Source organism: Acidocella sp. MX-AZ03, from assembly GCF_027626035.1.
GTDB lineage: Bacteria > Pseudomonadota > Alphaproteobacteria > Acetobacterales > Acetobacteraceae > Acidocella > Acidocella facilis.
On record NZ_CP110774.1, the window covers coordinates 833864 to 888588 of the forward strand.

The following is a 54725-nucleotide window of genomic DNA, read 5'->3' on the forward strand; positions in this document are numbered from 1 at the left end:
TGCAGAGCCCGAAGATGAAACGCCAGCTGGCGAACATGACACAGACGGCGCCGATCATCGGCGCGCAGATCGGCGCCAGCCCCATCGCCAGCATCAGCTTGGAGAGCATCTTCGCCGCCGCCGGACCATCCGCCAGGTCGCGCACCATGGCGCGCGGGATCACCAGCCCGGCGGAGGCGCCCAGCGCGGTGAGGAAGCGGAAGACCACCAGCGAGGGGGTGTTCCAGGCGATGACACAGCCGGCCGAGGCCAGAATGAACAGCACCAGCCCGCCCAGAAGCGGCCCGCGCCGGCCCAGGCGATCCGAGAGCGCGCCCTGCGTCATCTGGCCGACGGCCAGCCCCAGGAAATAGGCGGCCAGGGAATATTGCGGCGCCGCCTGGTCGTGCATGTCATGCGCCAGCTGCGGGAAGGCGGGCAGATACATGTCGGTGGAGACCGGGCCGATGGCGATGATCGCGCCCAGCAGGAACGGTAATTTTGGGGTGACGGCGCGGTTCATGGCCGATCCTGAGTAGAGAGATTACCGGCCCGGGAAAAGCGGCGGGACAGCATTGCTGTAATGTTTGCGCCGGGGCGTGCCATGCAATGATTCTGCCTTTTTCCGGCCACCGAACCGGTGTAGGTCAACGCCATGTCACGCATCAATTCTCTGAGCCGCAAGACCAACGAAACCGACATCGTCGTCACCGTCAATCTGGACGGCACCGGCAAGGCGGATGTCGATACCGGGGTTGGGTTTTTCGACCATATGCTGGAATCCTTCGCCCGACACGGGCTGATCGATATTTCCGTCATCGCCAAGGGCGATGTGCATATCGATTCGCACCATACGGTCGAGGATGTCGGCATCGTGCTGGGCCAGGCCATCGCCAACGCGCTGAGCGACAAGCGCGGCATCCAGCGCTTCGGCCAGGCCGCGGTGCCGATGGATGAGGCGCTGGTGGAGGCGGTGATCGACCTCTCCGGCCGCGCCTTCGTTGCCTGGAATGTGAATTTCGAGCGGCCGATGCTGGGCGAGATGGACACCCAGCTGGTGGAGGAATTCTTCCGCGCCTTCGCCGGGAACGGGTTTTTCAACCTGCATGTACGCCAGCTGGCCGGGCATAATGCCCATCACGTGGCCGAGGCCTGCTTCAAGGCGGTGGCCCGGGCGCTGCGCGCCGCGATCGCGCCGGAGCCGCGCATCGCCGGGCAGATCCCCTCGACCAAAGGCGCGCTGTGAGCCAGCGCGTCGCTGTTATCGATTATCAGAGCGGCAATCTGGCTTCGGCGGCGCGCGGGCTGGCCCTGGCGGCGACGCGGCAGGGGCTGGAGGTTGAGGTGTTCATCACCGCCGACCCGGATGAGCTGCGCCGGGCTGATCGGATCGTGCTGCCCGGCCAGGGCGCCTTTGCGGATTGCGCCAAGGGGCTGGAGAGCATCTCCGGGCTGAAGGCGGCGCTGGAGGAGCGGGTGGCGCAGGGCGCGCCGTTCCTGGGCATCTGCGTCGGCATGCAGCTGATGGCGCAGCGCGGGCTGGAATATGGCAGCACGCCGGGCTTTGGCTGGGTGCGGGGCGAGATCGCCAGGATGCAGGTGGGGGCTGAGCGCCTGCCGCATATGGGCTGGAACGAGCTGCGCTTCGAGCCCGGATCGCACAAGCTGCTGGACGGGCTGACGCCGGGCGACCATGCCTATTTCGTGCATTCCTACGCGCTGTCCGGCGGACGCCCGGACGAGATCCTGGCCACCACCGATTATGCCGGGGACGTGGTGGCGATGGTGGCCAGCGGCAACCGCGCCGGCACCCAGTTCCATGCCGAGAAAAGCCAGGAAGTCGGCCTGACCATCCTCGGCAATTTCCTCACCTGGACCCCGTAACCAAGAAACGCCCCCGGCGTTAAGTCGCAAAAGTTTTTGGAGGGCGAAGGCGCCCAAGGTTCCGGCTTTGCGAAGCAAAGTTGGAAAAGCGCCGCAGGGGTGGGAGCTTTTTCCAAAAAGCCCCACGATGCCCCAGCCCCTCTTGATAACCCCGCCCGAACGCGCCAAGAGGCAGGCGTGAGTACGACCCTGCCCGCCCCCACCAGCATCACGGCCGAGCGGATCGAGGCCTTCACCGACGAGGCCGACATCCATGCCCTGGCGGAAGCCGCCACCGCGGCGGTGCTCGATGGCGGCGGCTTTGGCTGGGTGAAACCGCCCACCGCGGCCTCGGTGGTGCAATATTATCGCGGCGTGCCTTTGGTGCCGGAGCGCGAGCTGATCGTCGGGCGGATGGATGGTGTCATCTACGGTGCGGCGCAATTGCAGAAACCCTCCCGCAATAACGAGGCACAGAGCTTCGCGGTGCAGCTGATGCATCTCTTCGTCGCCCCTTATGCGCGCGGCCACGGGCTGGCGCGGATGATTCTGCGCAAGGCCGAGGAGCGGGCGCGCGCGCTCGGCTTTCACGTGATCAATCTGGATGTCCGGGCCAGCCAGACCAGCGCCATCGCGCTTTATGAGGCCGAGGGCTATCAGCTTTGGGGTACGCATCCGGTTTATGCGCGGGTCAAGGGCCAGATCATCCAGGGGCATTATTTCTACAAGGCGCTGAAATGACACTCACCCTCTATCCCGCCATCGACCTCAAGGACGGCAATTGCGTCCGGCTTCAGCGCGGCGAGATGGATCAGGCGACGGTGTTCGGGACCGATCCGGGGGCGCAGGCGGCGGCCTGGCAGGCGGCCGGGTTCGGCTGGGTGCATGTGGTGGACCTTAACGGCGCTTTTGCCGGCAAGACCGAGAACCGCGAAGCGGTGGAAAGCATTCTGAAATCCGTGTCCGTGCCGGTGCAATTGGGCGGGGGCTTGCGGGACATGGCCGGGATCGCGGCCTGGCTGGCGGCTGGCATCAGCCGCGTCATTCTCGGCTCGGCGGCGGCGAAGAACCCGGCTTTGGTGCGCGAGGCGGCGAAGGCCTTTCCGGGCCGGGTGGCGGTTGGGATCGACGCCAAGGGCGGCATGGTGGCGACCGAAGGCTGGGCCGAGACCTCCGACCTGCCGGCGACCCAGCTGGCCCAGCGTTTCGAGGATGCCGGCATTGCCGCCATCATCTATACTGACATCGCCCGCGACGGGATGAAGACCGGGCTGAACCTGGCTGAGACCATCGCGCTCGCCAAGGCGGTGAGCGTGCCGGTGATCGCCTCTGGCGGGGTGGCCTCGGTGGCCGATATCATCGCGTTGAAGGCCGCCGCCGCACAGCAGCCCAATCTGAACGGGTCCATTCTGGGCCGCGCCCTCTATGATGGCAGCCTGAGCCCGAAGGAGGCGCTGGCCGCATGCTGAAATTGCGCGTGATCCCCTGCCTGGACGTGAAGGACGGACGGGTGGTGAAGGGTGTGAATTTCGTCTCGCTGCGCGATGCCGGGGATCCGGTTGAGCAGGCAGCACTTTACGACAAGGCCGGCGCGGATGAGCTGACCTTTCTGGACATCACCGCCAGCTCCGATAATCGCGACACCATTCTGGATGTGGTGCATCGCACCGCTGAGAAGGTGTTTCTGCCGCTGACCGTGGGCGGGGGCATCCGCCAGGTGGCCGATATGCGCAGGCTGCTGCTGGCCGGGGCGGATAAATGCTCGGTCAATTCCGCCGCGATCTCGCGCCCCGAGCTGATCAACGAGGCGGCGGAGAAGTTCGGCAGCCAATGCGTGGTGGTGGCGATCGATGCGCGCCAGAGTGCTCCCGGCAAATGGGAGGTCTATTCCCATGGCGGGCGCAAAGCGACGGGGATCGACGTGCTGGACTGGGCCCGGCAGATGCAGGAGCGCGGGGCGGGTGAAATTTTATTGACATCGATGGACCGCGACGGCACCGGCATGGGGTTCGACCTGGAGCTGCTGAAAGCGGTATGCGGCGCGGTGAGGTTGCCGGTGGTGGCGTCCGGCGGCGTGGGCGAATTGCGGCATTTCGTCGAGGGCGCGCAGGCCGGGGCCACCGGGTTGCTGGCCGCCAGCGTGTTTCATTTCGGCCAGTTCACCGTGGCGCAGGTGAAAGAGGCGCTGGGGGCTGCCGGCTTGCCGGTGCGCCTGCCACGGGCAATATAGCGCTCGATCCCTAGGAGTCGCGTGCGAGTCATGGCCAAAAAGACCGAAAAAGCCCCCGTTGCCACCGCCAAGAAGAAGGCCGCACCGAAGCGCAAGGTGAGCGCCGTGCCGCCCCCTGCCCTGGCCGGCGCCGATGCGCGGGTGCTGGACCGGCTTTGGGGCACGGTGCTGAGCCGTGCCGATGCCAGCCCGAATGAAAGCCATTCCGCCCGCCTGCTTTCGCGCGGCACCGCCAAGGTGGCGCAGAAATTCGGCGAGGAAGCGGTGGAATGCGTGATCGAGGCGGTGGCGGGCAACCGCACCGCGCTGATCGGCGAGAGTGCCGATGTGCTCTATCATCTGATGGTGCTGTGGGTGGATGCGGGGCTGCGCCCGGAAGAGGTCTGGACCGAGCTGATGCGGCGCGAGGGCATGAGCGGCATCGCCGAGAAGGCCGCGCGCAAGCAGGCGCTACCTGGCTTTCCCACCAAGAAGATCCCGTAAGGAGGCCGGCATGGCGTATGATCCGAACAATATCTTCGCGAAAATCCTGCGCAAGGAGATCCCCGCCAAGGTGATCTATGAGGATGAGTTCGCGCTGGCTTTTCCGGATATCTCGCCGCAGGCGCCGACGCATGTGCTGGTGATCCCGAAGGGGGCTTATGTATCGGCGCTGGATTTCGGCGCCAGCGCCTCGGCGGAAGAGATTACCGGGTTTTACCGGGCGGTTTCGCATGTGGCGAAATTATGCGGGGTGGATGAGAGCGGGTTTCGCATCGTCTGCAATGCCGGGCCGGACAGCCAGCAGATGGTGCCGCATTTCCATGCGCATATTCTGGGCGGCCACGCGATGGGGCATCTGCTCGCGCCCAAGGATTAAGTTGCAAAAGTTTTTGGTGCCGCTTTTTTCAAAAAGCGGCGAAAAACGTTTGGGCGTATGCACCGCTGTCGTCACCACCCCGAGCGTTTCGTGGCCCTTTTTGAAAAAAGGGCCACACCCCAAAAACTTTTGCTCCTTCAGACCGAGAATTGAATGACTTCGCGGACCAGCGGGTAGATTTCGTTTTCCCAGCGCCGGCCGGAAAACACGCCGTAATGGCCGACGCCGGTTTGCACATAATGGCGCTTGAGCATCGGCTTCAGCGAACTGCACAGATCCAGCGCCGCCGCCGTCTGCCCCAAGCCGCAAATATCGTCCCGCTCGCCTTCCACCGTGAACAGGAAGGTTTTGCGAATTGCCGAAGGCTCCACCTTGCGGCCGCGATAGGTCAGCTCACCTGTGGCAAGCTGATGCTGCATGAAAATCTTATCGACGGTTTCAAGGAAAAACTCCGCCGGCAAATCCATCACCGCCAGATATTCATCATAGAAGCGCCGATGCGTGTCCGTGGCGTTCTCATCTTCCTTCACCAGATTGCCGTATTGGCGAATATGGGCGCTGATATGCTTGTCCATATTCATCGACACGAAGGCGGTGAGCTGCATGAAGCCAGGATAGACCCGCCTGCCCGCCCCGGCATAACGCCAGGGGACGATGCCGATCATCTTTTCCTCGAACCAGGACATCGGCTTGGTTTTCGCCAGCACATTCACCTTGGTCGGGTTGCGGCGGGTATCGATGGGGCCGGCCATCAGCGTCATCGAACGCGGTGTGGCGGGGTTATTATCCTGCGCCATCACCGAAACCGCCGCCAGCACCGCGACGGTGGGCTGGCAGACGCCGATGACATGGCTGCGCGGGCCCATTTTTTCGAGAAACTTGATCACATGCTCGACATAATCGTCGAAGCCGAAGCGCCCGGCGGACACCGGCACGTCACGCGCATTCGCCCAGTCCGTGACATAGACATCATGGTCGCGCAGCAGCACCTCGATCGTGTTGCGCAGCAGGGTGGCGAAATGGCCGGAAAGCGGGGCGACCACCAGCAATTTCGGCTGGGCACGGTCGCTGTCCTTCCTGAAATGCAGCAGATTGGCGAAGGGGGTGGAAAACACCACCTCCTCGCGCACCGCCACCGCGCTGTTGCCGACCTGCACCTCCTTGATGCCGTAATCGGGCCGCTGATGGGTGGTGCCGGAATAGCCGAAAACCTGCAGGGCTGCGTTAAAATGGCGCATCACCAGCCCGTACGGGCTGGCAGGCGTGAAGCTGCTCAGCCAGGAGCTGGTGCCACGCGCCAGCCGGCGAAGGGGATCGACAAGGTCAGACTGCGCCTGATAGATTTGATACAGCATTAAAAAACTAATCCCCAGCGCCTACGACTCTTACAAAAATGGGCACGCCCCGCGAAACCGACATAGCATTGTTGATGCTTTTGAGTTTTAGTAATCATGGTTTCATTTTGGGTAAAAGGAAAGGGTGAACATGACGGAAGCGACCCTGCTGATCAGCAGCAAGAATTATTCTTCCTGGTCGCTCCGGGGTTTTTTGCTCGCCAAGCTCTCCGGCCTTTCCTTCAAGGAGGAGCGGGTTTCGCCGGATGATCCGCGCGCCAAGGAGGAGCTGCTGATGCGCACCTCCTCGATTCTGGTGCCCTGCCTCATCCATGGCGAAATCAGCGTGTGGGACACCATCGCCATCGCTGAATATCTCAACGAAGCCTTCCCCGAGGCGAATATGCTGCCGCGCGATCCGGCGGCGCGGGCGCGCTGCCGCTCCATCTCGGGCGAGATGCATTCCGGTTTCGCGGCACTGCGCTCCTCGCTGCCGATGAATCTGCGCTTTCGCAAGCCGGGGTTCACCGTCTGGTCCTCCGCCCAGGCGGATATCGACCGGATTCTCTCCATTTGGCATGATTGCCTGACCACCTGGAAAGGCCCGTTCCTGTTCGGGCGTCAGCCGACGATTGCCGACTGCATGTACGCGCCGGTGGTGACGCGGTTTCTCTCCTACGATGTCACGGTCGGCTCGGTCTGCCAGGATTATTGTGACACCATCCTGAACTGGTCGCCGATGAAGGAATGGATCGCGGATGCGCGCGAGGAGCCGCAGGAGATCATCGAGCTGGATCTGGATTTCTGAGCGCGGCGCCGGCGTACCGCCAGCGCGCCCCGGCTGGGCGGCGTGATGGATCATGGCAAATTCAATAAGCCGCCTTTCTCGGGCAGAAAGGCGGCTTATTTGCGCCTAAAACCGGGCCAGCCTCACGCGGCGGGCCAGGGTGTGGGGTCGGGCACGGCGCAGGGGCCGGGGGCGTCCACCGTGCCGAAGGCGGCGGGCGAGGTGATTTCGAGATATTCCATGTCCGGCGAATAGTCGAAGAGATAATGGGTGATACCGGGCTGCTGGTGCACGCAATCCCCGGCTTCGACCAGATGTTCCTTGTCGCCATACATGAAGCGGGCCCAGCCCTTGGTCATGAAGACGATGTGGAAATCCGCGACATGCTGGTGCCAGCCAGTGCCGGCCTCGGGCGGGAAGTCCGGGTTGGCTTTGACCAGCTGGGCGATGACGCGCCCGCCGGTGGCGGCGTCCACCCCGAGATCCTTGTAGAGGAAGAAGCTGCGCAGACCGTCGGCGCGCCAGGGTGTGTCGGCGGGTTTGACGTGGGAGAAGAGATTCACAATCGCTTTATCGAGCATGAGCGGCTTCCTTCTCAGGGCGGAATTGAACGTTCAGCCTGCCACAAAGCATGCGCGGACCGCCAGAATTATTTTGCGGTGCAGCAAAAACGCAGAAAAATGAATAATTTACAAAAGTTTTTGGGGTGTGGCCGTTTTTTCGAAAAGGGCCACAAAGCGTTTGGGGAGGTGACGACGACGCCGTCACCCCCCAAACCTCTTCGCCGCTTTTTGAAAAAAGCGGCACCAAAAACTTTTAATCCTCATCCCGTTCCGGGCGCACCAGCACCTCGCGCTTGCCGACATGGTTGGCGGGTGAGACCACCCCTTCCTTTTCCATCTGCTCGATCAGCTTGGCGGCGCGGTTATAGCCAATGGTCAAGCAGCGTTGCAGATAGGAGGTGCTGGCCTTGCGGTCCCGCGCCACGATGGCCACGGCCTGGTCGTAAAGCGCGTTCTCGCCGGTGGTGTTGCCGCCGATAGCCCCGCCACCGCCGGCCGGGGCTTCCTCGTCCTCGCCGGGCTCGGTCACCTCATCCAGATAATTCGGCTCGCCCTGCTCGCGCAGATATTCCACCACCGCCTCCACCTCCTGGTCCGAGACGAAGGGGCCGTGCACGCGGGTGATGCGCCCGCCGCCGGCCATGTAGAGCAGATCGCCCTGGCCCAGCAGCTGCTCCGCCCCCTGCTCGCCCAGAATGGTGCGGCTGTCGAATTTCGAGATCACCTGGAAGGAGATACGGGTGGGGAAATTGGCCTTGATGGTGCCGGTGATCACGTCCACCGAGGGGCGCTGGGTGGCCATGATCACGTGGATGCCGGCGGCGCGCGCCTTCTGCGCCAGGCGTTGTACGCAGATTTCGATCTCCTTGCCGGCGACCATCATCAGATCCGCCATTTCGTCGATGAAGACGACGATGAAGGGCAGCGGCTCCAGCGCCAGCGGCTGTTCCTCGAACACCGGCTTGCCGGTTTCGGAGTCAAAGCCCGTCTGCACCCGGCGGGTGACGACCTCGCCGCGGCCGCGGGCCTCGTTCACCCGGTCATTATAGCCGCTGATATTGCGCACCGCGAGCTGGCTCATGGCGCGGTAGCGGCGGTCCATCTCGCGCACCACCCATTTCAGCGCCGCCACCGCCTTGGGCGGCTCCGTCACCACCGGGGTGAGCAGATGCGGGATGCCGTCATAGACCGACAATTCCAAAATCTTCGGGTCGATCATGATCAGCCGGCATTGCTCGGGCGAGAGCTTGAACAGCAGGCTCATGATCATCGCATTGACGCCGACGGATTTGCCCGAGCCGGTGGTGCCGGCGATCAGCAGATGCGGCATCCGGGCGAGATCGGCGATGATCGGGGCGCCGGAGATGTCCTTGCCCAGCGCCAGGGAGAGCGCGCCGTTCTGCCGGCCCCAATCGGCGGCCCCCAGCAGCTCGGAGAGGAACACCGTCTCGCGCTTGGCGTTCGGCACCTCGATGCCGATGACATTGCGCCCGGCGACGACGGCGATGCGCACGGACATCACCGAGAGCGAGCGGGCGATATCTTCCGAGAGGCCGATGACGCGGGCGGAGCGGATGCCCGGGGCGGGTTCCAGCTCATAGAGCGTGACCACCGGGCCGGGACGGATTTCGACGATTTTGCCCTGCACGCCGTAATCCTGCAGCACCGTCTCCAGCAGGCGGGCATTGTTCTGCAGCGCCTCCTCGGAGGGGCCGCTATTGCCGCGGGCCGGAGCGGCGCGCAGCAGATCGAGCGCCGGCGGCTCCCAGCCCAGCTCCTCCAGCGGCAAACGCTGCTGCTGCGGCGGCGCGGCACGGGTGGTGGCGACGGCCTTTACGTTCGGCTTGGCGCGCATCGGCAAGGCCGGTTCGCTGCGTGGGGCGGGCAGCGCCTCGTCCTCGTCATCCTCCGGGGCGCCCAGCGAGGGGACCCAGGCGCGGGAGGGTTCGGTGGCCTCCGCCGCGCCGCCGGAGGCGGTCTGCAGCAAGGGCGAGAGCCAGGAGGAGACGACGGCGGCGCTCTTGCGGCTATGGCTGGCGGCCCCGAGGCGGCCTGCACCGCCCGCCTGCCGCCGGAGCGCCATTCGCCAGGGGTGAAGCCGAGCGCGAAGCCGAAACTGCCGAGGGCCAGGAGCATTGTGAGGATCATCACCAACCCGCCGCCCAGCTTGCCGAGCACGGAATGGCCCAGCGCGGTGACCATATGCGCCAGCACCTGCCCGGCGGCACCGCCCAGCCCGGCCGGCACCGGCCAGCCGAGCCGCCCGCCCGGGATGATCTGAAACGCCATCGCCAGCGCCATGGCGGCGAGCGGCATGGCGGCGCAGGCGAGGATGATGCGTGTCTTGGAATGGCCCACCTGGCCGCGAATACCCATGCGATAAGCCCAGGCCAGCAGCACCGCCACGGGGATGAAGGCGGCGATGCCGAAGCCTTGCAACATCAGATCCGCGATATCGGCGCCGGTGGTGCCGGCGAGGTTGTGGGCCGGGGTGGCGCTGATCGTGTCGAAAGAGGGATCGGCCGGGTTGTAGGAGGCGAGCGCCAGGCCGAGGGTGAGCGCGACCAGCGCGATAATGATGGCGCCAAGCTCGCCTGTCCGGCGCCTGAGCTGGGCGCGGATGGACGGAGATATGAAACGACGCGCACCCAGATCAACAGCCATGGCGTAAGTTATAGATGCCAGCGTTTGATTTTCAAAGTTTTTAAGAATGCTGCGGAGCAGCATAAAAGAGGAGCAAAAGTTTTTGAGGGTGTGGGAACTTTTTTCAAAAAGTTCCCACGAAGGTCTGGGGTGGTGGTACCGGCGTTGCCACCACCCGAACGTTTCGTGGCCCTTTTTGAAAAAAGGGCCACACCCCAAAAACTTTTGCGCCCTTAAGTCAGATTCTTAGGAGGTCGCCGTCAGCGTGAACGCGACATCCACCTTCAGCCCGACATAATCGCCGCTGCTCCAGGCCCCCTGCCCCACGCCGAAATCCGTGCGGGTGAGCGTGATCTTGCCCTTCGCCACCGCCTTGCTGCCGGTGACTTCGAGCGTGAACGGCAGCGACACCGGCTTCTTCACGCCGCGAATCGTCAGCGTGCCATTGGCCATGAATTTGTCACCGCCCTGCGGGGTGAAACCGGTGGCATCGAAAGTCGCCTGCGGGAAGGCGCTGACATCGAACCAGTCCGAGCCCGGCATCGCCTGGTCGCGCTGGGCATCGCCGGATTTGGCGCTGGCCAGGGCGATGGTGAGATGCACATGCGCCTCCTGCGGCTTTGCTGGGTCGTAAGAGATCTGCCCGCCCCAGCTGCCGAAGCTGCCGGTGAAGGAGGCGCCGGTTTCGGTGCCGGTGAAGGTGAGGCTGGAGGCGGCGGGCTGGATGCTCCAATCCGCCGCCAGAGCCGGGGAGCCGGCCAGCAGGAAGCCGGCCAGGAGAAGTGAGGGTTTCATCAGGCGCTCCGGGAGAAGGGCAGCATGCGGGCCAGCACGCCGTCGCGTTTGAAAAATTGATGACGGATCACCGCCAGCAGATGCACCCCGATCGCCGCCAGGATGATGTAGGCGCTCCAGGCATGCAGCGTGCCGGCGCGGTGCTCGCCGAGCTGGCTCACCCAGCCCGCCGGCACGGGAAGCACGGGCCAGGGGATGGTTTTGTACAGAACCGTCGGGATATGCAGCGGCGAGAGCGAGGCGACCAGCCAGCCGCTGAGCGGAATTTCCAGCATCAGCAGATAGAGCAGATGGTGCGTGCCATGCGCGGCCTTGACCTCCAGCTTGGTCATCGAGCCGGGTAAGGCGGGCGGTTTGTGACCGATGCGCCAGAGAACCCGCAAAATCACCGCCGCCAGAATGGTGATGCCGATGGATTTATGCAGCTGGAACAGCATGAATTTGGTGCCGATGGGAAAGCCCCAATGCACCATCGCCAGCCCCATCGCGATCTGGAACAGCATCCCCAGCGCGATCACCCAATGCAGGGTGATCGCAACCAGATCATAGCGCGACCGCGCGGCCATATTACTTCTGAACGAAGGCGGCGCTGATGGTGATGGCGACATTGTCGCCGATCAGCGGCAGGTAGGTTTTCTGGTTGAAGTCTGAGCGCTTCAGCGAGCCGGAGAGGTTGAAGCCGATCGTATATTGCTTGCTCAGCGGGTTGATGCCGCCGGCATTGAACTTCGCCCTGAGGGTCAGCGGCTTGGTGACGCCATGGAAGGTGAACTCACCGGTGACCAGAGCGGTATCCTTGCCGGTGCGCACGATCTTCTCGGACTTGAATTCGATGGTCGGGTACTTCGCCGCATCGAACCATTCGGGGGATTTCAGCTCGCCATCCAGCGTGGTGTTGGTGGTGGTGACGCTGTCGGTCGGCACGGTGATGTCGAAGCTGGAGGCGGAGAGCTTCTTCGGGTCCAGCGTGAGGGTGCCGGCGGCGTTGGTGAAATCGCCGTACCAGGTGGTGAAGCCCATATGGTCCACCGCGAACAGGATGCGGGTATGGGTGGGCTCGACGCTGTAGGTGCCGGCCTTCACGTCCGCCGGGTTCGGGTTGGGGCGGTCTGCGCCATGGCGAAGGCGGGCAGAGCGAGAGCAGCAAGCGCGATAACCTGGGTCTTCATGAGAACTCCCTGCGAAACACAATGAATAATGGCAAAAGTTTTTGGGGGTTTGGGGGCTTTTTTCAAAAAGCCCCAAGATTTTACAGTTTGGCGATCTCGGCCTCGGCCTTCGCCATCGACGGGGCGCGGTTATCAGGCAGCGCCAGGCCTTCGGCGCGCACGAACACAATGTCGGTGAGGCCGATGAAATTCAGCAGCGCGGTCAGGTGGCTCTCCTGATGCTCCAGCGCCGCCGCCGGGTTGCCCGGGGTGTAGAGCCCGCCACGGGTGGAGGCGATGATGACCTTCTTGCCCGCCGGGACGAGCCCGACCGGCACGCCGCCATCGCCATATTTGAAGCTCTTGCCGGCGACCAGCAGGCGGTCGATCAGCGCCTTCAGCTGGCTGGGGATGCCGAAATTATACATCGGCGCGCCGATGACGATGATATCGGCGGCGAACAGCTCGTCCATCGCGGCGGCGCCACGGGCGATGTCGGCCAAAGTGGCCTCGTCGGTGGGCGGGTGGCCGAACATGGCGCCGACATGGGCCGGAGAGAGATGACCCAGCGGGGTGGCGGCGACGTCCAGATACGAGATCTCGAGGCCGGGATGCTTCGCTTTTTCGCGCGCCACGATCTCGGCGGTAAGCTTGCGGGAGGCGGAATTATCGCCGAGCACGCTGGAATCGATATGCCAAAGCTTCATGATGTCACTCCTGACTATGGCGCCGGTCTGCGGCGCGGTTCGGAGCCTTATTAAAGAGATGATTTTCGGCGCAGAAGCCTATATATAAAGATGGATACCATCTTATTTGCCGATAGGTTCGCATGATTGAGGGCGTGACATTCGACCAGTTGCGGATTTTCGCCGCCGCGGCGGAGGAGAAGAGCTTTTCCGCCGCGGGGCGCAGGCTGGGGCGGGCGCAATCCGTGGTCAGCCAGGCGATCGCCAATCTTGAGGAGCAGCTGGGGGTGGAGCTGTTCCGGCGCGAGGGACGCTATCCGGAACTCACACCGGGGGCGAGCTGCTGCTGGCCGATGCGAAGGCGATGCTGGGCGGCATGGCGCTGATGAAATCCCGCGCCAGGGGCATGGCGGCGGGAATCGAATCGGAGCTGTCCGTGGCGGTGGATGTGATGTTCCCGATGTCCGTGCTCACCCGCACGGCGGAGGTGTTCGGCAAGCGCTTCCCCCTCACCCCGCTGCGGCTTTATGTCGAGGCGCTGGGCGGGGTGGCGAAGAATGTGCTGCAGCAGCAAAGCCAGATCGGCATCTTGTGCAACCTGCCGATCAGCATTTCCGGGCTGATGACCGAGCGGCTGCTGGCGGTGGAGATGGTAAACGTCGCCGCCCCCTCGCATCCGCTGGCGATGAAGAACGCCCCTTTGGGTGAATGCGAGGTGGCGCAGCATGTGCAGCTGGTGCTGACCGACCGCACGGAACTGACCGACGGGCAGGAATTCAGCGTGCATTCCAGGCGCAACTGGCGGCTGGCGGATCTGGGCGCGAAACATGCGTTTCTGCTCGCAGGTCTTGGCTGGGGCGGTATGCCGCTGGAGATGGTGCAGAACGATCTCGATGCCGGGCGCTTGCGGGAATTGCAATTGCAGGACATTCCAGCACGGGTGCAGATCAGCATGTCCGCCGCCTACCGGCAGGATGCGCCGCCGGGCCCGGCCGGGCGCTGGTTCATCGAGCAGCTGAAAAACTTCGCCGTGGAATCCCAGGGCGTGCAGGAATTGAAGGAATACGCATGAAAACGCTGATCGTGCAGATCAAATGCGAGCTGGGCCAGGCCTATGAGGTGGCGGCCTATATCATCGACAATGTGATCCCCTGCCATATCTACTCGATTTCCGGGCCATATGATCTGATGGCGATCATCAATCTGGAGGAGGACGAGGATCCGGGATTGTTCGTGAACAAACATCTGCACAAGGTGCCGGGGATTCGGGATACTTCGACGATGACCGCGTTCAACGCGTTTACGCCAGGATAACAGAAGTTTTTGGGGTGCAGCCCTTTTTTCAAAAAGGGCTGCAAAACGTTTGGGGCGTTGGCAACCTCGTTGCCAACGCCCCAAACGTTTTCGCCGCTTTTTTGTAAAAAAGCGGCACCAAAAAACTTTTGCTAACCGCCGTCCGCGTCCAGGCCAGCGCCGGAGATCCCGGCCACGGCGCAGGCCTCGTCATTGTCCGACGTGCAGCCGGAAATGCCCACCGCACCGATGATCGCCCCGTTCTGGCGGATCAACACCCCGCCTGGCACCGGCACCAGCGAACCGCCAATGGCGGCGGTGGCGGCGGCGATGAAATAAGGCTGCTGCTCGGCCCGCTTCATCAGCGCCCGCGAGCCCATGCCCAGCCCCAGCGCGCCTTGCGCCTTGCCCATCGCGATTTCGCCACGCTTCAGCGAGGTGCCATCCTGCGCCGCGAACGCCTTCTGCGCGCCGCGCGCATCCAGCACCACCACCGCCAGCGGCTTGGTCTCGATGCTCTTGGCATGGGCCAGCGCCCCCGCGATGATTTTCTGCGCGGTCTCCAGCGTCAACGCCATGGTCTATCCTTCCAGTTCCGAATCCCAATACAGATAATCGCGCCAGCTCTCATGCAGATAGTTGGGCGGAAAATGCCGCCCGCGCTCCTGCAGCTCATAGCCGGTGGGCCGGCGCGGCTCCTGTCGGGGGATCATATTGCACTCGCGCGGCATTTTCGAGCCCTTGCGCAGATTGCAGGGGCCGCAGGCGGTGACGACATTCTCCCAGCTGGTCCGCCCGCCGCGGGCGCGCGGGATCACATGGTCGAAGGTCAGCTCCTGGGTGGCGCGACGATCAAGGCAATATTGGCAGGAAAACCCGTCACGCAGGAACACGTTGAACCGCGTGAAGGCAGGCATGCGCGCCGAGGGAATGAAATCGCGCAAGGCGATCACGCTGGGCAGGCGCATGGAGAAGCTGGGCGATCTCACCTCTTGCTCATATTCCGACAGCACCGAAACCCGGTCCAGGAACACCGCTTTCACGGCATCCTGCCAGGTCCAGGTCGATAACGGAAAATAGGAAAGCGGACGGAAATCCGCATTGAGGACGAGGGCGGGAAAATGCAAACCGCCGTCGGGCATCAGTCTCGCCTATCCGGGCTGAGGCCGAAATCTTGGGGGCAGATACGAAACGCTGCCACATATGGTAGGCCGTTCGAGTCATGTGGACTTTATGACAGGCGGCGCGATGGGCGGCAAGCATCGGGCTTGATTGTCGCCCATTTGTCATCTGCAAGGCCGGTTCGTGAAGCCAGGGCGGCGCGCTATATCAGGGGGCAATATGAGCATCATCTCCCGCTTCGCCCCCAGCCCCACCGGCTATCTGCATCTGGGCCACGCTTATTCCGCCTGGCTCGGGCGCAGCCGCGCGGCGCAGTGGTTTTTGCGGCTGGAGGATATCGACACCACGCGCTGCAAGGCAGAATTCGCCGATGCGATCAAAGAAGACCTGGCCTGGCTGGGGCTGCGCTGGGAGGGGAGGTGCGACTCCAATCCGCGCATTTCGCCGATTATCGCGCGGCTTTGGAGGGGCTGGCGGGGCGCGGGCTGCTTTATCCGTGCTTTTGCAGCCGCGCGGAAATCGCCAAGGCGCAATCCGCTCCGCATGCGGCGGAAGGCATCTACCCAGGCACCTGCAAGCATCTGAGTGCCGCCGAACGCACGGCACGGATGGAGAACGGCGCGCCTTACGCGCTGCGGCTGGATACAATGCGCGCCTGCGCTGAGGCTGGGCCGTTGCGGTTCTTCGAGGAAGCGACCGGCTGGGTGGAGGCGCAGCCTCGCCGGCTGGGCGATGTGGTGCTGGCCCGCAAGGACACGCCAACCAGCTATCATCTCTGCGTGGTGCATGACGATGCGCTACAGGGGGTGACTCATGTGATCCGCGGCGAGGATCTGCGTGAGGCGACGCATATCCAGGTGCTGCTGCAAAAGCTGCTGGGCTATGAAACCCCGATCTACCATCACCATCGCCTGCTGCTGGGGCCGGACGGGCAAAGGCTGGCCAAGCGCGACAAGGCGCAGACGCTGCGCGCCTTGCGGGCGGAGGGCGTGCATCCGGACACGCTGCTGCACGGATTCGCGGCATGAGGCGGGCACTGGCAGCTCTCGGCTGGGCGGCGCTGTTCGCGGCCATTGGCGCGGTCTTATGTTTCGCGGCCGGGGATCTCGCCGCCGATCCCGGGCATTACCCCCTAAAAATGCAGCTTTATTTCCTCGGGCTGGGGGCGGCCGAGGGGCTGGCGCTGGGCCTGCTGGCGCTGTGCTTTGGCGGGCTGCCCGGCACAAGGGCCACGGGGCCTGCCTGGCTCGGGCCGCTACGTGCAATCTGGCTGCTGCTCCTGGCCGGGCTGGTGATGGGGCTGGCGACTTTGCTGCCGGTGCTGCTGCCGCTGGATGCCGGGCTGTTGCAAAGCCTGCATACCGGGCGGGTACATCTGCCGGATTTCCACAAGCCGCTGAGCCTGATGGAGATCGTCATTAGCGGCGAGCTGGCGGTGGCACTCTGGCTGGTGGGCGCGCTGCGCCGGCTGGGCCCGGCTCTGGCGCAGGATGGCAGCCCCGCTGGCCTCGCCTGGCGCCCGGCGCGCGGCCAGGATTATGCGCTGGCGCTGATCCTGGCCCTGGCGGTGATCCTGCTGGTGCTGGGGATTTTTCATCTGCTGCCACCGGATCCGGCGAAGCTGCAATCCCTGCCCTCGGCGCGGATGCTCTCCGGCCCGCTCTGGGCGCTGCCGGCCTTGCTGCTAGCCATCTGCGTGCTGGCGCCGATTGTCGAGGAGATTCTGTTTCGCGGCATTCTGTTCGCGGGGCTGGCCAGCCGGCTTGGCCCAGTTTGGGCGGCCTTGCTCTCCAGCCTGCTCTTCGCGGCCCTGCATGCGCCCGAAAAGCTGCATTACCCGCCGGGCTTCGTGGATGTGACGCTGCTAGCGCTGATCAATTGCGGCTTGCGGCTGCGGCTGGGCTCCATTCGCCCCGGCATCGCCTTGCACATCGCCTATAATACCGGCCTGTTGCTCGCCGCCCCGCTGTTACATTAGCCAATAATGGGGCATTTGGCAGGGGAAGGGAATTCGGTACACTAACCGCCGATAGCGGTTTTGGAGTGTAGGTTATGGGTGGTTTAAGCATCTGGCATTGGCTGATTGTTCTCGTCGTTGCCCTCCTTCTGCTGGGCGGCCGCGGCCGGGTGAGTTCGATGATGGGTGACCTCGGCAAGGGCATCAAGAGCTTCAAGCAGAGCATGGCCGAGGAAGACAAGCCCGCTGAAAAGCCCGCGCCCGCGGCTGACGCGCGGATGAGCGAGCTGAACGCCCCGCTGCCGGAGCAGCAGGTCAAGACCACGACGACCCACCAGGGCTGACATGGTCCCATCTGAGGCGGCGTCGGCGCTGGCGGAGATCGGGCGCCGAATGGATGCGCGCGGCTGGGTTCCCGGCTCCGCCGGCAACCTGTCCTCGCGCCTGGACGGGCAGAGCATCGCCATTACCCGCAGCGGTGTCCATAAAGGCCGGCTGAAGCCGGATGAGGACATCATCGCGGTGGATTATGCCGGCAAGCCGCTGGTCTCCAACCAGAAGCCGAGTGCGGAGACGCTGCTGCATTGCCAGCTCTACCGGCTGTTCCCGCCCGTGGGCGCGGTACTGCACGGCCATTCCGTGGCCGCCACCGTGCTCTCCAAGGAGGGGCCGATCAGCTTCGCCAATTATGAGCTGCTGAAAGCCTTCGGCTTTCCTACCCATGAGCTGGAAATCACCCTGCCGGTTTATGAGAACGACCAGGATATCGGCCGGCTGGCGGCCTTGATCGAGCCCGATCTGATCGCGGAAACGCCGATCGGCTATGTGCTGGCCGGGCATGGCATCTATGCCTGGGGCAAAGATGTCGAGCATGCCTATTGGCGCCTGGAGGCGCTGGAATTCCTGCTGGCCTGTGAGCTGGAGCGGAGGAAGCTGAAATGAGCCGTCTGACCGTTTATGAAGACACCAACCCCGGCACGCCGGTGTTCGACAGCACCGATCCGGTGGCGGTCGCCGCCGAGCTGAAGACCATCGAGGTCGGGTTCGAGCGCTGGGAGAGCCCGGTGCAGCTTTCCGCCGAAGCCAGCTCGGATGAGATTCTGGAGGCTTACCGGCCTTATCTGGACACGCTGATGGGCGAGACCGGGGCGGGCTCGGCGGATGTGATCAAGCTCTCGCCGGATCATCCGCAGGCCGGCGCGCTGCGGGAGAAGTTCCTCTCCGAGCATACCCATAGCGAGCCGGAAATCCGGTTCTTCGTGGAGGGGCCGGGCATTTCGTGCTACACGCCAATGGCCGCGTCTATGACGCGCTCTGCGAAAAGGGCGATCTGATCTTCGTGCCCACCGGCATCAAGCATTGGTTCGATGCCGGGCCGGCGCCGAGCTTTACCGCCTTGCGGGTGTTTACCGACCCGTCCGGCTGGGTGGCGCAATTCACCGGGGATGAGATTTCCAAGCGGTTTCCGGTCGCGTGATTCTCTCGGTCATCACGGATATCGAGGGCACCACGACGCCGATCAGCTTCGTGCATCGGGTGCTGTTTCCTTATGCGCGGGCGCGGATGGCGGATTTCCTGGCCGCCCATCCGGAACACCCGGCGCTGGCCGAGGTGGCGGAGCCGAAGCTGGAGACGCTGCTGGGCTGGATGGACCGGGATGAGAAGATCACCGCGCTGAAGAGCATTCAGGGCGAGATCTGGGCCGAGGGCTACGCCAAGGGCGAGCTGACCGGGGAGATTTACGCGGACGTGCCCCCTGCCTTGCGCCGCTGGATGCGCGCCGGCTTGCGGCTTTACGTCTATTCCTCGGGCTCCGTGGCCGCCCAGAAGCTGCTGTTCCGCCATACGCCGGAGGGAGACCTCACGCCTCTGTTTCAGTCTTATTTCGATACGACCGTCGGGCCAAAGCGCGAATCGGGCAGCTATCAGGCCATCGCCCGGGCGATCGGCGGGGCGCCGGAGGAGGCGTTGTTTCTCTCGGATGTCGAAGCCGAGTTGGACGCGGCGGCGGCGGCGGGGCTGGCGACCTGCCAGCTGGTGCGCCCGCAGGATGAGACCAGGCCCAGCGCCAAACATAAAAACGCGGTGGATTTCAAAGATGTCGCAGAATTTTACCACCTCCCCCGCGGATAAGCGGCCGGTCGCCCTCTTCCGCGCGCTGTCTGAGCGCCTGCAGAAAGCCCCGCTCGCGCGGGCTTTTTTGTGGGGGCTCGCCGCCGCCCTGGCGCTGCCGCCGGTGCATCTGCTTCCGGTTCTGCTGTTTTCCGTGCCGGCCTTGCTGCGGCTGGTGGACCAGGCGCCGAACTTAAAACGCGCGGCGCTGACCGGCTGGTGCTACGGCTTCGGCCTGGCGCTCGCCGGGCTGTACTGGATCACCGAGCCCATCCTCACCGAGGCGCAGACCTTCTGGTGGCTGGTGCCGCTCGCCGCCCCGGCGCTGGCCTTTGCGGTGGCGTTCTACACCATCCCGCCAGTGCTGGCGGCGCGGCTGGTACGGCCGGGGCTGGGCCGGGTGCTGGTCTTCACCGGGGTCTGGGGCTCTCCAACCTCGCCCAGCAATTCCTCTTCACCGGCTTTCCCTGGAATTTCTGGGGCACGGATTGGGCGATTCCTGGCACGCTCGGCAATATCTTCCTGCAGCCGGCAAGCCTGTTCGGAGTTTACGGGCTGACGCTGCTCACCGTCTTCCTGGCCGCGATGCCGCTCTTCGGCCGCAAGGGGCTGGCGGCGCTGGTGGCGGTGCTGGCCCTTTGGGCCGGCTATGGCTGGGTGCGGCTGGCCACCCCGAGGGCCAGACCGACACGAAAGTCGCCCTGCTGCAGCCGGATTTTCCGGAGCCGCCGGATTTCTCCCGCCCGGCTTTGCTCGCCAACTGGCAGCGCCTGCTGGCGATGAGCCAGGCCGGGATCAAGGCCGGGGCGACCACGGTGATCTGGCCCGAAGCCGCCAGCCCCTGGCTGCTGCAGAGCGACGATAATGCCCGCGCCCAGCTTGCCGCCGTCACCGGCACCACCCCGATCATCGCCGGCAGCCTGCGAGTCGCCGGGCCGAAGGATTACCGCAACTCCTTGATCGTCACGGACGGGCCACAACCACCGCTTGCCGTCTATGATAAATGGAAGCTGGTGCCGTTCGGCGAATATATGCCGCATTGGATTCCGCTGAAGATCATCCCCAGCCTGCTCGAAGGCGGCTTCACCCCCGGCAGCGGCCCGGAAACCATCGCCGACATCCCCGGCCTGCCGGCTTTCGCGCCGATCATCTGCTATGAGGCGATCTTCAGCGGCCAGATTATCGACGAGGCGCACCGCCCCTCCTGGATCGTCAACATCACCGACGATGCCTGGTTCGGCGATTCGGCCGGGCCGCGCCAGCATTTCGCCGATGTCCGTTTGCGCGCCGTGGAAGAGGGATTACCGCTGGTGCGCGCTGCAAATTCCGGGATTTCGGCGGTCATCGATCCGTTCGGACGGGTGACCGCCTTATTGCCGCTGGATGCGCAGGGCGTGCTCGTCGCGCCGCTGCCGGCCGCCCAACCCGCGACTCTCTATGCGCGCTGGGGGCTTGAAATCCCCTTGATGCTATCATTGGCCCTGCTCATCGCCGGTCTCGCCATAGGATACACCAAAAAGTTGCAAAATTGATAGGGTTATAAATGTTGTGTCTATTTAATAATTCAATTTGATGAGTTTTGTATTGATTTTGCGGTTAACGCCTGTTAACTTAACTTAGGCTAGTATATCCTGGCCTTTTTGTTATTCTATGTGCCGTTCACGTGGCGCACGCGCGCGTCGACTGGAACGGTCAAATCTTAATTCGACGTAATCGCGTCGGATGCTGGAGAGTAAGACATTTATGGCTGAAGAGAACGCTGAGCGTCCGGAACGTGAAAGCCGTCCCAGTCCCATCGACGTGCATGTCGGGTCGCGGATTCGTCTCCGCCGGACTTTGCTGGGCATGTCCCAGGAACGCCTCGGCGATGCGCTGGGGCTGACTTTCCAGCAGGTGCAGAAATATGAGCGCGGCATGAACCGCGTTGGCGCCTCGCGCCTGTTCGATATTTCGCGGATCCTGGATGTCCCCATCTCCTATTTCTTCGATGATATGCCCGAGGGCATGGCCGAGAGCCCGGTTTCCGGCCCGCGCGGCCGCACCTATGGCTTCGCCGAGCAGCAGGAGCCGTTCAGCGTCGGCATCGATGATCAGCTCACCAAGCGCGAAACGCTGGAGCTGGTGCGGGCCTATTACCGCATCCCCGACGCCCCGATGCGCAAGCGGATCTTCGATCTGATCAAGTCCCTGGCGCCGGCGGACGCCAGCTTCGAAGAGAATTGATCGAGCGCGTTGAAAAAGGCCCCGCAAGGGGCCTTTTTCATGCCCCTGCCCTTCGCCGCCCAGCCTATGAAGCCGCCAACAAGCGCGTATAATCAAAGGCCAAGCAACAAGACGAGGTGCGGGACATGGCCGATACACAATTGACCCTGCCAGAGCTGCGGGCGCTGGCCGAACGCGGCGCGTTGGATGTGGTGATCATGGCCATCCCGGACATGCAAGGCCGCCTGCAAGGCAAGCGGGTGATGCCGCGCCATTTCCTGGAAATGGTGGCGCAGGGCGAGGCGGAAGGCTGCGCCTATCTGCTGGCCACCGACATCGAATGCCAGCCGATCGAGGGCTATGCGATCAATAACTGGGAAAAAGGCTTCGGGATTTCGTCTTCCGGCCGGACCTCGCGACGCTGCGCCTGGCCCCCTGGCAGGAGGGGGCGGCGATCGTGCTGTGCGATATCGAGCTGCCCGGCCATCAGCCGGCCGCGGTGGCGCCGCGCACCATCCTGAAGCGCCAGTTGGAGCGGCTGCGCGGCCATGATCTGTTCGCTTATGCCGCCACCGAACTGGAATTCATCCTGTTCAAGGACAGCTATGAGGCCGCGTGGGACAAGGGCTATCGCGGCCTCACCCCGGCCAACCAGTATAATAACGACTATTCCATCCTCGGCACCGCCCGGGTGGAGCCGCTGCTGCGGCGCATCCGCAATGCCATGGAGGCGGCGGGTATCCAGGTCGAGACCTCGAAGGGCGAGTGCAATCTCGGCCAGCACGAGATCAATTTCCGCTACGGCCCGGCGCTGGAATGCTGCGACAAGCACGTGATCTACAAGGAAGCGGCCAAGGAGATCGCGGCGCAGGAAGGGCAGGCCCTGACCTTCATGGCCAAATATAATGAGCGCGAGGGCAATAGCTGCCATGCCCATCTCTCGCTGCGCAACGCGGCGGGCGAGGCTGTGTTTCTGGATGCCGAGCAGCACGGCCCGTCGCGGCTGTTCCGGCAATTCATCGCCGGGCTGCTGCGCCATGCCGAGGAGACGACCTTATTCTACGCCCCAACATCAACTCCTATAAGCGCTATGTCGCCAGCAGCTTCGCGCCGACGGCCCTGGCCTGGGGCATGGATAACCGCACCTGCGCCTTCCGGGTGGTGGGGCATGGGCCGGGCCTGCGGGTGGAAAACCGGCTGCCGGGCGGGGATGTGAACCCGTATTTGGCGCTGGCCGGGATGATCGCCGCGGGGCTCGCCGGGATCGAAGGGGATTACGCGCCGGTGGCGCCCTTCACCGGCAACGCCTATCAGGCGGCATTACCCCGGGTGCCAGCCAGCCTGGGCGACGCGGCGCTGCATTTCGCCTCCAGCGCCTTCGCCCACGCCGCCTTCGGCGCCGAGGTGGTCTCCCACTACGCCAATATGGCCAAGGTGGAGCTGGACGCCTTCAACGCCGCAATCACCGATTGGGAAAAATTCCGCTCTTTCGAGCGGATGTAAGCCGGGCGCTTCAGAGCGCCTTCTGCATGATCACCACGTCCAGCCAGCGCTCCAGCTTGAAGCCGACCTTGCGCATCGTGCCGGCATGCTGGAAGCCCAGGCTGGCATGCACGCCGATCGAGGCGGTGTTCTCCGAATCCCCGATCAGCGAGACCATCTGCTTATAGCCCGCCGCCTGCGCCGCTTCGACCAGCCCGAGCACCAGCGCCTTGCCGACCCCCTGGCCGCGCACATCCTCGCGCACATACACGCTGTCCTCGACCGTATGCTTATAGGCCGGGCGGGTACGGAACGGGCCGTAATAGCCATAGCCCAGGATTTTCGGCCCGTCCTCGGCCACCAGCCAGGCATAGCCGGCTGCCTGATTGGCCTCGAATCGCTGGCTCAACTCCTCCAGAGAGGGCGGCACATCCTCGAAAGAGCCAGTGCCGTGCAGCACATGATAGGCGTAGATCGCCTGCATCTGCGCCAAATCGTCGGTGGTCGCGGGTCTGATTTTCATGGGCCTGCCTGTCATTTGCGCTTCTGGGTAATGCAACCCGCCCGGCGATGGCAAATCCCGAGCTGACCGAAAACCAACAATCATTTCATGAAGTTTACAAAATTTTATATTTTTGTGTATTTTATGAATTGGTTATCTTTCGCTGGCCCGCTGTCTTACCGTTGTGCTCCGCGCCGTTTTCCGGGCATAAAGCGGGTGCGTCACGGTGCCTAGCGCCGCCGGATGCTGCCGCATGAGTGAGGGTTGAGACCATATGAATGACACGCCGCGCAACCCGGGATTGGGCGCCGACGAGCCGAGAGGTCCCGCCAATCCCGACATGGCGGCCCTCAGCGATGCCAAGCTGCAGCTGAACCAGGCTGGCGAGGCGCGGATGGCGGCGGTGCTGAACGTCGCCCGCTTCCATGGCGTCGAAATGGATCTGGACGGGCTGCGCCTGCGCGGCAGCGAGGCCGCACCGCCGCCGCCGGAGCTGGTGGTCTGGCTGAAGGAGGCCGGGCTGTGGGCGCGTGGCGTGCAGATGAATTTCCGCCAGATCATGAATATGGAGTCACCCTCCCCCATCATCCTGCTGCTGGATGATGGCGGCGCCGCCTTGCTGGTGGGGCGCGACCGGGGACGCGGCGTGCTGGTGCTGCGTGACCCGCGCCAGCCGACCTCCGCCGCCCCGGTGCTGGTGGATGAGCTGCGGCTGAAGCAGGTCTGGAGCGGCGCCACCTTGCTGATCCGCTCCAGCCGCCATGGCGCGCTCGAGGAACAGCCTTTCAATCTCGGCATGATCGCGCGGATCGTCTGGGGCGATGCGAAGATCCTGCGCGATATCGCCATCACCTCGGTGACGCTGACCGTGCTCAGCCTGGTGCCGATCCTGGTGGTGATGCGCATCATCGGCGTGGTCATCCAGTTCCACAGCACGCAGACACTCAATCTCGTCATCATCCTGATGCTGGTCGCGGTGCTGTTCGAGGCGATGATGACCTGGAGCCGCAAGATGATGGAGGTGGTGCTCGCGGCGAAGCTGGACGCGAAGCTCAACCTGATGATCTTCGACCGGCTGGTGGCGCTGCCGATCGAATTTTTCGAACGCGAGCAGGCCGGGCAGATTTCCTACAAGATCAGCCAGGTCAACCGGGTGCGGGACTTCCTCACCGGCAAGCTGATGAACGCCTTCATCGACGTGTTCATGCTGATCCTGCTGCTGCCGATCCTGTTCTATATGAGCGCGCCGCTGGCCTGGACCATCCTGATCGCCGCCGCCCTGATCGCGGCGATCATCGCCGTGTTCCTGCGCCCGATCGGCATCCTGATCGGCAAGGTGATCGCGGCGGAATCGGCCAAGGGCTCGATCCTGATCGAAACCGTGTTCGGCATCCGCACCGTCAAGGCGCTGGCGCTGGAGAATACCCGCGCCACGCAATGGGATGCCAGCGTCGCCGAGGTGGCGGAGCTGAATGTCGAGCAGGCGCGCATGGCCAACTGGCCGGCGGTGCTGACCATGCCGCTGCAGCGTTATTGCAGCTATGGCGTCATTCTGGTCGGCGCCTTCATCGTGCTGCACACCCAGAACTCGATCGACAGCGCCAGCCTGTTCGGCTTCATGCTGCTGGGCGGCCGCGTCGCCGGCCCGTTGGTCAGCCTCGCCGGCCTGCTGGACGAGGTGCATCAGGCCCGCGCCTCGATCGATCAGGTCGGCCATGTGCTGAACCGGCCAAATGAGCGCCAGGCGCTGACCACGGGGCTGCGGCCGCGCTTCGAGGGCGCGATCGAGTTCCGGGACGTGACCTTCCGCTATGAAGGGGCCAAGACCCCGGCGCTGGACAAGATGAATTTCAAGATCCCCGCCGGCACCATGCTGGGGCTGGTCGGGCGCTCGGGCTCGGGCAAATCCACCATCACCCGGCTGCTGCAGGGCATCAACCGCGACTATGTCGGTTCCATCCGCATCGACGGCACCGATATGCGCGAGATCAATCTGCGCCATATCCGCAAGAATTTCGGCATGGTGCTGCAGGATAACTTCCTGTTTCGCGGCACGGTGCGGGATAATATCATCGCCGGGCGGCCGGGCCTGTCCTTCGAGGATGCGGTGCGCGCCGCGCGCCTGGCCGGGGCCGAGGAGTTCATCGAGCGTCTGCCCAATGGCTATGACACCTTCATCCAGGAAGGCTCGCCCAACCTCTCCGGCGGGCAGAAGCAGCGCCTGGCCATCGCCCGCGCGCTGATCTCCGACCCGCGCGTGCTGATCCTGGACGAAGCCACCTCGGCGCTCGACCCGGAAAGCGAGGCGCTGGTGAATGCCAATATCCAGCGCATCGCCGCCGGGCGGACGATGGTCATCGTCTCCCACCGCCTCTCCTCGCTGCTGGATTGCGACCTGATCATGGTGCTCGATCAGGGCAAGACCATGGATATCGGGCCGCATAAGGAGCTGGTCCAGCGTTGCGCCATCTATCGCCATCTCTGGTTCCAGCAGAACCGCCACCTTGCGCCTGAAGGGTTCGACGATGAATCGTCTCAGCCAGCTATTGTCTAAATCCCCCCGGCGCGCGCTGGCGACCACCGGCGCGGAAGACACGCTGCCGATGGCGGCGCTGGAATTCCAGTCCCCGACCGCCGCCGTCATCGCCACACCGCTGCCGCCGCTGGCGCGCTCGACCGGCTATACGATCACCGCTCTGGTGGCGATCGTGCTGCTGATCGCCGCCGTGTTCAAGGTGGACCGGCTGGTGACCGCCACCGGCATCCTGAACGCCACCACGCCGGATATCAGCGTGCAGGCCTTCAGCGCCGCCTCGATCGTGCGCGACATCAATGTCCGCCCGGGCGACCTCGTCTATAAGGGCCAGGTTCTGGCCTCGCTGGACCCGACCTACGCGACAGCGGACTATGATTCCCTCACCCAGCAGGAGCAGAACTACGCCGCCCAGGTGGCGCAGCTGAAGGCGCAGGAAGAGGACAAGCCCTATGTGCCGGATCCCAACAACCCGTCCTCGGCGCTGATGCTGCAGACCTATAACCAGCAGATGGGCCAGTATCATTATACGCTGGAGAATTACGACCAGCAGATCAACCAGCTGAAAACCCAGATCACCGGCTACCAGCAGCAGGCGGATTATTATGCCCAGCGCCTGAAGATCGCCACCAATGTCGAGGCGATGCGCAAGAAGCTGCAGCAGATGCAGGTCGGCAGCCAGCTCGATTCAGAGGCCGCGACCGATGAACGGGTGAATGTCCAGGCGCAGCTCTCACAGGCCCAGTCCCAGGCGCAGGCGGATGAGCGCCAGCTCGCCGCGGTGCAGGCCCAGCGCGACAGCTTCGCGCAGGAGTTCCGGGCGAAAATCTCGACCGATCTCGCCACCGCGCTGAATAATCTCGCCCAGTCCCAGCAGGAGCTGGCGAAGGCGAAGCTCAACCATGCGCTGCTGGTGCTGCAGGCGCCGCAGGATGCGATCGTGCAGAGCGTGGCCCCGGTTTCCGTCGGCTCCGTGCTGCAGGCCGGCCAGCAGCTGATGCAGCTGGCGCCGATCAACGCCCCCTTCATCGTCGAGGCCGATATTCCCGCCGATGAATCCGGCTTCGTGCGGGTGGGCGACAAGGTGACCATCAAGTTCAACACGCTGGATTCCACCCGCTATGGCAGCGCCGTGGGCACCGTGCAGTCGGTCAGCCCGGAGAGCATCAACCCGCAGAACCAGGAAAATGCCGTGACCATGGGCGCGCCGCTGCCCACCGCGCCGCATACGCTGTATTACAAGGCGCAGATCTCCTTGGATGTGATGAACCTGCATAATGTGCCGCCCGGCTTCCGGCTGGTGCCGGGGATGCCGCTGGAGGCGGATATCGTCGTCGGCAAGCATTCCATCCTCTCTTATTTCCTCTCGCAGATGGCGCCTGTCGCCTATCAGAGCTTGCACGAGCCCTGAGCCATGGCGGTGAAATTCTCCCTTGCCGACAAGCTGGCGGCGCGCAATCCGCAAAAGGCCCTGGCCCGCGCCCGCGAGCTGGCGGCCCAGGGCGCGCATGAGCGGGCCTTCCCGCTCTTCGCCACCGCCGCCGAGGCCGGGCTGGCGGACGCGGCGCGGGAGCTTGGCTTTTATTACCTGAATGGTGCCGCCACCGGCTTTCGCAGCGCCAAGGAGGCGGCGCGCTGGCTGCTGCTGGCCGCCCAGGCGGGGGATGCCAAGGCGCAGGCGGAGCTGGGCAATCTCTACGCCCATGGGCTCTACCGCGATGATGACAGCCAGGCCCTGTTCGCCCCCAGGACCAAGGCGCCGACACGCCCGAGCAGACCGCGCCGGACCTTCAGGCGGCTCTGAAATGGCTGACCCTTGCCGCCGAGGCCGGGGAAGCCAATGCGCAGACCCAGCTAGGCTATCTCTATTCGCGCGGCCCGGCTGAGGTGCAGAATATCGAGCAGGCCAAGCATTGGTATGGCCGCGCCGCCGCCGCTGGCCTGCCGCACGGCCATCTCGGGCTGGGCACCATCCTGCTGCTGGAAGCCGATGACGACGAGAAAACCTTTGCCGCCGTCGCGCATATCCGCAAGGCGGCCGAGGCGGATCTGGCCACCGGGCATTTCTATCTCGGGCTGATCCATGAGCGCGCCATCGGCGTGCATGCGGATCTCGAACAGGCCGCCAGGCATTACAAGCTGGCGGCGGAGAAGGGCATCCGCGATGCCCAGCACCGCTATGGCATCATGCTGTATCAGGGCCAGGTGATCGCGCAGAACAAGGTGGAGGGCGAAACCTGGCTGCGCCGCGCCGCCCTGGCCGGCGATGCCGAGGCGGCGATGCGCGTCGGCGAGATCTACGCCAAGGGCGATGACGGGTTTCCGCCGAATTATGCCGAGGCCGCCAACTGGTTCCGGGTGGCCGCCGAGGGCGGGCATCGCGGGGCGGCGCGCACGCTCGGGCTGCTCAACCTCACCGGCATCGGCGCCGTGCCGCGCAACCCGGACGAGGCGGCGAAATGGCTGCGTCTGGCCGCCGAGCAGGGCGATCAGCGCGCCCAGACGGATCTGGCCAGCATGGTGGTCAAGCGTCAGGTCAATCCGCGCGTCGCGGAGATTCCGCCGGTGCAGGACTGGTTCGCCAAGGCAGCCGAATCCGGCGATCCGATCGGCGCCTATAATTTCGCGGTCTGCCTGGCCGAAGGGGTCGGCGTGGCGCGCGATGACGCGGCGGCGGCGCATTGGTTCCGCAAGGCGGCGGACAATGTCGTCAATGCCCAGTATCGCTATGGCCGCATCCTCGCCGAAGGGCGCGGGGTGGAGCAGAATCTGGAGGAGGCGCGGTTCTGGCTGCAGAAGGCCGCCGATTTCAATCTGCTGCCGGCCTTGCTGGATCTCGCCATGCTGCATCTGCAAGGCCTCGGCGGCCCGCGCGACGATGAGGCGGCGCGGGTGCTGTTTGAGCGCGCCAGCGAACAGGAGAGCGCGGAGGCGATGTTCTCGCTCGGCGCGCTCTATGGCGGCGGCCATCAGATCGAGACCGATCGCGCCAAATCCCTCGCCTGGTACCGCCAGGCGGCGCAGCGCCAGCATCCCCGCGCGGCCTTGATGCTCGGCCTGTATCTGCGCGATGGCATCGCCACCGCGCCCGATCTCGAAGCCGCACGGCAATGCTTCAGCTTCGCCGCCGAGGCGGGGCTGGACGAGGCCAAGGCCGCGCTCGCTGGCCTGCCACCGGCGGCAGCGGCGGAATGAGCCGCATCCGCGCTTGAGCAAAACGCCCGGCACGGCAGACCCCAGCACCGCCACCGCCGCCTATCTACGGGCGCAGCGTCCGGGCGAGGATGCGCTGTTCTGGCTGCAGCGCGCCAAGCGGCTGGCGCCGAAAGACCCCAGGATCGATCTCGAACTGGCGCAGCGCGAGCTGGCGGCCGGGCCGGACGGTGCGAAGCGGGCGGCGGCGCGTTTCGCCGAGATCGCGGCCAAGCATGACAGCGCCACCGCCTGGATTGGCCTGGCCATCGCCGCGCAGATCCAGGGCGATGCCGCCGCCGCCGCCCGCGCCGCCGAGGAGCTGTTGGCCCGTCATTGTCTGGGGGAGGATCCGCAGCTGCCGGCGTTCCTGCAGCATATCAGCCTGAATGCCGGCTATGGCGGGTTTCAGGGAATGGATGCGCAAGGGACACGCATCCAGCACGGCCAGCCGCCCTTTCTGGGGCGCCACCTGACGAGGCGGTGCTGAACCGGATCGAAGGGGTGGTGGAGGCGCATCGCGGCGGGCTGCGCGGCTGGGCGGTGCGCCCGGCCGCACCGGACCAGAAGCCGCGCCTCATCGTTACTGGCGGCAATGGCGCCCGGCTCAGCCTCACCTGCGGCGCGGCGCTGCAGGCGGACGACGCCACGCCGCTGCTGCCGCGCTACCGGTTTAGCCTCACCGCCCGGCGCCTCGCCGCCCTCACCCCGCCTTATCTGGTCAGCGGCGCGGATGGGCGGGCTCTGCTCGGCGCGCCGCTGAACCCGGCGGATTTCGCGCAGCGCCCGCGTCCGGCGGCCCGGCGCGGCAAGGCCCCGTCACGCGGCCCGCGCCGGGCCCGGCTCGCCATCATCATGCCGGTCTATCGCGGGTTGGAGGAGACCAGGGCCGCCCTGGCCAGTGCGCGCCGCGCCTTGCCGCCCGGCGCAAGGCTGATCGTCGTCGATGACGCCACCCCGGAGCCGGCCCTGGCCGCCCTGTTGAACCGGGCGGCAAAGCGCGGCCAGATCGAGCTGCTGCGGCACGAAGCGAATCGGGGCTTCTGCGACGCGGTGAATACCGGCCTGGACGCGGCCAAAAATCACGATGTGATATTACTCAACAGTGACGTTTTGGTCCCGAAAGATGCCTTCGCGACACTGCGCGAGGTCGCCTATGCGGCGCCCTGCATCGGCACCGTCACCCCACTCTCCAACGAAGCGACGCTCTGCTCCTATCCCGATCCCGCCGGCGGCAATGCGATGCCGGATCTGGCGGGCGCCACCAGGCTGGACCGGCTGGCCCATAAAACCAACGGGCTGGGCTGGGCGGAGATCCCCACCGGGGTCGGGTTCTGCCTCTATATCCGGCATGATTGCCTGCAACAGACAGGGGCTTTGCGCACCGCGCTGTTCGCCCAGGGCTATGGCGAGGAGAATGATTTCTGCCTGCGGGCACGCCATCTCGGCTTTGCCAGCGTCGCCGCGCTGGGCGCCTATGTCGCGCATCGCGGCGGCGTCTCCTTCCGGGGCGCCACCCAGGCGCTGATGCGGCGCAATCAGGCGGTGCTGGAGCAGCTCTTTCCGGGCTACCGGGCGCTGATCGAAGCGGCCAGCGCGGCGGATGCGCTCGCCCCCGCCCGCGCCGCCTTGGATGCGGCACGGCTGCAGGCGGCCCGCGCCGGGCGCCGCAGCGTGCTGCTGATCAGCCATGGCCATGGCGGCGGGGTGGCCCGGCAGATCGAGCGCGTCTGCGCCGCATTGCGCGCGCAGGGGAAATTCCCCCTGGTGCTGACAACGAAATTTCCCACCACCCGGAAGGCCCCGCGCTATCCCTGGCCGGCCTTGCTCTGCGATGGCCATACCCAGACCAGCCCCAACCTGACCTTCGACCTCGCCTGCCAGTTCGAGGCCTTGCTGGCGCTGCTGCGCGGCTTCCGGGTCGAGCGGGTGGAGATGCACCATATGCTGGGCCAGCATGAGGCGCTGCGTGGGCTGGCGGCGGCGCTGGGGGTACGGCAGGACATCGTGCTGCATGATTATGCCAGCTTCTGCCCCGCGTCTCGCTGCTCAACCGCCCGACGCGGGAGGCGCCGTTGCGCTATTGCGGCGAGCCGGATGTGAAAGGCTGCGAAACCTGCGTGAAGCAGGACCGGCGCGGCGTGTTCGAGACGCTGCCGGTGCAACGCCTGCTCACCCGCTCCCGCGCCGAATTCGCTGGCGCCAGGGAGGTGCGCGTGCCCTCCGGCGACATGGCCCGCCGCCTGGCGCGGCATTTCCCCGGGCTGAAGCCCCGCATCACCGCTTGGGATGATGACAGCCAGCCGGTCTCCTTGCGGCCGCCACGCACCGGGGCAAGGCGGATCGCGGTGCTGGGCGGCATTGGCCCCACCAAGGGCTATGACGTGCTGCTGGATTGCGCGCTGGACGCCAAAGTCCGCGCCCTGCCCTTGGAATTTTTCATCATCGGGTCCAGCGCCGAGGACGGCGCCTTGCTTGAAGCCGGGGTCAAGATCACCGGCGGCTACAAGCCGGAGGAGCTGGACAGCCTGATCGCGGAGATCCAGCCCGACCTCGCCTTCATTCCCTCGATCTGCCCGGAAACCTGGTGCTTCACCCTCACCGAGGCCTGGGCGGCGGGGCTGTATGCGCTGGTGTTCGATCTCGGCGCGCAGGCGGAGCGGGTGCGGGCCACCCAACGCGGCGCCGTGCTGCCGCTCGGTCTGCCCGCGGAACGGATCAACAACGCCCTGCTCGGGATCAATTTTTGACCCCGCAGCGCCGCCCTCAGGCTGGCCAGTCGGGCTTCGTTAAGTTAGCTGTGTCATGCCTTGCTTGTGTGGAAAGTTCTGCAACAATATGGGCAACCACGCTGTCTTGCTTTTTGAATTTCTAACTTCGAGGACACCCCATGGCCGCTGCCAAATCCGCCACCGCCACGCCCAAGAAGCCGGCAGCGCCCGCTCCCGCCCCCAGCCGGAGGCCGCCAACCAGGGCGGCGCCAAGCTGCAGGAGCTGAAGGTGACCGGACATCTGATGCAACTGCCGCCGGGCCTGTTCTGTTTCGTTAACGAGCTGAACCCTGGGGCTGCCATTCATAACGGCATGCCGGGCGTGCGCGTCTCCCCGCCGCCCTCGGGCGCACAGAATGTCGAGATTTCCAGCTTCCGTGGCGATGGCTGGCTGAATGCCGAGGGCGATGCCGCGCTGGTGCGGGTGAAGAACCAGCCGGGCCAGGTGCTGGTGACCATCTATCAATACGCCAACCTGCCGGATGCGGCGCCGAAGCTGCAGGTGCGCCAGCTGCTGGGCGAGGCGCAGATCGCCGCCAACCAGCCCGCCGCCGCTGAAGCCGCCCCTGCCCCGGCCAGCGCCGCGATGAACCCGGCCGAGGAGATGGATTTCATGGCGCATATCCAGAGCCGTGGCGATGTCGGCGCTGGCTTCGGGGACTGGCTGGGCGAGGCTGGCAGCAAGAACTGGGTCGAGGGCTTCTCGATCAAGGCGCCGGCGGGCGTTGCCCCGGCGGACTTCACCTATCAGGCGGTGCTGGGCCGTGGCTGGCTCTCGCCTTGGGTGGAAGCCGGGCAATATTGCGGCTCGCGCGGGATGGCGCTGCCGCTCTTGGGGCTGCGTGTGCGTCTCTCCGGCGAAGCCGCTGAGCAGTACGATATTTCCTATTCCGCGAAATTCATCGGCGGCGCCTCGGCCGGGCCGGTCGGCAATGACGAGACCTGCGAGGCCGAGCGGCTGGCGCCGCTGGAGGCCTTCCAGATCACCCTGACTCCGCGCGGCAAAAAGCCGGCCAAGGCCCGCAAGTAAAACCCGGCGAGGCCTGGCGTGAATTTCCTCTTCGTCCATCAGAACTTTCCCGGCCAGTATCTGCATATTCTGCGCAGCCTGCTGGCCGATAACCAGGCGGAGCCGGGCACGCACGAGATCGTGTTCATGTCCGAGCCGAACCAGAATTACATGGAAGGGGTCCGCAAGGTCACCTACTCAAGGCCGCCGCCGCCGCCAAATCCCTCACTCCGGCGGCGCGGGAATTCGAGCAGGCGGCGATCCGCGCCCAGGCCGGCTATCAGGGCCTCGCCCAGATCAAGGCGCTCGGCTTCAAGCCGGATATCATCATCGGCCATCATGGCTGGGGTGAGATGCTCAATCTGTGCGATGTCTTCCCCGGCGTGCCGATCCTCGGCTATTTCGAGTTCTATTACCGCATCCATGATTCAGACGTGAATTTCGACCCGGAATTCCCGATGCATGTGACCAATTACGGCGCGGTGCGCGGCAAGAACACGATCAATCTGCTGGCGCTGGCGCTGGAGCAATGGGGCCAGACCCCGACGCGCTGGCAGTACGACACCTACCCCGCATGGGCCCGCGGCAAGATGCGGATCATCGAGGAAGGGGTGGATCTGTCACTCTGCGCGCCGGACCCCAGCCTGTTCAAGAAAACCGTGAAGGTCGGCCCGCTCACCGTCACGCCGAAGCAGAAGTTGATCACCTTCGTCTCGCGCAATCTGGAGCCCTATCGCGGCTTCCACACCATGATGCGCGCCTTGCCGGCGATCCTGAAGGCGCGGCCGGATGTGGTGGTCTCGCTCGTCGGCGGCGACGATATCAGCTATGGCGCCATGCCCGCCGAGGGCGGCAATTGGCGGCAAAAGATGATGAAGGAGCTGGAAGGCCAGATCGACATCTCGCGCGTGCATTTCATGGGCAAGGTGCCGTATGGCGACCATCTGACCCTGCTGAAGCGTTCGGACGCGCATGTTTATCTCAGCTACCCGTTCGTCGCCTCCTGGTCGCTGCGCGAGGCGCTGGGCTGCGGCTGCGCCATCATCGGGGCGGACAGCGTGACGGTGGCGGAGTTCATCAAGGACGGGGTGAACGGGATCTCCACACCGACACTGGACCATGACAAGCTGGCCGAGAACGTGCTGCGGCTGCTGGGTGATGCCAAGCTGACCGCGAAGCTGCGCAAGGGCGCGCGCGATTATGCCGAGGCGCATCTGGGCATGGATGCGTATATCGCGCGCTACCGGGCTTATATCGAGGAGATCGTGGGGGCGAAGCTGCTGCCGGATGCGCCGGCGAAGCCTGTGAAGGCCCCGGCGGCGAAGCCGGCGGCAAAGGCCAAGCCGAAATCCAAGGCTAAGTGAGTCGATTTTTTTAGAGCAATCTGTGTTGAGGTTGAGGCTGGCGCGTCAACCTCAACGCCGATTGCGCTCTTGGTTTTCTATTCCCGCACGCCACCAATCTTGAAGTGCCGCAGCAGCCACGGCATCGTCAGCCCCTGCCCCACCACCGAGACCACGACCACACCGAAGGTCGCCACCAGCACCTCGTCATGCATCGGCATGTCCAGCGGCAGTGACAGCGCCAGCGCCAGCCCCAGCGCCCCGCGCAAGCCTCCCCACCAGAGCACGTGCTGACAAGGCGGCTCGATGCGCCAGCGTGAGCCCGCGAACAAAGCGCAAAGCGGATAGACCGTCAGCGCCCGCCCGGCCAGCACCGCCAGAATGATGAAGACCAGCGCCCAAATTCCCAGTCTATGAAACGGAATCCCCGCCACGGTGATGCCGATGAGCAGAAACACCATGGAGTTGGCGATGAAGGCGACGAAATCCCACATCTCCAGCGCGAACTCCTTGCCCTTCACGCTGACCATGCCGGTGAAGCGGGTCTTGGTCTCGGCCAGCCCGAGATTGCCCAGCAGCAGCCCGGCGGTGACCGTGGCCAGCACGCCCGAGCCGTGGAAATGCTCAGCCAGCAGGAAGGCGCTATAGGCCAGCACGGCGGTGACGGTGCTCTCCACCAGATGATCCTCGGTGCCGCGCACCAGCAGAATCGCCACCCCGGCGCAGAGCGCCCCGGCCAGGATGCCGCCGCCGACCGTGACCAGCAGCAGCCCGCCAATCTGCCCGACGCCGACATGCGCCTGCCCCGCCGCCTGCACCCAGACCAACGCCAGCGCGAACAGCACGGCGGCAACGCCGTCATTCAACAGGCTCTCGCTCTCCACCAGCAGCCGCAGCCGGCCGCGCACGCCATTATCCTTGAACATGGCGATGACCGCGACAGGGTCGGTTGCGGCGATCAGCACGCCGAACATCAAGGCCGGGGCAACGGCCAGCCCAGGCCGAAATGCAAAGCGGCGGTGACGAAGGCGGCCGAGATCAGCGTGCCGGGCAGCGCCAGGGTGAGGATCGGCAGCGCATCCTGACGCAGATCCTTCCATTGGATATTGATCGCGGCCTCGAACAGCAGAGGCGGCAGGATGATTTCATAGATGATGCTCTGGGTCAGGGTCAGCCCGGCCTGGAACGGGCTCACCGCCAGGGCGATGCCGGCCAGCACCAGCCCGACCGTGTAGGGCAGTTTCAAACGATGGGCGATCAGCGCCACCAGGGTCGCCACCACCAGCAGGCTCAGCATCGAGGTCAGGAAATCATTCATATCGCTAGGGGATATAAGGTGCTTTGGAAGAGAGTCGCGAGATTTCGGGGCAAAATCGACCCAGCCTGGTCAATGCTGCATCAATACCGGCAGATCGAGCTGCCGCAGCACCTCGGCGGTGGCGCCGCCAAACAGGATTTCGCGCAGCCTGCCATGGGTAAACGCCCCATGACCAGGAAATCCGCGCCGACCGCATGTGCCTCCGCCAGCAAGGCGGTGCCGACATGGCGCCCGGCAAGGGCGAATTCATGCAGCCGCGCCGGGCGGCCGGCGGCTTCCAGGCTGTCCAGCAAAGCTTGCGGCGGCGGCGCAGCATGGGGGCTGTCGGTGCCCAGCAGGATGGTGGCGCGCTGGCAGGCGCGCAGCAGCGCCTGCACCGCGCCGATGGCCCGGGCGGCGGCATTGTCGGCATCCGACCAGGCGATGGCGATGCTCTGGGCGAAGCTGTGCGGCATCTGCCGGGGCAGCAACAGCACCGGCTTGGCCAGGCGCAGCAAGAGCAGGTCCAGCAGCGCCCGGGCATCGGCATCGCCCTGCGGGGCGGCGAGCAGGATCAGATCCGCCTCCCGCGCCGCCGCGGTGACGATCTGCTCAGGCGCGCCGGCGCGGATCTCCAGGCTGGGCAGGCCAGACTGCCGCCAGGCATCGGCGCGCTGCGCCAGCTCCACCGCCAGCGCCTGCTGGGCGGCGGCGAAGCGGGCATCGGTGCGGGCGGTGTGGACCTCTTCGGTGGGCATGAAGTCAGGGTCGCTCTGCGCCAGCGGGTGCAGCAGCGTGATCGCGGTGGGGCCAGCCTGGGCGAGCAGGCAGGCGCTGGCGGAGAGGATTTGATCCGCCGTCGCGGTTTCGGTGAGCAGGGCGAGCACGCGCAACATCAGGAGGCTTCCTCCTCGATCGCATTCTGCGCCACCTCCGCCACCTGGGCACTGGTGCCGCCAAGATGCGTGCCCAAAGCGTACCCCGCCGCCACCGCCGCCAGGCAGAACAGCACGGAGACGAAGATGTTCAGGAACGCCCGGCCCGGCGCCCCGCCGCGCAGCAGATCCAGCGTCTGCAGGCTGAAGGAGGAGAAGGTGGTGAAACCGCCGCAGACTCCGACCATGAAGAAGATCCGCACCGGCTCGGGTGCTGGGAATTTGCCATGGCTCAGTGTCAGCGAGCCGAAAAACCCGATGGCGAAGGAGCCGATGATGTTGATGATGATGGTGCCAACGGGCAGATTCTTGCTGACCGAGGCGAAGAATAGGGCCACCCAATAGCGCCCGACCGAGCCGATGGCCCCGCCCAGCGCGACAACCAGGGTTTGCAGCATGGTCTCTCTCTCCTTCTTCAATGCCGCGGGAGATGCCAATCAGGCACAAAACTCCCGCAGCGTTCCATGCAAAGCGCATGATCCGTGCAGGAGTCATCAGCTCCCCGAAGGAGCGGTTTTGGGGGACTCCATCCCCGTGCCTCTGTTCTAAAAGGAACGGGGCGCCGGCTCAAGCCTGGCCGGAATCCTTCGCCGCCAGCGCGCCGATGGCGGCCCAGTCCAGATTTTCACCACCATTCGCCATCAGCGTCAGGAAGCGGTCGCGCAGCAGGCTGGCGAGCGGCAGCGGCACGTTGAGCGCCTCAGCAGCCTGCAGCACCAGGCGAATATCCTTCTGGCCGAGCGGCGCGGCGAAGCCGGGCGGCGAGAATTTCTGCTCCAGCAGGATCTGGCCATAGATTTTATAAACCGGCGCGTTGAACAGAGTGGAGGTGAGCAGCTCCAGATAAGCCGCCTTATCCACCCCGCCCTTGCCGACCAGCGCCAGCGCCTCACCCAGCGCCTCGATCACCGAGACGATGAGGAAATTGCCGCTGAGCTTGACCAGATTGGCATGGGAGGGGGTTTCGCTGAGCACGAAGCTGCGCTGGCCGATGACATCGAAGAGCGGCTGCGCCGCCTCGATATCCGCCTTGGCCCCCGCGGCGGCGATGAACAGCTTGGCGGCGGCGGCGGCATCCGGCCGGCCAAAGACCGGCGCGGAGAGATAACGCTGCCCGGCCTTGGCATGGGTTTTTTCCAGCATCTCAGCGGTGGCGACCGCGATGGTGCTGCAGGAAATATGCAAGCCCCCCTGGGGCAGATGCGCCAGAATCCCATCCGGCCCATGCAGCACCGCCTCCAGCGCCGCATCATTGGCGAGCATGGTGAATATGATTTCCTTGCCGGCGGCGGCCTGGCCGGGGGTGGCGGCGATCGGCGCATCCAGCCCCACCGCCTTCTCGCGGGTGCGGTTATAAAGCGTGACCTCATGCCCGGCCTTGATGAGGTTCGCCGCCATGCCGTGGCCCATCTGCCCCAGCCCGATAAATCCGATTTTCATGCGTTTGATCCTGTTCGCGGTACGCCACGGGGCGCGCCAAATCATCGCTGAATTGGGGGTTCAAGCGTTGATGAACAAGGATTTATGAGATGGAAAATGGTCGGAGCGGCGGGATTCGAACCCACGACCCCCAGTCCCCCAGACTGATGCGCTACCAGGCTGCGCTACGCTCCGGCCGTGGGGCGAGGCTGTAGCAGCATGGGCGCGCGCCGCCAAGGGGCAGAGGCGATAAAACCGATGGCTAAAACAAAACCGCCGGCCCAGCGGGCGCGGCGGTTTGTGTTGCGAGAGGCTTATCAGGCAATCAGCGCAGAACCCCGCGCATCGCCTCCAACGCCACCAAAGTTTCTGTGAGCAGCGCGCGCAGGCGCAGGATCTCGTCCTCGGGCGCCAGAGGCTGGCGGGGCGCCGGCGCATCCTCCACCAGGACCGGCTCCGGGCTTGACGGCGCGGCCTCATCCTCAAGCGGCGTTATGTCGTCGCCCAGCGCGGCCTCGGTCTGCACCACCTCCTCAACCAGCATGGTCTCGGAGGCATCGATCACCGGGACCAGAACGGGAACCGGCACGGGCGGCTGGTCCAGCGGCAATTCCACCGCGGTCTGGCGGGCCGGCTCAGCGGCGTGGTTCGGCGCGGAATCGCGCAGCAGACGTTGCACGCCCTTGATCGTATAGCCCTGAGTATAAAGCAGATCCGCGACCCGGCGCAGCAGCGCCACATCCTCGGGCCGGTAATAGCGCCGCCCGCCGCCGCGCTTCAGCGGCCGCACCTGCGGGAATTTCGTCTCCCAGAAGCGCAGCACATGCTGGGGCACATGCAGCTCGTCAGCGACTTCGGAAATGGTACGGAACGCATCGGCGGCCTTGCGGATACGCGGACGCCCGGCCTCATGGTTCAGGTCGGACGCTACGCCGTCATCCAGCGCCGCGTTAAATTCTTCATCCACCATGCGATCCTTCGCTCAGTCAGTCTTTGGGGCGGACGGGCCGCCATTCACCGCGTCGCGCAACATCTGGCTGGGGCGAAACACCAGAACGCGCCGCGGCAGGATCGGGACTTCAACACCGGTTTTCGGATTCCGGCCAATACGGCGCCCCTTCTGCCTGACAGAAAAAGTGCCAAAGCCACTAATTTTAACGGATTTTCCAACCTCGAGCGCATCCGCGATCCGGTTCAGGACATGCTCAAGCAGATCCGCCGATTCGTGCCGCGACAAGCCGACACTCGCGTAGATCGCCTCGGTAAGCTGTGCACGCGTCAAAGTGTTCATTTTGCAAGATTAGCACGAGCGGCTTGGCGGTCAATCAGTTCTTGACCGATTCGCGTGAAATGGTGGCGACTCGTGGCGAGGTGCTGATCTTAAACGCTTTTTAGTTGGCTTACAGCCGCAGCAGGGCCGAGCCCCAGGTCAGGCCGCCGCCCAAGGCTTCCAGCAGCACCAGCTGGCCGGGCTTTGCCCTGCCTTCTTCCATCGCCACCGCCAGCGCCAGCGGGATGGAGGCGGCGGAGGTGTTGGCGTGCTTGTCGACAGTGACGATAACGCGCTCATCCGGCAGGCCGAGCTTCTTGCCGACACCGTCAATGATACGGCGATTGGCCTGGTGCGGCACCAGCAGATCAATATCGGCGGCGGTGAGGCCGTTCTCGGTCAGCGCCTCATTCACCGCGCCGGCCAGCAGCGTCACCGCATGGCGGAACACCTCGCGCCCATGCATCACCAGATGGCCGGATTTGTCGGGCTGGCCGACAGCGCCATCCACATAGAGAATATCCGCCAGCTTGCCATCGGCGTGCAGATGGGTGGAGAGCACGCCAGGGCCATCCTTGGTCACGCTCTTGGCTTCCAGCAGCACCGCGCCGGCACCGTCACCGAACAGCACGCAGGTGGTACGGTCCTCGAAATTCAGGATCCGGGAATAAACCTCGGAGCCGATCACCAGCACGCTCTGCACCTGCCCGGCGCGCAGCATCGCATCCGCGACCGAGAGCGCATAGATGAAGCCCGAGCAGGCGGCGGCGAGGTCGAAGCCGAAAGCGTTCTTCGCGCCCAACGCCGCCTGGATATGCACGGCGGTGGAGGGAAAAGCCTGATCCGGGGTGGAGGTGCCGACGATGATCGCGCCCAGCGCCTCCGGCGCCAGCCCGGCCTTCTGAAGCGCCTGGCGCCCGGCTTCGGCGCCCATGAAGGCGGCGGTTTCATGCGGGGCGGCGAAATGGCGCTGCTTGATGCCGGTGCGCTCGGTGATCCAGTCATCCGAGGTCTCCACCCGTGCCGCCATATCGGCATTGGTGACGATTTGCGCAGGCAGATAGGCGCCGATGCCGGTGAGCACGGCGCGGCGAAAGCTCAGATTGTCATCAACCATTTTGGTTCGGCACCGGGGCTTCGGAGAGGATGGCGTGGTCCATCGCCGTCAGGGCGTCGGCGATGCGGCTGTTGAAATCATTGGCGATCATGTCCAGCGCCACATCCACCGCATGGGCGAAGCCCAGCGCATCGGTGCCGCCATGGGATTTGACCACCACGCCATTGAGCCCCAGCAGCACCGCGCCATTATAGCGGCGGGGGTCCAAGGTTTCCTTCAGGCGCTTCAGCGCGCCACGGGCGAAGAGATAGCCCATTTTCGCGAACGGCCCGGCGGAGAAAACCTGGCGCAGCAGGTCGCCTACCAGCTTCAAGGCGCCCTCGCCGGTCTTCAGCGCGACATTGCCGGTGAAGCCGTCGGTCACCACCACATCCACGGTGCCGGCGGCGATGTCGTGGCCTTCGACGAACCCGTAGAACTGCCCGGCGATCGGGCTTTCGCGCAAAGTATTGGAGGCGGCGCGCAGGGTTTCATCCCCCTTGCCTTCCTCGGAGCCAATATTCAGCAGGCCGAATGTGGGGGTGGGAAGCCCCAGCACAATGCGGGCAAACACCGTGCCCATCAGCGCGAACTCGACCAGATTACGGGCATCATAAACCACGTTGAGCCCGAGATCGAGCATCACCACATCGCCCTTGGCGGACGGGGCGATGGCGGCCATGGCTGGGCGGTCAATGCCCTTCAGCGTTTTCAGAACGATTTTGGAGAGGGCGAGCAGCGCGCCGGTATTGCCGGCGGAGATCACGCCTTCGGCCTCGCCGGCCAGCACGGCATCGATGGCCCGGCGCAGCGAGGAATCGCGCAGGCGCAGCGCCACCGTCGGCTTCATGTCACCGGTGATCACTTCGGCGGCGTGGCGCAGCTCGTACCGCCCGGCCAGGCGCTTGCACTTGGCCAGGACCGGACGCAGCCGCACCTCGTCGCCGAAAATCAGGAATTGCGCTTGCGGATGGCGTTCCGCGGCAATGTCGAGCCCCGCAATAATCGCGTCCGGCGCGTGGTCACCACCCATGGCATCCACTGCCAGTTTACTGCTCTGGCTCATCTCGCCCCTGTCTCGGGTTACACCACCATTTCACGCCATACCGCCATAGCGGTTAGACGCGAACGACGCCCTTGGCTTCCTTGCCGGCGCCGACGACTTCACGGCCGTCATAATGGCCGCAATGGGCGCACACATGGTGGGGGCGCTTCAGCTCGCCGCAATTGGCGCACTCGGCATGCGCGTTGGCGGTCAGCGCCTGGTGGCTGCGGCGCATGCCGGCGCGGGAGGGAGAGGTCTTTCGCTTAGGAACAGCCATGACAAAACGCCTTACAGAAAACAGTCTGAGTATTATGGAAGGCGCCGCGTAGCAGAGGCCTGAACGCATCGCAAGTCATAGCTGCTCATTATATTGGAAAACAGGGTACTAGCCCTCGGGCTTGGTCAGCCTCGCGGCCAAGGCGGCGAAAGGGTTGGCGCTATGGTCGCTGGCCTCTTCCGGCAAACTTGCCCCCGGCTTGCGCGGATACGGGTCCAGCGCCAGCCCCAGCTGCTCGGCCAGGGCGGCGCCGAGGTCGATGATATCATTGGCATAAGGGATTTCGTCGGGCGAATCGAAGGAGTCCGGGGTGATGTCCTCCTCATCCTCGTCGCTATCCTCAACCCGGGGCGCCTGGCCCATATGCGCCTCCGGCACGAAGCGCAGCGCAGCGGTCTCGTTCAGCTTGGCATCGATGGGCTCCAGGCTGACCACGCAGGTCTGGGTCAAAGCCGCGCGCATTTTCAGCGTGCCGGCGATGATACCCGAGCGTTCGTGCCAAAGGGTGAACTGCCCTTCGAGCTTTGCCAGCGCCACCAGCCCGAAGCGTTTGGCCAGCGCCGCGCGCTGCGCCTCGTCCGCCTTCAGGCTGTAGTCGAGCTTCTGGTCCTTGATCTGCCCGGCCTTCACCGGATAGCTGAATTCTTCCGTCATTCGTGCAATATAGACGCTGCGCATTGACACGTAAGCCCCTGCCATGAGACCCAACCGGGCGAGAGATCGCTCCCAATGTTTAAGGATAGACGCGTGCGCCTGACCAAGCTGTCCCAAAGCCTGCTTCTCTGCGCCCTGACGGGCCTGTCCGGCTGCGCCATCTTCTCCGACGCGCCGCATTATCGCGGCATTGCGGTGACGAATGATGAGTTGAAGCAGCTCACCCCGGGCGTGTCGCAGCAGGCGGATGTGCAGGCGCTGATCGGCCCGCCGACCTTCGTGGAGCAATATGACCCGAATAACTGGGTCTATGTCTCGCAGATCACCAAGATGCGGATCGGCCAGACCGAGGGCGTGAAGAAGCAGAGCGTCGTGGTCGTCACGTTCAATGGCAACGGCACCTATGAATCCTATGTCCGCAAGGATCTCAAGGACGGTATCCGCGTCGATATGGACGGCAAGCAGACGCCGGTTCCGGGCGGTTCCGCCGGCTTCCTGCAGCAGCTGATCGGCGGTGTCGGCAGCTATAACCCGCTGGGCACGGCCTCCGACAGCAGCGCTGGCGGTGCCGCTTCCCTGGGCGGCAGCTCCGGCGATATCGGCGGCGGCAGCTCCGGCAGCAGCTTCTAGCCGATGCGCCGGCGCACGCTGCTGCTCTCCGGCATTGCCAGCCTCGCCGCCGGCGGGGCTGGCGCGCAGATGGCGGCGACCCCGCCTTATTATCTCGGCTACAACCCGGCCAACCCGCAGGCGCCGGGGCTGGGCGACAAGATCGGCCCCGGCTTCTCACGGCTGGTGATCGCCCGCTGGGGCGATCTGCTGCAGCCGGATGCGCCGCCTTTCACCCCCGATGCGCTGAGCCTGGCGCAGGCGGATAACCAGTTTCCTTATGATGCGGTGATCGCGGCGCTGATCGCCCCGCCGCCGGCGCAGGATAATATCCCGCGCCTGGTGCTGGTGACGGCCAACCCGACCGCCCCGGCCAATATGCTGTTTCCCGGCGGGATGGACCGCCCCGCCATCGCCGGGCGCGAGCAGGGTGTGACGGTGGTCAATCTGCAATATCAGGCCGGGCGCTGGGTGACAGTGGTGGGCGGCTATCAGACCCGCCGCCTCTCCGATGGCACGCTCTGCCAGCTCTCCGGCCCAGCCGCCGCGCAGGTGGGGAGCACTGTGCAAGGCGTGCTGGCGGTGCAGGCCGGCAGCGCCACGCCCTGGGGCAATGTGCTGCTGGCCGAGGGCGATGCCGGCCCCTGGCTCAACCGCCTCTCCGGCCTGGGCTTTGGCTATGGCGACCCGGGCCAGGGCGCGCGCTATGGCTGGGTGGTAGAACTGGATGCGCTGAACCCGCTTTATATTCCGGTGAAGCGCACCGCGATTGGCCGCATCGCCCGCGCCGGGCTGCTCGCCACCCAGAGCAAGGATGGCCGCCCGGTGCTGTTCTTCACCCAGGACGCGCAGGCCGGCATGCTCTTCCGCTTCGTCGCCGCGACCAACGCCCAGGACGGCACCGCGCTCGATTCCGGCACGCTGAGCGTGGCGGTGCTGGGTGGCGATGGAATCGACTGGGTGGCCCTGCCGAATGACGTGCCGACTCTGGCGGGGCTGGCCAATGCCGGCGCCACCGCCGGCGGCGAGACCTTCGACGCTCCGGCCGGGCTGGCGCTGAGCCAGGATGGCGGCGCACTTTATATGGCCTGCGCCGGCAACGCCCAACGCAGTGTTGCCGATTCGCTGAATCCTGGCGGCGGCGAGGGGCATATCCTGCGCTTCACCCTGCCCGGCGGCGATGCCACAGCCCGGCATTTCCCCGCCACGCTGGCACTTGTCGCCGGCAATCCGGCGCTGCGCGAGGGCACGCAATACGGCCCCGGCAGCCAGGCCTGGCTGCGCAAGCCGCGCACGCTGGCGGTTGATCCGGCGGGCAATCTCTGGATCGGCACCGACCAGAAGGGCGATACCGAACAGAGCGCCGACGGGCTGTTCATCATGCAGACCAGCGGCCCAGCGACCGGCGCCCTGGCCTATGCCTATCTGGCGCCGGTGGGCGCCGCCGCCGGCGGTGTGGCCTTCGATGCCAACAGCAAGACCGCCTTTGGCGCGGTGCGCCATCCCGGCGCGACACCGGGGGCGAGCTTCGACCATCCGGAGACGCGCTGGCCGACCTTGCAGCCCAACATGCCGCCGCAGACAACGATCATCGGGCTGGTCACGCAATAATGGCCGAGATCCTGCGCGCTTTGCCCGGCTCGCCGGAGCTGGAGGCGTGTTTTGCCATCCGCATGGCGGTGTTCGTGCAGGAGCAGAAAGTGCCGCCGGAGGAAGAGCTGGACGCGCTGGACGCCAGCGCCACCCATGTGCTGCTGCGCCATGAGGGCCAGCCCGCCGCCACGGCGCGGGCGGTGGAAAAAGCGCCAGGTGTGTGGAAAATCGGCCGGGTCGCCGTCGCCGCCCCGTTTCGCAAATTCAGGCTGGGCAAGGCGGTGATGCAGGGCATCGAGGCCGCCTGCCCTGCCCGCATTTTCATGCTGGAAGCCCAGACCCATGCGATCGGGTTCTACGAGGCGCTCGGCTATGTCGCGGAAGGGCCGGTCTATCTCGATGCCGGCATCCCGCACCGGCTCATGCGGAAGGTCGTACAAACGCCATAAGCTTGGCGCGCAGATCGTCCGGCACCGGAACCGGCTTGTGGGTCTTGGCGTCGATCAGCACCAGCACCGTCTTCGCCTGCGCCACCAGCCGCCCCTCCTGGAACATCGCCTGCTCGATCACCATCGAGGTCCGGCCGATCGAGGCCAGGGCGGTGCCGGTCTCGACAATGCCGGGCCAGAATAATTCCGCCCGATAATCCAGCTCCAGCCGCGCCGCGACAATGCCGTATGCCGAGTCCCAGAAGCCGGGGACGATCTGCTCCAGCAAATCCGTCCGCGCCGTCTCCAGATAGGTGACGAAGACGGCGTTATTCACATGGCCCTGCCGGTCCACATCGCTATAGCGGATCTTGTCGTGGGATTTCAGCGGGAAATCGGAAAGCTGCATGGCCAGACTCAGAAATCCAGATCGGTGTAATGCGGCGGCGGGGTCATGCCGTTGACGCGGTCCGACAGGATGGCACGGAAGCTCGGGCGGGATTTGATCCGCGCATACCATTCCTTGGCCGCGGGCGAGACCGACCAATCGACATCGCCCATGAAATCCAGCGTGGAAAGCTGGGCGGCGGCGGCGAAATCCGCGACCGAGAGGCCCGAGCCCGCGAGCCAGCGGCGATGCTCCGCCAGCCAGCCGATATAGAGCAGATGCTGCTTCAGATTCGCATAACCGGCGCGCAGCGCGTTGGCATCCGGCGAGCCCAGCTTCAGCGCCGGCTTCAGCTGCTTTTCCCAATACAGGTTGCGGGTTGCTTCCTGGTAGAATTTCTCATCGAACCAGGCGACGAGGCGGCGGGTTTCCACACGCTCGGGCTGGGCGCGGCTGATCAGCGCCGTGTCCGGGTAGGCTTCTTCGAGATATTCGCAGATCACCCGCGAATCGGGGATGACCAGCCCGTTATCCTCGATCAGCGTCGGCACGGTGCAGGCCGGGTTCAGCTCCAGATAGCTGTCCTGGCGTTCCCAGATTTTCTCGGCCCGCAGCTCGAAGGGCAGACGTTTTTCCGCCAGCACCATGCGGACTTTGCGCGAATAAGGTGAGAGCGGCAGGTGATAGAGGATTCGCATGGCGCCTCTTATGGCAGGGGGCATTTTTTAACAAAAGCGGCCCCGCCGAGATTTTTCGCGCATGGGACACATGAACGCGGCGCGCATGAAAACGGCGCGAGGGCCAAAGCCACTCGCACCGTTATGGGTGGAAAAACTGCCCCCAGAGCCAAAATTTGCAAAAGTTTTTGGGGGGCGTAGGCAGCCAAGGTTCCATCGCCGCATCGCGGCGATGGAAAGCCGCCGGAGGGGTGGGGGCTTTTTTCAAAAAGCCCCACGACTTCACGCCGACTGCGCCTGCTCCGTCTCATCCAACGGCGCCGCCAGATATTTCACGAACTCCTTCGGCACGATCTGCCAGAAATGCGGGGCCTCGCGCTCCCAGTCATTCAGCAGCGTCGCGGCGTAGCGGCTTTCGGTCTCGGCGACATGGCGCTCCACCAGGCTCTTGAGCACGCCGGCCCAGTGGCTGGAATTCACCCGCTGCCAGTGCAGCGTCTCCTTGTTCATGCGCTTCTCGAAGATATTCGCACGGTCATAGACAAAGGCCACGCCGCCGGTGAAGCCGGCGCCGAAATTGTCGCCAACCTCGCCCAGGATCACCACCGTGCCGCCGGTCATATATTCGCAGGCATTGGAGCCCGCACCTTCAATCACCGCATTGGCGCCGGAGTTGCGCACCGCGAAGCGCTCACCCGCCAGACCCGCCGCGAACAGAGCGCCACCGGTGGCACCATAGAGGCAGGTGTTGCCGATGATGGTGTTCTCGTTGGTCTTGAGCTTGGAGGACGGGCCGGTGCGCACCACGACGGTGCCGCCGGAGAGGCCCTTGCCGACATAGTCATTGGCATCGCCCACCACTTCCAGCTTCAGCCCGTTCACCGCGAAGGCGCCAAGACTTTGCCCGGCGGAGCCGCGCAGCCGCACGGTCACGTGGTCCGGCTGTAGCTTCACCTTGCGGTATTTGGCGACGATCTGCGAGCTGAACTTGGTGCCGATGGCGCGATGGGTGTTGCGGATATTGTACTGCAACTGCATCTTCTCGCCGCTCTTGAAGAAGGGCTCGGCATCCTTGATCATCTGCGCATCCAGCGTCTCCGGCACCTCGTTGCGGCCCTCGCGTGTGCAGAAGCGGGCATAGGGGCCGGGGTCGGCCTGGGCCAGGATCGGGTTGAGATCCAGATCGTCCAGATAATCCGCGCCGCGCGAGACCTGGTGCAAGAGATCGGTGCGGCCGATCACCTCATGCAGGCTGCGGAAGCCGAGCTGGGCCAGGATTTCGCGCACTTCCTCAGCCACGAAGGAGAACAAATTGATCACCTTCTCCGGCGTGCCCTCGAACTTCTTGCGCAGCTCCTCATCCTGGGTGCAGACGCCGACCGGGCAGGTGTTGGAATGGCACTGGCGGACCATGATGCAGCCCATGGCGACGAGCGAGGCGGTGCCGATGCCGAATTCCTCAGCACCCAGCATCGCCGCGATCACCACGTCACGGCCGGTCTTCAAGCCGCCATCGGTGCGCAGCACCACATGATGGCGCAGCCGGTTGAGCATCAGCACCTGATGCGCCTCCGAAAGCCCCATCTCCCAGGGCATGCCGGCATATTTCACCGAGCTTTGCGGGGAGGCGCCGGTGCCGCCGACATGGCCGGAGACCAGGATCGCATCCGCCTTCGCCTTCGCCACACCGGCGGCGATGGTGCCGATGCCCGAGCGCGCCACCAGCTTCACGCACACCGTGGCGCGCGGGTTGATCTGCTTGAGATCATAGATCAGCTGCGCCAGATCCTCGATCGAGTAGATATCGTGATGCGGCGGCGGCGAGATCAGCGTCACCCCGGTGTGGCATGGCGCAGCTTGGCGATCAGCCCGGTGACCTTGAAGCCGGGCAGCTGCCCGCCCTCGCCGGGCTTCGCACCCTGCGCCACCTTGATCTCGATCTCCTTGCAATCATTCAGATATTCCGCGGTGACGCCGAAGCGCCCGAGGCGATCTGCTTGATCGCGGAGGAGGCATTATCGCCATTCGGGCGCGGCTCGGCGCGGGCCGGATCCTCGCCGCCCTCACCGGAATCCGAGCGCGCGCCGATGCGGTTCATCGCGATCGACAGCGTCTCATGCGCCTCGGGGCTCAGCGCGCCCAGCGAGATGCCAGGCGCCAGCAGCCGCTTGCGGATTTCGGTGATGCTCTCCACCTCGTCCACCGAAATCGCGGCCCGGCCTTCCGTACGGAAATCCAGCAAATCGCGCAGCGCCACCGGCTTCTGCTTGCGCACCATGTCCGAATATTTCTTGAACATCCGGTAGGAGCCGGTGCCGACGGCGGTTTGCAGCAGATGGATGGCATTATTGTCGAAGGCATGCGCCTCGCCGGAGCGGCGCAGGCGGTATTGCCCGCCGACATCGAGCGTGACCACATTGCCGCTCCACGCCTTCTCATGCAGCTCCAGCACTTTCTGCGCGATGCCGGGCAGGCCGATGCCGGAAATGCGCGAGGGCATGCCGGGGAAGAACTCACCCACCAAAGCGCGGGAAAGCCCGATGGCCTCGAAATTATAGCCGCCGCGATAGGAGGAGATGACGGAAATGCCCATCTTGGACATCACCTTCAACAGCCCCTTATCCACCGCCTTCTTGTAGCGGGCGACGCATTCCTTCAGCGAGAGCGCGCCGAACAGCCCGCGCGCATGGCGGTCCGCAATGCATTCCTGCGCCAGATAGGCATTCACCGAGGTCGCCCCCACACCGACCAGCACCGCGAAATAATGCACATCCAGGCATTCGCTGGAGCGGACATTGAGCGAGGTGAAGGTCCGCAGGGACTGGCGGACCAGATGCGTATGCACCGCCCCGGTGGCGAGGATCATCGAGATCGGCGCGCGCTCGGGCTCATCGCCTCATCGGTGAGGATCACGTGCGTGCAGCCGGCGCGCACCCCTTCCTCGGCCTCGCGGCGGATGCGCTCCAAAGCGCGGCGCAACCCACCCTCCCCGTTCGCGATCTTGAAGGTGGCATCCACCACGCAGGCGCTATCGCCCATGGTGCGGCGCATCGCCTCGAACTCGGCCGAGGACAGCACCGGGCTCTCCAGCTGCAGCAGGTCGCACTGCTCCTCGTTCTCATCGAGAACATTGCCGAGATTGCCCAGGCGGGTTTTCAGCGACATCACCCGGGTTTCGCGCAAGCTGTCGATGGCCGGGTTGGTCACCTGGCTGAAGCTCTGGCGGAAGAAATGATGCATGCCGCGATATTTGTCGGAGAGCACCGCGATCGGCGCGTCATCGCCCATCGAGCCGATGGCCTCCTGCGCGGTTTCCACCATCGGGTGCAGGATCAGCTCCATATCTTCCAACGAGAAGCCGACGGCGAGCTGGCGGCGGCGCAGCCCCTCGGCATCCAGGCGCACCGGCTCCGGCGCGTCGGTCTTCACGATATGGTCGATGACGGTGATGCGCTTGGTCCAGGCGGCGAAATCCTGTCGCGCCGCCAGCATGTCCTTCAGCTCGCCATCATGATAGAATTTCGTCTCCTGAAGATCGACGGCGATGGTCTGGCCCGGGCCGACCGCGCCTTTCTCGATGATGTCTTCCTCATCGAACTTCACCATGCCGGTCTCGGAGCCGACCACCAGCATATTATGGCGGGTGATCGAGTAGCGTAGCGGACGCAGCCCGTTACGGTCGAGCCCGGCGATGACGAAGCGGCCATCGGTGGCGCAGACGGCGGCCGGGCCGTCCCACGGTTCCATCACCGCGGCGCAATAGGAGAACAGATCCTTATGGGCCTGCGGCATCGTCGCGTCGGAGCTGAGCGAGGGCGGGATCATCAGCGCCTTGGCCATCGGCGCGTCGCGCCCGGCGCGCACCAGCAGCTCGAAGACATTGTCCAAGGCCGCCGTGTCGGAGCCATGCGCCTGCACCACCGGCTTCACATAATCCAGGAACTCGTCGAGCCCTTCGGCGCCCAGTCGGGTTTCGTGGCTCTTCATCCAGTTGATATTGCCGGCGACGGTGTTGATCTCGCCATTATGCGCCAGCATCCGGAAAGGCTGGGCCAGCTTCCAGGTCGGGAAGGTGTTGGTGGAATAGCGCTGGTGATAGATGGCAAAGCGCGAGACAAAGCGCTCATCCAGCAGATCCGGGTAGAATTCCGTCAGGCTCTCGGCCAGGAACATACCCTTATAAACAATCGAGCGGCAGGAGAGCGAGCAGAGATACAGCTCGGGCACCTGCGCCTCGATCGCCGCCTTCTCGATCTTGCGGCGGATAATGTAGAGCTCGCGTTCGAACTCATCCTCGGAAATGCCGCGGGCATTCCAGAGCATGATCTGCTCGATCTCGGGGCGGGTGGCATTCGCCTTCTCGCCGATGCAGGCGACATTGATCGGCACCTGGCGCCAACCATAGATGCGATAGCCGAAGCTCAGAATCTCGGTCTCGACGATCTGGCGGCAGCGCTCCTGGGCTGAGAGATCGGTCTTCGGCAGGAACACCATGCCCACCGCGATCGGCCCGCCATGCAGCCGGTCGCCGCCGCGCTTGACCTCGTCGGCGAAGAAATCTTGCGGGATTTCGATATGGATGCCAGCACCATCGCCGGTCTTGCCATCGGCATCGACGGCGCCGCGATGCCAGACGGCCTTCAGCGCGTCGATGCCGGCCTGCACGATGTCCCGGCGCTTCTTGCCATCCAAGGCGGCGACAAGGCCGACGCCGCAGGCATCATGTTCCATGTCGCGCGAATAGGTGTGTTCCAGGGCCTGGACGTTAGCGTCCCAGGCGGCGAGGAATTCGGGTGCGGTTTCGTGATTCATCTTGGGATTACTCCGCGGCCTGCGCGATGTGTGCGGCTTGGATGGAACGATGGATGGCGGCGGCGGCGTCACGGCCATCGCGAATGGCCCAGACGACCAGCGAGGCGCCACGCACAATGTCACCGGCGGCATAAACGCCGGGCAGCGAGGTTTCGAAAGTCTTCGAATCGACCTTCAGCGTGCCCCAGCCGGTGAGCTTCAGCGCCGGCTCATTGAAAGCGCCCGGCAGCTCTTCCGGGTCATAACCCAGCGCCTTGATCACCAGATCCGCCTTAACGGTAAAGGACGAACCCTCGATCGGCTCGACCGACTGGCGGCCGGAGGCGTCAGGCATGCCCAGATGCATGCGCACGGCGCGCACGCCGGTGATCTTGTCGTCGCCCAGGAAGGCTTCCGGAGCGGAGAGCCAGGTGAAGGTGACACCTTCCTCTTCGGCGTTCTTCACCTCGCGCAAGCTGCCCGGCATGTTCTGCTTGTCGCGACGATACAGGCAGGTGACGGATTTGGCGTCCTGGCGGATGGCGGTGCGCACGCAATCCATCGCGGTATCGCCGCCGCCGATCACCACCACATCCTTGCCGGCGGCGTTCAGCAGCCCGGACTCGTAATCCGGCACCGCATCGCCCAGGCTCTTGCGGTTGGAGGTGATCAGATAATCCAGCGCCTTGACGATCCCGGGCAGGCCGGCACCGGGTCCGCCAATCTCGCGCGCCTTGTAAACACCGGTGGCGATCAGCACCGCGTCATGATCCTGACGCAGCTGCGCGAACGGGATCGCGCCGCCGATATCGGCATTGAGCACGAACTTCACCCCGCCCTCTTCCAGCCATTTCCAGCGGCGCAGCACGATCTCCTTCTCCAGCTTGAAGCCGGGAATGCCATAGATCAGCAGCCCGCCGACGCGGTCATGCCGGTCATACACGGTCACCTGATAGCCCTGGGCGCGCAGCCGCTCCGCCGCCGCCAGCCCGGCCGGTCCGGCACCGATGATGCCGACACTCTGCGGCCGCTCGGCGATGGGGAAATCGGCTTCACCCAATCATTCTCGAAAGCGGTATCGGTGATATAGCGCTCGACCGCGCCGATTGTGACCGATTCGAAGCCTTTTTCGATCACGCAATTACCCTCGCACAGCCGGTCCTGCGGGCAGATGCGGCCACAAATCTCGGGAAATGTGTTGGTTGCGGAGGAAAGCTCATACGCTTCCTCAAGCCGCCCCTCGGCGGTGAGCTTCAGCCAGTCCGGGATATTATTGGAGAGCGGGCAATGCACCGAGCAGAACGGGATCCCGCATTGCGAGCAGCGGCTGGCCTGCTCGGCGGCTTTTTCCGGCACGAACTTGTCGTAAATCTCGTTGAAATCCTCGCGGCGCAGCGTGGCCGGACGTTTCTCCGGGGTCTGCTGCGGCAGATTGATGAATTTCAGCATGCGCTCGGCCATGTTTCGCCTCGTTCGTCTGGGATCGTCGTCGGGTTCGCCCGTCAACAAAGCGCGACACCGCAAGCGGCGCCGCGCCTGGAAGCGTGCGTTGCAGACACCCTTAACGAAGTTTTTCGCGGAACGCCAAGGGTTTTTTTGAATTAGGTCGCAGTTTAATACCTAATTTCGCAAAAACCCTTCATAGAGCACGAGGGCGCGTGGGAAATTTTCTCATATTAGGTATCTATTCGGACCTAATAATTGAAAATATCAGCGTGGCGGCGGCCTGTGGCGCGATATCGTTGCAGATAGCCAGGCAGGATCAGATCCAGCCGCTTGGGCGCGATGCCCAGCGTCTCGAACCCAAGCGCCCCGGGAGCGACGACATTATCGCTGGCGAGCAAAATGATCTGATCCCCGGTCAGCCCGGCCATCGGCAGGCTGGCGATCAGCCGGGCCAACCCCACCGGCATGTCCCAGATCCAGCAATCACGGTCGATGATATCCAGCATCTGGCGCATCAGCGCCCGGAAGCTCTTCTGCTCCGGCCCGCCCAGCTCGAAAATCTGCCCCTCGGCCTGGGGGTAGAGGGCGAGCATCGCCGCATCCGCGACATCGCCGACAAAAACCGGCTGGAATTTCGTCTCCCCATAGACGACAGGCAGGATCGGCGAGACCACCGCCATCTTGGCGAAGCGGTTGAAGAACTCATCCTGCGGCCCGAACACGATGGAAGGGCGCAAAATCGCCGCGCGCGGATGCGCGGCGCGCACCGCCTGCTCGCCTTCGCCCTTGCTGCGCGCATAAGAGGAAGCGCTGGCCGGATTCGCCCCGATGGCCGAGACATGCACCAGCCGCGCCCCGGCCGCATAAGCCAGCCGCGCCACCCGCCCGGCCCCTTGCGCATGGGTGCGGCCAAAATCGCCCGTCCGCGATTCGGCTAATATGCCGGCGAGATTGATGACGATCTGCGCGCCCTCGATCGCCCGCATGCAGGCGGCCTCGTCGCTCACTGGCGCGTAAAGCGGCACCACCTGGCCGACATCGCCCATCGGTTTCAGGAATTTCGCGCCTTCAACATCGCGCACCGCCGCCCGCACCCGGTACCCGGCCTCGGCCAGGCGTTGCACAATATGCCGGCCCAAAAAGCCTGAAGCCCCGAAAACCGTAGCAATTCCGTGCGCCGCGCCCATGAAATCCCCCTTGTTGAGTTGCTTGCAAATGTAAGGCTTGAAAAAAATCTCTCAAGTCGAGTTGACGTGATGTGACGGGACAGTTAAACGCCCGTCCCACGACGCCACGGTGTCGGGACGGCACGCTGAACGAAAGCGAAGCGAGCCTGAAAAAATGGTCAAGCCCAGGTGGCGGAATTGGTAGACGCACTAGCTTCAGGTGCTAGCGCTCGCAAGGGCGTGGAGGTTCGAGTCCTCTCCTGGGCACCATTTTTTCCTGATTTTCCAAAACATTGAAAACCAAAGTTAAGACGATGACGAGCAGCATTCAGCTTCACCAGCATGATCTGCCGGACGGGTTGTCGCTTGGCCCGCTCGTTGCCATCGATACCGAGACGATGGGGCTCAACCCGCATCGCGACCGACTCTGCCTGGTGCAGCTGTGCGCCGGGGACGGCATTGCGCATCTGGTGCAGATCATCCCCGAATCGCTCGGCGGCCAAGGCGCGAATTGCCCCAATCTCAAAGCCTTGCTGGCCGATCCTGAGGTCACCAAGCTGTTCCATTACGGGCGGTTCGATATCGCTGCCCTTTATAATGCGTTTGGCGTGCTCACCGCCCCGGTGATCTGCACCAAGATCGCCTCCAAGCTGGTCCGCACCTATACCGACCGGCATGGGCTGAAAGAGCTGTGCCGGGACCTGGCCGGGGTGGATATTTCCAAGCAGCAGCAGAGCAGCGATTGGGGGAGTACCAGCCTGACCGCCGAGCAGCTCACCTATGCCGCCTCGGACGTGCTGTATCTGCACCTGGTCTGGGAGAAGCTGCGCGCGCTGCTGGTGCGCGAAAATCGCCTCGCCCTCGCCGAATCGGCCTATCGCTTCCTGCCGACGCGGGCCCAGCTGGACCTGCTGGGCTATCAGGAGCCCGATCTCTTCAGCCATTAACGTTAGGTTACACAGAGTTGCGTAACGCGTGTTGACCGGTGTTGAGACGCTGTTCATACCGTAGAGAATGAGATCGATTTTCGGGCCTCGCGGCGACGCATGCACGACGCCCTTGCCAAAGGGCATCGCCGGGGCGCAGATTTGCCCCGCTCCCGCCTTATTTGAGCGGCAGGATCGAGACATGGCTCGCTTTATGGTTTTCATGGTTCCTTCGCGCAAGGAGACCGCATGAATCACATTCCGCAGGCGCCCCGCAATTCCGTGCTGGATGAAATCCGCCGG

General features: G+C 64.7%; 56 protein-coding genes, 2 tRNA genes, 7 pseudogenes and 1 riboswitch (2 of these 66 running past the window's edge). Of the genes and pseudogenes, 37 read left to right on the forward strand and 28 right to left on the reverse strand.

Annotation, left to right across the window (positions count from 1 at the left end; all coding sequences use genetic code 11):
• Positions 1–502, reverse strand: partial view of a multidrug effflux MFS transporter gene (locus GT370_RS04635; RefSeq protein ID WP_008492946.1) — the beginning only. 689 nt of this gene lie to the left of the window's left edge; 502 of the gene's 1191 nt are visible here — the first part of the coding sequence; the start codon lies at positions 500–502; its stop codon lies beyond the left edge, outside the window.
• 132 nt (positions 503–634) lie between these two features.
• On the opposite strand from GT370_RS04635, the gene hisB reads away from it, so the two are divergent.
• The 7 genes from hisB to GT370_RS04670 all read left to right on the forward strand — a co-directional run bounded on the left by hisB (position 635) and on the right by GT370_RS04670 (position 4931).
• Positions 635–1225, forward strand: a complete 591-nt coding sequence (hisB, locus tag GT370_RS04640; protein ID WP_008492945.1) for an imidazoleglycerol-phosphate dehydratase HisB — start codon at positions 635–637, stop codon at positions 1223–1225.
• Entirely contained in the window at positions 1222–1863 is a 642-nt protein-coding gene (gene hisH, locus GT370_RS04645; protein WP_008492944.1) for an imidazole glycerol phosphate synthase subunit HisH, read from the forward strand. Before hisB ends, hisH begins: the two co-directional genes overlap by 4 nt.
• 177 nt (positions 1864–2040) lie before the next feature.
• Entirely contained in the window at positions 2041–2583 is a 543-nt protein-coding gene (locus GT370_RS04650) for a GNAT family N-acetyltransferase (RefSeq protein ID WP_008492943.1), read from the forward strand.
• Positions 2580–3311, forward strand: coding sequence for a 1-(5-phosphoribosyl)-5-[(5-phosphoribosylamino)methylideneamino]imidazole-4-carboxamide isomerase (gene hisA / locus GT370_RS04655; RefSeq protein WP_008492942.1), 732 nt, complete (start codon positions 2580–2582; stop codon positions 3309–3311). The genes GT370_RS04650 and hisA overlap by 4 nt, the downstream gene beginning before the upstream one ends.
• Positions 3305–4072, forward strand: a complete 768-nt coding sequence (gene hisF / locus GT370_RS04660; protein ID WP_008492941.1) for an imidazole glycerol phosphate synthase subunit HisF — start codon at positions 3305–3307, stop codon at positions 4070–4072. Before hisA ends, hisF begins: the two co-directional genes overlap by 7 nt.
• 30 nt (positions 4073–4102) lie before the next feature.
• Entirely contained in the window at positions 4103–4555 is a 453-nt protein-coding gene (locus GT370_RS04665) for a phosphoribosyl-ATP diphosphatase (RefSeq protein WP_008492940.1), read from the forward strand.
• 10 nt (positions 4556–4565) lie between these two features.
• Positions 4566–4931 (forward strand): histidine triad nucleotide-binding protein, encoded by a 366-nt coding sequence (locus GT370_RS04670; protein WP_008492939.1) that lies wholly within the window; start codon positions 4566–4568, stop codon positions 4929–4931.
• A gap of 137 nt (positions 4932–5068) precedes the next feature.
• Here the strand turns inward: GT370_RS04670 and GT370_RS04675 are convergent, their stop codons facing one another.
• Positions 5069–6286 carry a polyhydroxyalkanoate depolymerase gene (locus tag GT370_RS04675; protein ID WP_008492938.1) on the reverse strand — a complete coding sequence of 406 codons (1218 nt, stop codon included), beginning with the start codon at positions 6284–6286 and terminating at the stop codon, positions 5069–5071.
• Between the two features lie 130 nt (positions 6287–6416).
• On the opposite strand from GT370_RS04675, the gene GT370_RS04680 reads away from it, so the two are divergent.
• Positions 6417–7073: a glutathione S-transferase gene (locus tag GT370_RS04680; protein WP_008492937.1), complete on the forward strand. Its 657-nt coding sequence runs from the start codon at positions 6417–6419 to the stop codon at positions 7071–7073.
• Between the two features lie 122 nt (positions 7074–7195).
• Here the strand turns inward: GT370_RS04680 and GT370_RS04685 are convergent, their stop codons facing one another.
• From GT370_RS04685 to GT370_RS04710, 7 genes and pseudogenes are all read right to left on the reverse strand, one after another.
• A complete protein-coding gene (locus GT370_RS04685) occupies positions 7196–7633 on the reverse strand; it encodes a cupin domain-containing protein (RefSeq protein WP_008492936.1) in 438 nt (145 codons plus the stop codon).
• 235 nt (positions 7634–7868) lie between these two features.
• The gene (locus GT370_RS04690; protein ID WP_333490018.1) at positions 7869–9602 is read right to left on the reverse strand and encodes a DNA translocase FtsK; all 1734 of its coding nucleotides are present in this window, start codon (positions 9600–9602) and stop codon (positions 7869–7871) included.
• A 194-nt stretch (positions 9603–9796) separates the two neighbouring features.
• A pseudogene (locus tag GT370_RS20730) lies at positions 9797–10342 on the reverse strand (DNA translocase FtsK 4TM domain-containing protein); the annotation flags it as partial.
• A 162-nt stretch (positions 10343–10504) separates the two neighbouring features.
• Positions 10505–11053, reverse strand: coding sequence for a YceI family protein (locus tag GT370_RS04695; RefSeq protein ID WP_008492934.1), 549 nt, complete (start codon positions 11051–11053; stop codon positions 10505–10507).
• Positions 11053–11619: a cytochrome b gene (locus tag GT370_RS04700; protein ID WP_008492933.1), complete on the reverse strand. Its 567-nt coding sequence runs from the start codon at positions 11617–11619 to the stop codon at positions 11053–11055. The genes GT370_RS04695 and GT370_RS04700 overlap by 1 nt, the downstream gene beginning before the upstream one ends.
• A gap of 1 nt (position 11620) precedes the next feature.
• Positions 11621–12136: a YceI family protein gene (locus GT370_RS04705; protein ID WP_270183955.1), complete on the reverse strand. Its 516-nt coding sequence runs from the start codon at positions 12134–12136 to the stop codon at positions 11621–11623.
• A gap of 166 nt (positions 12137–12302) precedes the next feature.
• Entirely contained in the window at positions 12303–12908 is a 606-nt protein-coding gene (locus GT370_RS04710; RefSeq protein ID WP_008492931.1) for an FMN-dependent NADH-azoreductase, read from the reverse strand.
• Between the two features lie 134 nt (positions 12909–13042).
• Between GT370_RS04710 and GT370_RS04715 the strand changes: the two genes are divergently transcribed.
• The 3 genes from GT370_RS04715 to GT370_RS04725 are packed head-to-tail and all read left to right on the forward strand — an operon-like array spanning position 13043 to position 14201.
• A complete protein-coding gene (locus tag GT370_RS04715) occupies positions 13043–13273 on the forward strand; it encodes a LysR family transcriptional regulator (RefSeq protein ID WP_270183956.1) in 231 nt (76 codons plus the stop codon).
• Positions 13252–13959 carry a substrate-binding domain-containing protein gene (locus GT370_RS04720; protein ID WP_270183957.1) on the forward strand — a complete coding sequence of 236 codons (708 nt, stop codon included), beginning with the start codon at positions 13252–13254 and terminating at the stop codon, positions 13957–13959. Before GT370_RS04715 ends, GT370_RS04720 begins: the two co-directional genes overlap by 22 nt.
• Entirely contained in the window at positions 13956–14201 is a 246-nt protein-coding gene (locus GT370_RS04725; protein WP_008492929.1) for an Lrp/AsnC ligand binding domain-containing protein, read from the forward strand. The genes GT370_RS04720 and GT370_RS04725 overlap by 4 nt, the downstream gene beginning before the upstream one ends.
• Positions 14202–14332: 131 nt before the next feature.
• Here the strand turns inward: GT370_RS04725 and GT370_RS04730 are convergent, their stop codons facing one another.
• Together GT370_RS04730 and GT370_RS04735 are read right to left on the reverse strand one after the other, a co-directional pair.
• Positions 14333–14758, reverse strand: coding sequence for a GlcG/HbpS family heme-binding protein (locus GT370_RS04730; RefSeq protein ID WP_008492928.1), 426 nt, complete (start codon positions 14756–14758; stop codon positions 14333–14335).
• A 3-nt stretch (positions 14759–14761) separates the two neighbouring features.
• The gene (locus GT370_RS04735) at positions 14762–15322 is read right to left on the reverse strand and encodes an HNH endonuclease (protein ID WP_008492927.1); all 561 of its coding nucleotides are present in this window, start codon (positions 15320–15322) and stop codon (positions 14762–14764) included.
• A 199-nt stretch (positions 15323–15521) separates the two neighbouring features.
• On the opposite strand from GT370_RS04735, the pseudogene gluQRS reads away from it, so the two are divergent.
• From gluQRS to GT370_RS04790, 11 genes and pseudogenes are all read left to right on the forward strand, one after another.
• A pseudogene (gluQRS, locus tag GT370_RS04740) lies at positions 15522–16330 on the forward strand (tRNA glutamyl-Q(34) synthetase GluQRS).
• Complete coding sequence (locus tag GT370_RS04745; RefSeq protein ID WP_008492924.1) at positions 16327–17280, forward strand: CPBP family intramembrane glutamic endopeptidase; 954 nt, start codon at positions 16327–16329, stop codon at positions 17278–17280. The pseudogene gluQRS and the gene GT370_RS04745 overlap by 4 nt, the downstream one beginning before the upstream one ends.
• Before the next feature lie 74 nt (positions 17281–17354).
• The gene (locus GT370_RS04750) at positions 17355–17603 is read left to right on the forward strand and encodes a twin-arginine translocase TatA/TatE family subunit (protein ID WP_008492923.1); all 249 of its coding nucleotides are present in this window, start codon (positions 17355–17357) and stop codon (positions 17601–17603) included.
• 1 nt (position 17604) lies between these two features.
• Entirely contained in the window at positions 17605–18201 is a 597-nt protein-coding gene (locus GT370_RS04755) for a methylthioribulose 1-phosphate dehydratase (RefSeq protein WP_008492922.1), read from the forward strand.
• Positions 18198–18736: pseudogene (locus tag GT370_RS04760) on the forward strand (1,2-dihydroxy-3-keto-5-methylthiopentene dioxygenase). Before GT370_RS04755 ends, GT370_RS04760 begins: the two are co-directional and overlap by 4 nt.
• Positions 18733–19392 (forward strand): acireductone synthase, encoded by a 660-nt coding sequence (mtnC, locus tag GT370_RS04765; protein ID WP_008492919.1) that lies wholly within the window; start codon positions 18733–18735, stop codon positions 19390–19392. Before GT370_RS04760 ends, mtnC begins: the two are co-directional and overlap by 4 nt.
• Positions 19358–19930 carry a hypothetical protein gene (locus GT370_RS04770; protein WP_270183958.1) on the forward strand — a complete coding sequence of 191 codons (573 nt, stop codon included), beginning with the start codon at positions 19358–19360 and terminating at the stop codon, positions 19928–19930. Before mtnC ends, GT370_RS04770 begins: the two co-directional genes overlap by 35 nt.
• Positions 19931–20009: 79 nt before the next feature.
• Positions 20010–20903: an apolipoprotein N-acyltransferase gene (gene lnt / locus GT370_RS04775; protein WP_270183959.1), complete on the forward strand. Its 894-nt coding sequence runs from the start codon at positions 20010–20012 to the stop codon at positions 20901–20903.
• A 211-nt stretch (positions 20904–21114) separates the two neighbouring features.
• A complete protein-coding gene (locus GT370_RS04780; RefSeq protein ID WP_039884732.1) occupies positions 21115–21594 on the forward strand; it encodes a helix-turn-helix domain-containing protein in 480 nt (159 codons plus the stop codon).
• 125 nt (positions 21595–21719) lie between these two features.
• Positions 21720–22094, forward strand: a complete 375-nt coding sequence (locus GT370_RS04785; protein ID WP_270183960.1) for a hypothetical protein — start codon at positions 21720–21722, stop codon at positions 22092–22094.
• Positions 22073–23076: pseudogene (locus tag GT370_RS04790) on the forward strand (glutamine synthetase family protein). The gene GT370_RS04785 and the pseudogene GT370_RS04790 overlap by 22 nt, the downstream one beginning before the upstream one ends.
• Positions 23077–23086: 10 nt before the next feature.
• On the opposite strand, the gene GT370_RS04795 reads toward GT370_RS04790, so the two are convergent.
• Complete coding sequence (locus tag GT370_RS04795) at positions 23087–23578, reverse strand: GNAT family N-acetyltransferase (RefSeq protein WP_008492914.1); 492 nt, start codon at positions 23576–23578, stop codon at positions 23087–23089.
• 253 nt (positions 23579–23831) lie between these two features.
• On the opposite strand from GT370_RS04795, the gene GT370_RS04800 reads away from it, so the two are divergent.
• The 9 genes from GT370_RS04800 (at position 23832) to GT370_RS04840 (ending at position 34426) form a co-directional block, all read left to right on the forward strand.
• Positions 23832–26111, forward strand: a complete 2280-nt coding sequence (locus GT370_RS04800; RefSeq protein WP_244876866.1) for a peptidase domain-containing ABC transporter — start codon at positions 23832–23834, stop codon at positions 26109–26111.
• Positions 26083–27501: an HlyD family type I secretion periplasmic adaptor subunit gene (locus tag GT370_RS04805; RefSeq protein WP_083878469.1), complete on the forward strand. Its 1419-nt coding sequence runs from the start codon at positions 26083–26085 to the stop codon at positions 27499–27501. Before GT370_RS04800 ends, GT370_RS04805 begins: the two co-directional genes overlap by 29 nt.
• Before the next feature lie 9 nt (positions 27502–27510).
• Complete coding sequence (locus GT370_RS04810; protein WP_270183961.1) at positions 27511–27894, forward strand: hypothetical protein; 384 nt, start codon at positions 27511–27513, stop codon at positions 27892–27894.
• 5 nt (positions 27895–27899) lie between these two features.
• Positions 27900–29285 carry a tetratricopeptide repeat protein gene (locus tag GT370_RS04815; RefSeq protein ID WP_442865530.1) on the forward strand — a complete coding sequence of 462 codons (1386 nt, stop codon included), beginning with the start codon at positions 27900–27902 and terminating at the stop codon, positions 29283–29285.
• A 13-nt stretch (positions 29286–29298) separates the two neighbouring features.
• Positions 29299–29772, forward strand: a complete 474-nt coding sequence (locus GT370_RS04820) for a hypothetical protein (protein WP_270183963.1) — start codon at positions 29299–29301, stop codon at positions 29770–29772.
• Positions 29766–31385 (forward strand): glycosyltransferase, encoded by a 1620-nt coding sequence (locus GT370_RS04825; RefSeq protein ID WP_270183964.1) that lies wholly within the window; start codon positions 29766–29768, stop codon positions 31383–31385. Before GT370_RS04820 ends, GT370_RS04825 begins: the two co-directional genes overlap by 7 nt.
• Complete coding sequence (locus GT370_RS04830) at positions 31358–32032, forward strand: glycosyltransferase (RefSeq protein WP_270183965.1); 675 nt, start codon at positions 31358–31360, stop codon at positions 32030–32032. Before GT370_RS04825 ends, GT370_RS04830 begins: the two co-directional genes overlap by 28 nt.
• Positions 32033–32282: 250 nt before the next feature.
• Positions 32283–33083 carry a hypothetical protein gene (locus GT370_RS04835; RefSeq protein ID WP_270183966.1) on the forward strand — a complete coding sequence of 267 codons (801 nt, stop codon included), beginning with the start codon at positions 32283–32285 and terminating at the stop codon, positions 33081–33083.
• A 239-nt stretch (positions 33084–33322) separates the two neighbouring features.
• Positions 33323–34426 carry a glycosyltransferase gene (locus GT370_RS04840; protein ID WP_270184352.1) on the forward strand — a complete coding sequence of 368 codons (1104 nt, stop codon included), beginning with the start codon at positions 33323–33325 and terminating at the stop codon, positions 34424–34426.
• A gap of 77 nt (positions 34427–34503) precedes the next feature.
• Here the strand turns inward: GT370_RS04840 and GT370_RS04845 are convergent.
• The 11 genes and pseudogenes from GT370_RS04845 to GT370_RS04900 form a co-directional block, all read right to left on the reverse strand.
• A pseudogene (locus tag GT370_RS04845) lies at positions 34504–35723 on the reverse strand (cation:proton antiporter).
• 80 nt (positions 35724–35803) lie between these two features.
• Positions 35804–36598, reverse strand: a complete 795-nt coding sequence (locus GT370_RS04855) for a hypothetical protein (RefSeq protein ID WP_270183969.1) — start codon at positions 36596–36598, stop codon at positions 35804–35806.
• Entirely contained in the window at positions 36598–37035 is a 438-nt protein-coding gene (gene crcB / locus GT370_RS04860) for a fluoride efflux transporter CrcB (RefSeq protein WP_008492904.1), read from the reverse strand. The genes GT370_RS04855 and crcB overlap by 1 nt, the downstream gene beginning before the upstream one ends.
• Positions 37036–37115: 80 nt before the next feature.
• A riboswitch (Fluoride riboswitch) is annotated at positions 37116–37180 on the reverse strand.
• 24 nt (positions 37181–37204) lie between these two features.
• Complete coding sequence (locus GT370_RS04865) at positions 37205–38077, reverse strand: NAD(P)-dependent oxidoreductase (RefSeq protein ID WP_008492903.1); 873 nt, start codon at positions 38075–38077, stop codon at positions 37205–37207.
• 97 nt (positions 38078–38174) lie between these two features.
• Positions 38175–38251, reverse strand: a tRNA-Pro gene (locus GT370_RS04870).
• A 130-nt stretch (positions 38252–38381) separates the two neighbouring features.
• Complete coding sequence (locus GT370_RS04875; RefSeq protein ID WP_008492901.1) at positions 38382–39026, reverse strand: MerR family transcriptional regulator; 645 nt, start codon at positions 39024–39026, stop codon at positions 38382–38384.
• Between the two features lie 12 nt (positions 39027–39038).
• On the reverse strand, positions 39039–39347 hold the full coding sequence (locus GT370_RS04880; RefSeq protein ID WP_270183970.1) for an integration host factor subunit alpha: 309 nt from the start codon (positions 39345–39347) through the stop codon (positions 39039–39041).
• Between the two features lie 109 nt (positions 39348–39456).
• A complete protein-coding gene (locus GT370_RS04885) occupies positions 39457–40443 on the reverse strand; it encodes a beta-ketoacyl-ACP synthase III (RefSeq protein WP_008492899.1) in 987 nt (328 codons plus the stop codon).
• A complete protein-coding gene (gene plsX, locus GT370_RS04890) occupies positions 40436–41488 on the reverse strand; it encodes a phosphate acyltransferase PlsX (RefSeq protein WP_026438649.1) in 1053 nt (350 codons plus the stop codon). Before plsX ends, GT370_RS04885 begins: the two co-directional genes overlap by 8 nt.
• Before the next feature lie 52 nt (positions 41489–41540).
• Complete coding sequence (gene rpmF / locus GT370_RS04895) at positions 41541–41744, reverse strand: 50S ribosomal protein L32 (RefSeq protein ID WP_008492897.1); 204 nt, start codon at positions 41742–41744, stop codon at positions 41541–41543.
• Between the two features lie 108 nt (positions 41745–41852).
• A complete protein-coding gene (locus GT370_RS04900) occupies positions 41853–42422 on the reverse strand; it encodes a DUF177 domain-containing protein (protein ID WP_240376569.1) in 570 nt (189 codons plus the stop codon).
• A 69-nt stretch (positions 42423–42491) separates the two neighbouring features.
• Between GT370_RS04900 and GT370_RS04905 the strand changes: the two genes are divergently transcribed.
• Genes GT370_RS04905 through GT370_RS04915 form a run of 3 tightly spaced genes read left to right on the forward strand, consistent with a single transcriptional unit; the run spans position 42492 to position 45049 of the window.
• Positions 42492–43028 carry an outer membrane protein assembly factor BamE gene (locus GT370_RS04905; protein ID WP_008492894.1) on the forward strand — a complete coding sequence of 179 codons (537 nt, stop codon included), beginning with the start codon at positions 42492–42494 and terminating at the stop codon, positions 43026–43028.
• Positions 43029–43031: 3 nt separating this feature from the next.
• A complete protein-coding gene (locus GT370_RS04910; protein WP_270183971.1) occupies positions 43032–44618 on the forward strand; it encodes a PhoX family protein in 1587 nt (528 codons plus the stop codon).
• The gene (locus GT370_RS04915) at positions 44618–45049 is read left to right on the forward strand and encodes a GNAT family N-acetyltransferase (protein ID WP_008492891.1); all 432 of its coding nucleotides are present in this window, start codon (positions 44618–44620) and stop codon (positions 45047–45049) included. Before GT370_RS04910 ends, GT370_RS04915 begins: the two co-directional genes overlap by 1 nt.
• Here the strand turns inward: GT370_RS04915 and GT370_RS04920 are convergent.
• The 5 genes and pseudogenes from GT370_RS04920 to GT370_RS04940 all read right to left on the reverse strand — a co-directional run bounded on the left by GT370_RS04920 (position 45021) and on the right by GT370_RS04940 (position 53517).
• Positions 45021–45437, reverse strand: a complete 417-nt coding sequence (locus GT370_RS04920) for an acyl-CoA thioesterase (protein WP_008492890.1) — start codon at positions 45435–45437, stop codon at positions 45021–45023. The genes GT370_RS04915 and GT370_RS04920 overlap by 29 nt on opposite strands.
• 8 nt (positions 45438–45445) lie before the next feature.
• Positions 45446–46114: a glutathione S-transferase family protein gene (locus GT370_RS04925; RefSeq protein ID WP_008492889.1), complete on the reverse strand. Its 669-nt coding sequence runs from the start codon at positions 46112–46114 to the stop codon at positions 45446–45448.
• Between the two features lie 261 nt (positions 46115–46375).
• Positions 46376–50905, reverse strand: a pseudogene (gltB, locus tag GT370_RS04930) (glutamate synthase large subunit).
• Positions 50906–50912: 7 nt separating this feature from the next.
• Positions 50913–52345 (reverse strand): annotated as a pseudogene (locus tag GT370_RS04935) (NAD(P)-dependent oxidoreductase).
• Positions 52346–52578: 233 nt separating this feature from the next.
• A complete protein-coding gene (locus GT370_RS04940; protein ID WP_008492886.1) occupies positions 52579–53517 on the reverse strand; it encodes a complex I NDUFA9 subunit family protein in 939 nt (312 codons plus the stop codon).
• 162 nt (positions 53518–53679) lie between these two features.
• Here GT370_RS04940 and GT370_RS04945 point away from each other — a divergent pair.
• The 3 genes from GT370_RS04945 to GT370_RS04955 form a co-directional block, all read left to right on the forward strand.
• Positions 53680–53766, forward strand: a tRNA-Leu gene (locus tag GT370_RS04945).
• Positions 53767–53810: 44 nt separating this feature from the next.
• Positions 53811–54443, forward strand: a complete 633-nt coding sequence (locus GT370_RS04950) for a ribonuclease D (protein ID WP_008492885.1) — start codon at positions 53811–53813, stop codon at positions 54441–54443.
• Positions 54444–54671: 228 nt separating this feature from the next.
• Positions 54672–54725: the start of a hypothetical protein gene (locus tag GT370_RS04955; protein ID WP_270183972.1), read on the forward strand. Its footprint extends 309 nt past the window's final position; the window shows 54 of its 363 coding nt (coding positions 1–54); it begins with the start codon at positions 54672–54674; its stop codon lies beyond the right edge, outside the window.

Excerpts from the sequence above, each read along its gene's own strand:
- hisB (WP_008492945.1), top strand. The coding sequence starts at position 635 with ATGTCACGCATCAATTCTCTGAGCCGCAAGACCAACGAAACCGACATC.
- hisA (WP_008492942.1), top strand. The coding sequence starts at position 2,580 with ATGACACTCACCCTCTATCCCGCCATCGACCTCAAGGACGGCAATTGC.
- hisF (WP_008492941.1), top strand. The coding sequence starts at position 3,305 with ATGCTGAAATTGCGCGTGATCCCCTGCCTGGACGTGAAGGACGGACGG.
- GT370_RS04665 (WP_008492940.1), top strand. The coding sequence starts at position 4,103 with ATGGCCAAAAAGACCGAAAAAGCCCCCGTTGCCACCGCCAAGAAGAAG.
- GT370_RS04670 (WP_008492939.1), top strand. The coding sequence starts at position 4,566 with ATGGCGTATGATCCGAACAATATCTTCGCGAAAATCCTGCGCAAGGAG.
- GT370_RS04675 (WP_008492938.1), bottom strand. The coding sequence starts at position 6,286 with ATGCTGTATCAAATCTATCAGGCGCAGTCTGACCTTGTCGATCCCCTT.
- GT370_RS04680 (WP_008492937.1), top strand. The coding sequence starts at position 6,417 with ATGACGGAAGCGACCCTGCTGATCAGCAGCAAGAATTATTCTTCCTGG.
- GT370_RS04685 (WP_008492936.1), bottom strand. The coding sequence starts at position 7,633 with ATGCTCGATAAAGCGATTGTGAATCTCTTCTCCCACGTCAAACCCGCC.
- GT370_RS04695 (WP_008492934.1), bottom strand. The coding sequence starts at position 11,053 with ATGAAACCCTCACTTCTCCTGGCCGGCTTCCTGCTGGCCGGCTCCCCG.
- GT370_RS04700 (WP_008492933.1), bottom strand. The coding sequence starts at position 11,619 with ATGGCCGCGCGGTCGCGCTATGATCTGGTTGCGATCACCCTGCATTGG.
- GT370_RS04710 (WP_008492931.1), bottom strand. The coding sequence starts at position 12,908 with ATGAAGCTTTGGCATATCGATTCCAGCGTGCTCGGCGATAATTCCGCC.
- GT370_RS04720 (WP_270183957.1), top strand. The coding sequence starts at position 13,252 with ATGCTGGGCGGCATGGCGCTGATGAAATCCCGCGCCAGGGGCATGGCG.
- GT370_RS04725 (WP_008492929.1), top strand. The coding sequence starts at position 13,956 with ATGAAAACGCTGATCGTGCAGATCAAATGCGAGCTGGGCCAGGCCTAT.
- GT370_RS04730 (WP_008492928.1), bottom strand. The coding sequence starts at position 14,758 with ATGGCGTTGACGCTGGAGACCGCGCAGAAAATCATCGCGGGGGCGCTG.
- GT370_RS04735 (WP_008492927.1), bottom strand. The coding sequence starts at position 15,322 with ATGCCCGACGGCGGTTTGCATTTTCCCGCCCTCGTCCTCAATGCGGAT.
- GT370_RS04745 (WP_008492924.1), top strand. The coding sequence starts at position 16,327 with ATGAGGCGGGCACTGGCAGCTCTCGGCTGGGCGGCGCTGTTCGCGGCC.
- GT370_RS04750 (WP_008492923.1), top strand. The coding sequence starts at position 17,355 with ATGGGTGGTTTAAGCATCTGGCATTGGCTGATTGTTCTCGTCGTTGCC.
- GT370_RS04755 (WP_008492922.1), top strand. The coding sequence starts at position 17,605 with ATGGTCCCATCTGAGGCGGCGTCGGCGCTGGCGGAGATCGGGCGCCGA.
- GT370_RS04770 (WP_270183958.1), top strand. The coding sequence starts at position 19,358 with ATGTCGCAGAATTTTACCACCTCCCCCGCGGATAAGCGGCCGGTCGCC.
- GT370_RS04780 (WP_039884732.1), top strand. The coding sequence starts at position 21,115 with ATGGCTGAAGAGAACGCTGAGCGTCCGGAACGTGAAAGCCGTCCCAGT.
- GT370_RS04785 (WP_270183960.1), top strand. The coding sequence starts at position 21,720 with ATGGCCGATACACAATTGACCCTGCCAGAGCTGCGGGCGCTGGCCGAA.
- GT370_RS04795 (WP_008492914.1), bottom strand. The coding sequence starts at position 23,578 with ATGAAAATCAGACCCGCGACCACCGACGATTTGGCGCAGATGCAGGCG.
- GT370_RS04800 (WP_244876866.1), top strand. The coding sequence starts at position 23,832 with ATGAATGACACGCCGCGCAACCCGGGATTGGGCGCCGACGAGCCGAGA.
- GT370_RS04805 (WP_083878469.1), top strand. The coding sequence starts at position 26,083 with ATGAATCGTCTCAGCCAGCTATTGTCTAAATCCCCCCGGCGCGCGCTG.
- GT370_RS04855 (WP_270183969.1), bottom strand. The coding sequence starts at position 36,598 with ATGTTGCGCGTGCTCGCCCTGCTCACCGAAACCGCGACGGCGGATCAA.
- crcB (WP_008492904.1), bottom strand. The coding sequence starts at position 37,035 with ATGCTGCAAACCCTGGTTGTCGCGCTGGGCGGGGCCATCGGCTCGGTC.
- GT370_RS04865 (WP_008492903.1), bottom strand. The coding sequence starts at position 38,077 with ATGAAAATCGGATTTATCGGGCTGGGGCAGATGGGCCACGGCATGGCG.
- GT370_RS04875 (WP_008492901.1), bottom strand. The coding sequence starts at position 39,026 with ATGGTGGATGAAGAATTTAACGCGGCGCTGGATGACGGCGTAGCGTCC.
- GT370_RS04880 (WP_270183970.1), bottom strand. The coding sequence starts at position 39,347 with ATGAACACTTTGACGCGTGCACAGCTTACCGAGGCGATCTACGCGAGT.
- GT370_RS04885 (WP_008492899.1), bottom strand. The coding sequence starts at position 40,443 with ATGGTTGATGACAATCTGAGCTTTCGCCGCGCCGTGCTCACCGGCATC.
- plsX (WP_026438649.1), bottom strand. The coding sequence starts at position 41,488 with ATGAGCCAGAGCAGTAAACTGGCAGTGGATGCCATGGGTGGTGACCAC.
- rpmF (WP_008492897.1), bottom strand. The coding sequence starts at position 41,744 with ATGGCTGTTCCTAAGCGAAAGACCTCTCCCTCCCGCGCCGGCATGCGC.
- GT370_RS04900 (WP_240376569.1), bottom strand. The coding sequence starts at position 42,422 with ATGCGCAGCGTCTATATTGCACGAATGACGGAAGAATTCAGCTATCCG.
- GT370_RS04910 (WP_270183971.1), top strand. The coding sequence starts at position 43,032 with ATGCGCCGGCGCACGCTGCTGCTCTCCGGCATTGCCAGCCTCGCCGCC.
- GT370_RS04915 (WP_008492891.1), top strand. The coding sequence starts at position 44,618 with ATGGCCGAGATCCTGCGCGCTTTGCCCGGCTCGCCGGAGCTGGAGGCG.
- GT370_RS04920 (WP_008492890.1), bottom strand. The coding sequence starts at position 45,437 with ATGCAGCTTTCCGATTTCCCGCTGAAATCCCACGACAAGATCCGCTAT.
- GT370_RS04925 (WP_008492889.1), bottom strand. The coding sequence starts at position 46,114 with ATGCGAATCCTCTATCACCTGCCGCTCTCACCTTATTCGCGCAAAGTC.
- GT370_RS04940 (WP_008492886.1), bottom strand. The coding sequence starts at position 53,517 with ATGGGCGCGGCGCACGGAATTGCTACGGTTTTCGGGGCTTCAGGCTTT.
- GT370_RS04950 (WP_008492885.1), top strand. The coding sequence starts at position 53,811 with ATGACGAGCAGCATTCAGCTTCACCAGCATGATCTGCCGGACGGGTTG.